Source organism: Sphingomonas sp. DC1600-2, from assembly GCF_049897605.1.
In the GTDB taxonomy this organism is placed as follows: Bacteria; Pseudomonadota; Alphaproteobacteria; order Sphingomonadales; family Sphingomonadaceae; genus Sphingomonas.
Genome location: NZ_JAFCWO010000001.1, coordinates 504,991 through 562,661, shown reverse-complemented (window position 1 = coordinate 562,661; position 57,671 = coordinate 504,991). Strand labels below are relative to the sequence as shown.

Here is a 57,671-nt window from a genome sequence, read left to right as displayed (position 1 = left end):
CATATGTTCCAATATTTCCGCGCCCCTGCAGCGTCCTGAGGCTGGCACACAGGGGCGCAAATCGCTCCGATGCGGGATGGATGTTTCTTGGGAGCCCCAGACATTCAGTGCGGCTGTAGGCCGCACTCGTTCATCGCGGCGCTGCCCCATGATCGCGCGATCGATGCCGCTGCGCTTACTGAGCGTGGCGAGGCTCGAGCCACCCGCCATCGGCCAACCAGTCGTGCAGACGGTCCGGCCAATGCAGGATCGAGATGCGGTTCGATTCGTCCAGATTGAAGGCATGGCCGCTCTCGGCATACATATGGAGTTCCGCCGACATGCCATTGGTGCGCAACTGTTCATACAGCGCCACAGAGGGTGCAGCACAGCATGGGTCAATGGATCCCGCAACAATGAACGCTGGCGGCGCTTGCTTGATCGCTTTGGCGGGGATTCCGCGCGACCCCGGGAAAACCAGGATTTGAAAGTCCGGCCGTGCCAGCTCGGTATCGATCGCGTCACGTTTCGGACGACCAGCAGGCTCGGGATTGTCGGCGATCAGCGAGACAAGCTCGCCGCCGGCCGAAAAGCCCATGACGCCGACCCGCTTAGGATCGATGCCATAACGCGCGGCATTGGCACGAACCCATCGCACCGCACGTCGCGCGTCATCGGCGGCATCGCCTTCCACCGAATAAGGCGAGCCAGGCTCATTCGCGAGGCGATATTTAACGACGAAGGCCGATATCCCCATCCGGTTGAGCGCCACTGCGGCCTTGGTCCCCTCATTGGTCCAGACAAGCAATTTGTGCCCGCCGCCCGGAAAGATCACCACTGCGGCACCGCTATTGTGATCGCGGTTGGCCGGATAGGCGATCACCGACGGCCGGTGGATGTTGCGCACCCAATAGTCGCGACCGATTTCCGCTTCTGTGCTTCGCGCGCCGACGCCCGGCGCGCCCGTCGGCCAAAGCGGCACGCTTGCCGGTATGGTGGACTGTTCGACGGGAGGATCTTGCGCGATGACCGGCACGGAAGCGGCTAACGCAGTCAACACCACGATTGCGCGAATCATCATTGTCTCATCCTATCCGGTCGGCTCAGGCAGGCCCTCACCATCGCTTTGGCAGCGAGCAACGGGCTTTGATAGCGTTTACGTGGCGTAGCGGATCTCGAGCCGACAGCGCTCCTCCTCGACCGGAACCGGTTACCTGCGGCCGGTGAGGAACTGCGCGACTTTATACGCATCTGCGACACTGTTGGTCCGCGGGTGGCGACACATCTGACACCCCAACCCCAGCCGTGAAAGCGGACCGCCTTGCAAACCGCGCAAGCGGGCGGTTCGCTCGCCGCGATCTTTCAGGTCGTGCGTCCGCCGTCGACTGGCGCTTCAGAAGTGGGGATCGAAATTGAAATAGATCGGGTTCGACAGCGCGATCATCTTGCCGCTGAGCAGGCTCGAAACCGGCACTTGCGGATAGGGGGTTTGCGGGCCTTCGACCTCGACGCGGTAATAGCTGCGCCCCTTTGCGGCGGGCGTGTCGGCGAAGGTTACGGCGTTGCTCGCCGAGTCGGTGTCATAGGTGCCGAGCGGATCGCCATTCTTAATAACGCGGACGTGATAGACCCCACCGCGCACGCCGCCTCCGACAAGGCGCACCTGAAACGTGACCGGCTTTCCGGTCGGGCGCGCATTGTCGCCCATCATCATGTCCATACGCCCATCCCCGTCGAGATCGGCGCGTAGCTCTACGCGCGGGTCGTACGGATTGGCGCTGATCGACACGCGGCCATTGGTCAGCGCGTCGACCACGCCCCTGGCATCGCGTGTCTTGGCGAACACCCAGGTGGTTGGCGAGCCGACATAGTTGGCGCTGCGTTCGCCGGTGTGGGACGTCTTCTGCTCGGGCGTATCGGGTGTGCCGTGATGCGAATCGCTGCCGCCGCGACCGGTGAGCTTGCGGCCCGATTTGAGCATGTCGTCCCAGATCATGATGGCAGCGGCATTGTTGGGCCAGATCGCCGAGTTCCACACTTCCAGCGAATCGAGCATGTCGAAGCTGAAACCGAAATGGTCCTTGCCGGCGGGATGGTTGCCCGAAAGGTGAATGCCGAGCGCTTTCTTGACCGCAAGGATGTTCGCGTCCCGCGCATCGCGCACATCGAACAGGCGCTGATGGTCGTAGGGCTTGGCCGAGAACACGTTGCCGTGGCCGCGCTCGGTCGTCCATTCGGCACCGTAGAGCAGGATCACCGACTTGGATTTGAATTCGGGATCGCTCCAGGTGTTGTGCGCGACATCACCCGCGACGTGATTGTCGTGATCGGTGATGGCGAGATAGTCGAAGCCCGTATCCTCGGCGAATTTGATGATCTTCGCTTCGGGATTGTTGGTCGAATCCTTGCTGTGGCGCGAGTGCAGATGGAGATCGCCCTTGAGCCACTGGCCATCGGTCAGGCTGGCGACCGGCGGGATCCGCGGGGAATCGCCCGCAGCGGCAAGCAACGGCGTTTGTGCCAGGACGAGCGCCAGCAGAGTAAGACCAACACGCACGGCAGGATCCTTTCGAACAGAGAAAGCGGCGCGCGGCGTGATGGCTTCACGCCGCGCCCGCGTCAGAAGCGGTAGGTGAGCGAGCCGCGGTAGTTGCGCTGATAGAGCGAACTGCCGATGTAGACGGGCTGCCCGGCCTGGCTGTTGTCGATCGTGCCCGCGCGCGGGTTGCCGTTGACCAGGCCAAAGGCATTGGTGACGTTCGCGACGATCAGCCCGAATTGCAGTTTTGGCGTGATCTGGAATTGCGCGTCGAAATCGACCGACCAATAGGATGGCAGCCGGATCTGGTTGGCGACGTCGGTATAGAGCGCACCAACATAATTGACGTCCGACTGGAGCCGCACCTTGCGGTCGAACAGCGTCAGGCCCGGCGTGATGCGGAAGGTATTGTCGGGCACGCCGTTGACGCGGTGGTGCGAATAATCGGTCAGCACGCCCGCGCTGTTGGTATAGACGAACTTGCTGAAGCGATTGTCCTGCCAGGTCCAGGAAGCGTGCAGATCGAACCAGTCCGTCGGCCGCCACGTCCCCTCAATCTCGGTGCCGGTGGTCTTGGTGTCGCCATAGACCGTGACCGGCGACAACAGGCCATTGGCGAGCTTCTGATAATCGCTGATCGCGTAGCTGTTATACACCGTGCGGAAGGCCGTTGCGTAGAGATCGATCTTGCCGCGCGAATATTTGACCCCGCCCTCGAGCATGTTGAGCGTCTGGACGACGGGCGCAGCATTGGCGTTGGTGATGAAGCTCGACACTGCAGGAAGCCGGAAGGTGTCGGTATAGCGCGCGAACACGCCGAAAAACGGACGGACCTGATAATTGGCGGCCGCGGTCCAGCCGACATGATCGTATTTGCGCGAAAAGGGCGTGAACACCCCGGTGCCGACGCCGACCGAATCGTCGGCGCTGGTCGCGCTCTGGCCGAGATTGACCTTCTTGGTGCCCTCGACCTGCCCGCGCGTCTTGATCTGCTCGTAGCGCACGCCGCCCTCGAGCCTGAACTTGGGGGTCAGCTGCCACTCGTCGCTGGCATAGGCTGCGATATTGTCCGAGCTGCCGCTCGCATTGGCATATTCGGCACCGTATTGGATGACGCCATTGTCACTGATCTTGAACAGCTTGTTGCCCTTCGCATCAACGAGATAGGCGTCGAGCACTTCGGCATGCGGCTTGACGTCGGTCAGCACGGCGGCGCTGAGCGCGTTATAATCTTCCTGCTCGCGCGCATAATAGACGCCGAACGCCAGGTTGTGCGTGCCGAGAAAATCGACCTTGCCGACCAATCGGGTGTCGGTGATGAATTCGTCGAGCGGCACGGTGTGCGTGCGCGCAAGGTCGATCAACGCCAAGCCGTTGCCGTTCTGATTGGCGAGATTGAAGGCCGCACCACTGTCGCGGTAGATTAGGGCATAGCTCGTCCCGGTCGGGGGTTTGCCGAAGGTGCTGGTCAGCAGCGCGCTCGCCGACGCGGCGACCGAATAGGGCGTGATGCTGTTCCGCTGCGTCCAGCTCGTGCGATAGCGGACATTCTCCTCGACCTTGAAGCTGTCGGTAATGTCGTAATGCGCCTGGAAGCTGAGCTGCGTCAGTTTGACGCTGCTGCCGACGCCATTGTCGAACTTGACCGTGCCGTTCGGCGTCAGAAAGGTGAAATAGCGCGTGTCGGGACCGACGACATTGTCGACCTTATTGTCCAGTCCAACCACATTGGCCGGCGTCCCGTCGGCATTGGCCTGATAAATACCACCGCCCCAATAGCCAACGCGCTCGTCGATCCGCTTTACGCCGAAGCTGATCCCGCCGCGCTCGAACTCCTTCGACAGGTTCAGGCGGATCTGGCCGCCACGATCCTGCGTGAAGCCCGAATTGTGCGGACCATCCGACACGCGGTAATAGCCGCCGGTGAAAAAATGCCACCCGGTCGCGCCAATCGGCCCGCCGATCCACCCGTCGATCCGGTGCGAATTGTAGCTCGCCGCTTCGTAGCGCGCGAGAGCTTCGAGCGTGTCGCCGCCCTTGCGCGTGATGAAGTTGATCGCAGCGCCCGGCGCATTCGAATAGAAGATCGCCGAGGGTCCGCCGCGCACCACTTCGATCCGCTCGACGCTCTGATCGATGCGCAAAGACTGGTCGCCGTTGAGCCAGCCGAGCCCCGGGTCGCCCTGGATCGGGATACCGTCCTCGAGCAAGGCGACGGTCTGATAGCCGTCGCTCGGGATGCCGCGCACGCGCACGCCGCCGGCGACTTCACCCGAGGTCGGTGCGCTGTAGAAGCCCGGCACCTGCTTGAGCGCCTCAGCCACGCCGATCGGCGCGCGGATGCGCAGATCCTGGTCCGAGATCGTCGAGATCGCATAGCTCGTCTCGACCTTGCGTTGGCGCGACGTGCCCGCGCGGCCGGTCACGACGATATCGTCACCATCGGCGACCTGCGTCTTATCCGGTTCCTGCTGCGCCGCCATGGCCTGATCGGCCACCGCATTGTGCTGCGCTTGCGCTGGAGTGGCGATCGCTGTGCCAGCCAGCAAGGTGGCGACCAGCGTCGATCGATGAACGATGGAATGGATCATTGTGCGCCCCGAATGATTCGTGTCGACGCGCATATGATAGTATTCGGTATCGTTTTTATGACAGGTCGGGAATTGTCCCGTCAGGCGTCGGCCGATAGCGCAAGGCCCGAAGCCACAGTCGTCTGGGGCGTCGGCGGCACCCTTCCCAAATCGGGATGATAATAGAGCGAGCGGAAAATATAGGTCAGATCTGCAAAGACTTCCTCGCGCGAGCCCGCGTCTTCCTTGAGCATTTCATCCACCGAATAGGCGATCTCCACCGCCAGCCGCGTACGGCGGCGGACCAGCTCGCGCGGCACGCCAGGCAGATAGGTCATGTAAACGTCCGTCATCAGATCGGTGACAAAATGATGCGAAGCGAGTCGGATGTGGGTGAGGCTCGGCACTGCACGGAGGGCGCGCATAATCCAGATCGCGCCTGGCTGCTGACGCGTGATCGCGTCCATTTCGCGAACCAGATCTTCGATATGATCGACCAAGGTATCGTATCCCGCATCCCGATACCGGTCGATCCAGCGGGTCAGGGCTTCATTCTGGCGCTGCATCAGTCGTTCCGCCAATGCCTCGATAACGGCATATTTATCATCGAAATATCGATAGAATGCAGGAGAGGTCAGCTTGGCGCGCTGGACAATGAGGTTGCTCGAAATCCGCTCGATGCCAACCTCCTCAAGCAGCGTTTCCGCAGCCGAAAGCAGGAGCTCATAGGTTTTGCGCGACCGCTCCTGCATCGGCTTGCGATGATTGCTCAATACATCTCTCCTGTCGCGACCGGCGCGCTTCTCACGACCGGAGCATAGCGACAAGGCGATATTGATAGCTATCGTTTCTTGATGTCAACCGCGCGCGCGAATCCCGACCGGCACCGTCACGTTGGCGGCCGGTGGTTTCGCGGTCAGGGGCGACATCGCATGATCAGCGAAGGACGCTGTTTGTAAACCGGTCAATCACAACGGATTGCCCAGAGCACGGCCCCTGGCGCGATCACGCGCCCAATCGGACGGTCCTCGATCGCATCTTTCCACCGCCCCGCAAAGGGTAACGCCTGCGGCACATCACCGAAATTCGCAACGAGTACGACCGTATCGCTATCGCCGCCGCGTGACACGACCAGCAGGCCCGGCACATCGGCCTGCACGTTTGTAGCGGCCTTGGCGTCGAACGCCGGCAAGGTGGCCCGCACCGCGAGAAGCCGCTTGGTCAGCGCCAGCCATTCCGCCCCAGCGCCCTTCCCCGCCGCCGCGCTATCCGCGCGTGACCAGTCCATCGGCGGCCGATGCAGCCAGCGCGCATCGTCCGGCGCAGCGGGATCGACATGGTTGGGCAGCCCGATTTCGTCGCCCATGTACAACATCGGCATGCCTGGCAGCGCCAGCATCGTCGCCAGCAGCAAGCGGTAGCGGCCGAGCGCTTCTGGGCCCTTAGTGCCAACCAGCGAGGCGAGCATCCCGACCGTACTGGCGGCCGCGCCGGGGCGGGCCTGAAAGCGGCGGCCATCGCCGAACCCGCCCACACCGGTGTAGAAATCCGAAATACGATCCAGCGCTTCGGCGGACACCCGCCCATTGAGTGCGGACCAGATGATGTCGTCATGACAGCGCAGGTAGGTGAGCCACGCCGTATCGGGCCGCGTCAGCACGGTATCGCGAACCAGATCGCCGACGATCGCCGCGTCGCCCGTCGCCAACGCCACCCATAACGCCGCCATCACGCCATTGTGATAGGCAAGCTGCGCCGCGCGCGTGCCATCCTGTGGCTCGATATAGGGCAGCACGTCGGCGGTGCGTTCGATCGCTTCCGCCAACAGCGCGACACCGGGCGCGGCGATATCGAGACCGGCGCGGAGCGCGGCAACCAGCGTATGCGTTTCCGGCAGGTTGCGCGATACGCTCCCGCGCCGCTTCCACAGATAGGGGGCGCTATCGAGGCGAAAGGCATCCACGCCGATGTTCGACCAGAACAGCAACACATCGAGCATTTCGCGAAAGACCGCTGGGTTCGACCAGTCGAGATCCCATTGAAACGGATAGAAACTCGTCCAAACCCACCCGCCGAGCGCGGACTCATGCGTAAAGTTGCCCGGCGCGGTATCGGGGAAGACCTCGTCCAGATCGCGCTCCCAGGCGGCGACGTCGGCAGCATCGTCGACAATGCGGTAATAGCCGCGCATCTCGTAATCGCCCGCCAGCGCGGCCTGCGCCCAGGGATGATCCCGCGCGGTGTGGTTCAACACGCAGTCCATCGCCAGCGCCATGCCGCGCTCATGCAGATCGGCGGCCAGCGCCCGAACGTCGTCCAGGCTGCCAAGCGCGGGCTCGATCGCGCGATAGTCCGCCACCGCAAAACCGCCATCGCTGTGCTCCGACTGGCCCAATGTCATGGGCAAGGGATGGAGCAAGCGGATGCCCAGCGCTTCCAGCCATGGCAATCTCTGCCGCAACCCGGCGAGGGTCCCGGCGAACCGATCGACATAGAAGCTGTAGCCGACCATGTCGGGCGCGCCAAACCAGGCGGGATGCGCCGCCCGGTCGGCGTCGAGCGCGCGCAAGGTCGGCGATCTGGCCCCGGCGGCGGCGGACACGGCCGCCGCGATCCGGTCGCGCTCCACCGGCCAGGCAGGATGGCCTTGGTAGAGCGGTTCCAGCAGATCGAACAACGACTGCAACGTCTCGCTCATCGGGCCAGCATTTGGCGGAAGAAGGCCGCAGCTTCGCCGTAAACTTCGCGCGATTCCGGCAGATCCGGATCGCGCTCGAAATCGCCGTGCGACAAGCCCTCATAGACGTTCAAGTCGCTAACGACCCCCGCCTGCTTCAGCTTGCGATGAACCCTGATGGTGTTGGACAGGAACAAATCGCGGGTGCCCGTCGTCAGCAAGGTCGGCGGAAAGCCGGTGAAATCGGCATTGACGGGCGACAGCTCCGGGTCGGCCATGTCATGGCCGTTCGCATAGAGCCGTGCGGCCGCGCCCAGCAGCCCGTCATAGGATACCAGCGCATTGTCGACATGGTCATTGGTGAAATAGCTGTCCCCGATCTTGTCGAGTTGCGCCCACGGCGTGCCCGCCCACAAGGCACCGGGCAGTGGCAAATGATGCGCCTTGGCGCGCACCACCAGCGCCAATGTCATCGCCCCGCCGGTCGACGATCCGAACACGCCGACACGCTTGGCCGGATATCGGGCGACAACCGCCTTCCACACTGCCTCGGCATCATCGATCGCGGCAGGATATGGGGCGTCCGGGGCCATGCGGTAATCGACGCTCAGCACTCTGAAGCCACGCCCGGCGAGCAAGATGGCATCGCGTAGCCCGGCTTTGCCGGGGGCGAAAACATACGCGCCGCCGTGGAAGTTGAGCAGAATACGGTCGCGATTCTCCGACGGCACGGTTTCTGGCTCGACCCAGAACACCGGCACGCCGTTCATCCGGTCTGCGCGGATCGTGACCTTTTCGCGGGCCATCAGCGCCGGCAACACCGTTTCAATGTCGGCCGCATAGGTCTTGACCAACGCGCGCCACGCCTCCGCCGATGCCGGATGCTGATCCCAGCTCGGGTTCATCGGCGAGCCGATCAGCCGTTGTAATTCAGGGCTGACCGTTTTCGGCACGGGCAAAGGCCGCGACGGAACGACGACGGTCTCGTCCATCGCTGCCGCCCTGTCCGTCGCCCCGACCGACACAAGCACCGTGGCCATCGCCGCCACCGCAAACGCTCGCCCGCGCATCAAAAACGCAGCGTCGCGGTGGCGCTGACGTTGCGCCCCGGGAAAGCACGCGCGGTGTCGATGCCGTCGGCCGGAACGCTGTCCGGCACCTGGCCGACCTCGGTAATCGCGATCACGTCGAACAGGTTCTGGACGTTCACCGAAAGCCGGATCGCTGGCGTTATCGCATAAGAAGCGAACGCATTTGTCATGACATATCCCGGCATCTTCAGCGTGTTGACGTCAGCCGCGTAGGACGAGGTGGTGCCGGTGACGTTTGCGCCGATGTCGAACCGGTCGGTCCGGATCGAAGGCGTCGCCTGGAAGATCAAGGCCGCCTGGCGATACGGGATGTTGCCGTTCAGCGCCGGGGTCACCTGGCTCTCGCTAATCCGGGCATGGGTATAGGTGGCACCAGCCGTAAGGTGGAAAATGCCGCGATCGACCCCGCCTTCGAATTCCACGCCGTAAGACCGATATTTGTTGTTGATGATGGCTTGCTGCGGGATGACGATTTCATTGGCCTCGGCCGTGGTCGCGCGGAACGCCGTCAGGTTGACATAGGCCCCGCCCCGCCGGAACTTGATGCCCGCCTCCTGCTGATTGACGAAATTGACCGCGACTTCGTCCGCGACGCTGCCATCGGCCCGCACGCCGCCACCAAAGAGAATACGGTCCGCGTTGAACCGCGCACCGCGGCTCACGCGTGCGAAGAGCGCCAGACTCGGCATGACCTCATAGTTTGCACCGACCGAGTAGGTGAAATAGTTTTTCCGATAGTTGACGGGTGACGATGCCTGGGGATTGACCACGGGCACACTGCGCTCCGGCGTCTGAATAATGCCGTCCTGGTTCACATCGACCACGCTCAGCCCGTTATTCGAGGCGTAATATCCGCTCGCCCTGGAGCTGTTGAAACGAACGCTCCCGTCCAGATTCAATTTCCCTATCTTGTACGACACCGCCAGATAGGGGGCATCGATATTGTAATCGACATTGTAATAACGCTGGCAGCAATTGCCGAACACCGGTTCACCATAAGCGATGAGTCCGTTTTGCGTAACCGACTGACCGGCCGCATTATAGACGTTCAGCAGCGCCGCATCGCGCCCCTTCACTTCCTGAATATAGCTGTTCCAGTGCCAATCCATCTGGATCGCCTGGTAGGATTTGAAATAGCCGGCCGTCACATTGCCGGTGCCGCCACCGGCGCTGAAGTCGCGGTTCAGCGTCAGGATGTTGGTGGCATTGGTGAAATCGTTCAGCGTCACCCCGAAGGTCAGTGCGTTGATGCCGAGGCCGTTGCCATTGAGACCCGCCGGGTTGGCGATGACCTGCCCCGCATTTGGCCCGTTGGCATAGCGCAAGGTGGCCCCTACACCGCCGATTTCGCTCATCAAGGTGGTCAGCGGCGCGACCCGGCCCGGATAGGAGGTGGCGAAGCTGCCCGAATTGCTCGCAACGTTGAACTTATCCTCGATGTGCCAGCCGCCGCCCAGATCGAATGATGCATCGGCACCGCCGCCGCGCGTCTTGACGCGGTAGCCGTCGCCCAGATCGGAGACGATCCGCTGCCCGCCGCTGCCGATTGCAATATCCGAGCGGAAATAGGGCGACAGCGACGTTCCCGACCGCACGTCAAAACCCGGGAAGGACGCATAGGTCGGGTTCGCAGCGGTGCCGGTCACCCGAATGGGTGTCGGGACATAGATAGGCGAGCGGTCGTCGAGATATTTGAAGTTCAGGCGGATGAAACCGTTTGCGAATGTCTTGGTGACGTTGCCCTTGATTTGGCCGCCGCGCTCGGACGTATAGTCGGCGTTCCGGACGCCATTGCCGACGCGGTAGAACCCGCCAACATGAAACCGCCACCCTTCGCCAAGCGGCGCGCCATAATCGGCGTCGATCCGGGTACGGTTGAAATCAAGCCCCTTGGTGATGCCGACCGTTCCGCCAGCCACGTCACCGGTTTTGCTGATGAAATTGATGATCGCGCCCGGCGCGTTGCTGGTGAAGGTCGAGGCGGAACCGCCGCGCACCACTTCGACGCGCGAAACACTATAGTCTGGGCGAACGAAGGTGTCGGCGGTCGCGAAGGCGATATCGCCAAAATCCAGCACCGGCAGGCCATCTTCCTGAAACTGAACGAACTTGCCGCCACCGCTTGCCGCCGGCAAACCGCGGACCGCGATGTTGGCGTTGCTTTCGCCGCCTGAAGATTCGGCGCGCAGGCCCGGAATGTTGCGCAACAGGTCGGCGCTGCCCATTGGGGCGAGCTTGGCGATTTCCTGAGAGTCGACCGCGCTGATGGAGATGCTGGTCGTCAAACGGCGCTCGGGCCGAGCGGTACCTGTCACAATGATATCGGCAGCATCTGTTTTGGCTTCGGGCGCGGCGGCCGCTTCCGGCGCGGGCACGGAACTCTGCGCGAGTGCGATCTGCGGCAGAAACGCCAAAGCCGTACCGGCGAGCAAAAGCGTTGCAAGCTTCATGATAACCCCTCCTAGTGTCCGCTGTATTGCGGCTTGAGGGATGCTCATAAGCGCTTCGCAATCGATTGCAATAATTTTTCGCAATCGTTTGTGAAAAGTTTGGATCGATGGTAGCGACCGCCGAAAGACAGGCTGTCACGAACAGGTTGGAGAGGGCGATGCACCAGAAGGCGGATGACGGCACGGGCAACGCGTCCGCAGGGGAGCGCAAGCCGCGCCTTTCCTTGGCGCGCATCTTCCAAATGAATATCGGCTTTTTCGGGCTCCAGTTCAGCTTCGGCCTGCAGCAAAGCAATATGGGGCCGATCTACAGTTACCTCGGGGCCAGCGAGGCGGCGATGCCGCTGCTGTGGCTGGCGGGCCCGATGACCGGGCTGCTGGTGCAGCCGCTCATCGGCGCGCTCAGCGACCGCACCATCAGCCGCTTCGGGCGACGCACGCCCTATTTCCTGATCGGCGCAATCCTGTGCAGCCTGGGGCTGCTCGCCATGCCGTACAGCCCGACGCTGTGGGTGGCAGCATCGTTGCTGTGGGTGTTGGACGCCGCCAACAATGTGACGATGGAACCCTACCGCGCCTATGTCGGCGACCGGCTCGATGCAAACCAGCGACCGATCGGTTTCTTGACCCAGAGCGCCTTTACCGGCCTTGCGCAAACGCTGGCCTACCTCGCCCCCTCCATCCTGGTCTATGCGGGAATGAGCCGCGATGCCGTCGACCTGAATGGCATCCCGCACATTACGAAAGCAGCTTTTCTGATCGGCGCGGTGCTGTCCCTTTCGACGATCCTGTGGTCGGTTCTGTCGGTCCGCGAGCTTCCCCTGACGGCGGCCCAGATTGCCGAGTTGCGCCGTACCCCGTTATCGGTCCGTAGCACGCTGCGCGAGATTGGCGACGCGATCCGGGAAATGCCGCCGACGATGCGACAATTGGCCGTGGCGATGCTGTTCCAATGGTATGCGATGTTCTGCTACTGGCAGTACATCACCTTTTCGCTGGCGCGCTCGCTCCACGGCACGAGCGACCCCGCCTCCCCCGGCTTTCGCGCCGCCGCACTTGCGACCGGGCAGCTTGGCGGATTTTACAATTTCATCGCCTTTGTCGGTGCCTTTGCGTTGGTGCCGGTGACGCGGGCATGGGGCGCGCGCAACGTCCATGCGCTGTGTATGGTGGCGGCGGGCGCTGCGATGCTGACGATCCCCGGAATCACCACGCAAAACTGGCTGTTCTTGCCGATGATCGGCATCGGTCTGGGTTGGGCCAGCCTGATGGGGAACCCGTACATCATGCTCGCGGATTCGATCCCACCGGCGCGAACGGGCGTGTATATGGGCATCTTCAACATGTTCATCGTTGTGCCGATGATGATCCAGAGCCTGACGCTGCCCTTGCTGTACAATGGCGTGCTGCGGGGCGACCCACGCAACGTGCTATATCTCAGCGGCGTGCTGATGCTTGCCGCCGCGCTGGCGACGATGCGAGTGGCGCCAGCGCGAACGGTCGCGACAGCCGCCTGACGTCAGGCCACGCTCGACCCGCGCACAATCAGTTGCGGGTCCAGTTGCAGCGATTGCGCGGGTTCGCCCGCAATCCGGCGAAACAGAATCTCGATCAGCGCCTTAGCACCGACCACCAGATCCTGGCGGATGGTCGTCAGTGCCGGGGCGGTATGCGCCGCCAGCGTTACATCATCATAGCCGACCACGGCGACGTCCTGTGGCACGCTCAGGCCGCGCTCGCGCAACGCCCGCAAGGCGCTCATCGCGACCACGTCGGATGCCGCGAAAATCGCATCGGGAGCGGGATGCTCGGTAAGGTATTTGGCAATCGCAAGATGGGCTGCGTCGGGCGTCATGTGCAGGTCCAGCGCCGCTGCCGCCACGCCGGGACCGGCCCGCGACACCGCGTCTTGAAATCCGGCAAGCCGTTCCGCGAACTCGGGCGCGCTCGCATTGCCAAGATACAGGAGTCGGCGTCGGCCAATCGCGATCAGATGCTCGGCTGCACGCGCTCCGCCCAGTCGATTGTCCGATCCGACCGTCAGATAGCGTTGTCCCGGAAGGCGCGCGCCCCACACCACGATCGGGGCATAGCGTGCCGCGACTTTGTCGATCACGTCGCTCTGGTCGGACTGACCGATCAGGATCAGCCCATCGATCCGTCCGCTATCGACCAGGCGGTCAAGCCAGGTGCCATCGTGCGGGATCACCCGCGATAGAACCAAATCGTAGCCCCGTTCCGTCAGCCCATCCGCCAGATGGCCGAGCAGCGACAGGAAAAACGGGTCGGACAGGTGCTGCCCGGCCTCGTGCCCAAGCGGCAGCACAAGCCCGATCGATTGGGTACGCTGCAACCGCAAGTTGCGAGCGAGACGGTTGGGTTGAAAGCCATGGGCGTCGGCGAGCTTTTGGATGCGCAGCCGGGTCTTTTCGTTGACCGACGAATGCCCCGATAGCGCGCGCGAAGCGGTCGATACCGACGTACCAGCGGCCTGCGCCAGATCGACAAGGCTTGCGATCGTCGTCACGTCGCCGGACGAGGGTGGAGGCGGCGGAGCTATCATGGGATGCGCCTAATGAAGCGGGATGTAGGAACGCTTCGTCTAGGGCAGCGTCGTGAAACGATCAAATATCCTATGCTCTTGCGGTGAAACGCGCGCTCGTTCGCCGCGCCGCAGGTCGGGTCGCGGTGCGGCCAGCGGTGCCGGCCATAAGGTCGCCGCGAGCCACCCGTCCCGGAGGCTTGTGTTGCAGTCTGCCGTAAGGTGCCTTGCGCCCGGCCTATACTCGCTACCTCCAGGGGCTACGTCCTACGCAGTTTGGTAGACGGATCAGGTCCGAATCCGCCAGTGCCGCTATATAATACCGCACCTGTCATGGCACCGTCATTGTCCTGTGGTGACAGCGACCGGCGGCCTCACCCAATGGCCCGCATTTAACGGGACATAGTGAAACGTGATCGATCCCCTTCGTGAGCCGCGCGGATCGATCGCGTTCACCAATCGGGACGATGAGTCGTGATGCAGAAATGGCTTGCGGCGCTGGCATTGGCGTTGTGTGCCGCAGCGCCGATCGCGGTGCGGGCCCAGGATGTGCCACTCAACGGGATGCGCGTGCTTGGTTCCCACAATTCCTACCGTCCGGCATTGACGGAGCAGACGCTTGCCGAGCAGCGGCGCATCCTCGGGGAACACTCCGCCGCAGTCGAATATGGCCACCCGTCGATTGCACGGCAGCTCGATCTCGGGCTGCGCCAACTCGAATTCGATCCCGTCGCCGATCCCTTTGGCGGGCTGTTCGCCGCCCCCTATGTCGGCGATCCTGCCAGCTTCGCCGCTATGCGCCGCCCGGGCGCGAAGGTTTTGCATGTGCCCTTTGTCGACAGGCGCAGCCTGTGCCTGACGCTGGCAGATTGCTTCGCGCAGGTTGCATCGTGGTCGCGCGCGCATCCCGGCCATGCGTTGATCACCGTGGTGGTCAATGCCAGTGACGGGCGGGACGACAATCCGATCATGCCGCAATTGATGCCGTTCGACGCGGCCGCCTTGGCAGCGATCGATACCAGCGCGCGGACCACCTTCGGCACCGCGCATCTCATCACGCCCGATCAGGTTCGCGGTCGATGGCCGACCTTGCGCGCGGGCGTCCTGCATCGCGGGTGGCCCCGCCAAAGCGCCGCGAAGGGCAAGGTGATGCTGATCCTCGACACCAACGACCGTGTGCTCGACGCCTACCGACGCGGCCACGCTTCGCTGCGTGGTCGGGCGATGTTCGGCTTTTTCGGCGAAGGCGATGCCGAAGCCGCCATCTTCAACGTACAGAATCCGGTCGAGAACGAAGCGCGCATCCGTCAAGCCGTGGCGCAGGGCTTTATCGTGCGCACTCGCGCCGATTCCGACACGGTGGAGGCGCGCCGCGGGGACTATCGCCGGTTTCAGGCCGCGCTCCGTTCGGGCGCGCAGATCATCAGTACCGATTATTATCCGGGTGCGCCCGACCCGTTGCACCTCGGCTTTGTTGTGAGGCTTCCATGATGCGGCGTATGTTGGGCTGGCTTGCCGTCGTGGCGGTCGCGGCGAGCGCGGCCGGCGATGCGGCGGCGCAGACGCGCGCGCCTTTGACCCTGGAAAAGGTGGTGCTGCTCTACCGGCACGGCGTACGTGCGCCGTTGGAATCGGAAGCCGCGATCGACGATTTACCGCATGCCCCATTGCCCGCCTGGCCAGTCTCGCCGAGCTTGCTCACCCCGCATGGCGCAGAGGCACTGCGCCGGATCGGCAGTTGGCGCCGGGCGCGCTTCCAGCGTAGCGGACTGTGGCGCGGGCGATGCCCGGCGGCACGCGATTTGGCGATCTGGACCAACACCGCCGCCCGTACCATCGCCAGCGGCGCGGCGCTCGCCAATGGCCTCGCACCGGGCTGCACGGTGCCGATCGGCCACTTGGCCGACGGCCAGACCGACCCGTTGTTCGAGCCGATGCGTATAAGCCCGATGCCATTTGACGGCGCAGCGGCGATCGCCTCGGTCCAGGCCTATACCGGTGGCGTGGCCGCGATGACCGCGCGCAATGCCGCCGCTCTACGCGAGATGGCGCACGTTCTTGGCTGCGACCGGGCTCCTGCCCCCTGCGATCTGGCGGCAGTGCCCGCTACGGTCAGCGTCGGCGACGATGGCCGCGATGTGGCACTGACCGGGCCCATCCGTCGCTATTCCGGCACGGCGCAGGTGCTGCTGCTGGAATATTTGGAGGGGCTGCCGATGGCGCAGGTGGGCTGGGGGCGCGCCACGCCCGCCACGCTCAAACGCCTCGCCGTACTCCATGCCGCCTTATTCGACGTTTACGCGCGGCCGCCCTACATGGCCGCGCGCGTGGCGGGCCCTTTGGCGCTCCGGATCGCGGCGCTTCTGCGCAATCCCGCTGCCCCCAAGGTCAGCATCTTCATGGGGCATGACACCAATGTCGCGGCGCTCTCGGCGCTCTTGGGGGTACAGGTCACCGCCCGCGATTATGCACCGGGCGATCCACCGCCGGGCGGCGCGTTGGGAATCGAGGTGTTGCGCGACGGACGCGGACACCGTTGGGCACGGCTGTTCTTCGAATCCGCCAATCCGGAACAGATCCGGCACCTGGTGCGCTTTTCCGACGGCGATGCGCCAGCGCGTCAGATTTTGAACGTGCCAGGCTGTAGCCGCGCCAGGCGACACGATCTGTGTCCGCTGGCCACATTGACCGAACTGATCGAACGAAGGGCGGTCGGCTAGAACAGGACGCAACGCGGCTTGGCTGGCGATTGTGCGACATGGCAGCTCCGATCGGATTTCGTATCCGATCCGTAACGAAACTGACGCTGCAGTGCACCATCACTGAAACACCCCCCTGTTAGGCGGCCCCGGTCCTGTTCGCGGCAGGCCGCGAAAAACGCTTCGCAGCCTGCCCGACGGGGTTTTTCCTTTTGGGGGTCGCCGTGAAAAATTATCGCCTGACGTTGAAATCCATGTTGGTCGCATCGGTGTTTACGATGCCGATCGCCCTCCACGCCCAAACCACCAAGCCGACCGAGGCTGAGCCGGAGTCCGATACAACCAGCTCCAAAACGATCGTCGTCACCGGCAATCGCAAGGTCGCGCAGAGCCCGGCGCAAGAGCAGGTAGCGTCGCCCAACGCCATCGCGGTACTCTCCCCCGAAACGATCGAGCGCGCGCCCGATGTGAACATCGCCGAGGCGCTCGCACGTCTGCCGGGCGTATCCGTATTCAACGGCGGCCAGGGCAACACCAACAGCGTGTTCGTCGATATCGCCGGTCGCGGGCAGGGCAATTACGTCTCGCTGCGTGGCATGGCGGCTGAATATAACATCAACCTCATCAATGGCGTCGAAGGCGCGCAGGGTATGCCGTTCAGCCGGCAGGTGCCGCTCAACCTGCTGCCGCCCAGCGGCATGCACCGCGTGGTGGTCAACAAATCCTTCCTCGCCACGGAAGACGGCGGCGCGATTGGCGGCTCGATCGATTTCCGCACGCCGACCGCGGCGGATTTCGAGAACAGCTCCGCGTTCAACGTATCGGTGACCGGCCGCCTCAACACGCGCGCGCGGGACTATGGCCAGAAGGCCGATGGCGAGACCGCCTCGCTTGAATTCGCGCATGGTTTTGGCGCGTCGAAGGCGTTCACCCTCTATGTCGGCGGCTATTATGACCGCTCCAACTTCACCAACACGATCATCGACGGTGTCTACCCGGCGGCGACTAACGGCCAATGGGCCTATGCCAGCCAGAATAAGGACGGCACCAGCGCCTCGGGTCTGTCGCCCGCGCAGAATCTTACTTCCACCGGGGTGAATGCCGGGTTCACCCAGGGCACCAACCAGCGCTACGGCGGCAGCATCTCGCTCGACTGGGCCCCGAGCGATACCCAAAGCTGGTATCTGCGTGGCACTTATGCCCAGAACGAGATCACGCAGAATTCCTATTACGCGCAGATTTACGGGGACAGCATCGGCCAGGCCCAGATCGGCACCAGCGGCGTTTACGCGCCGAGCATCGGCGCGATCCGTCCACGTTATTATTACACCACCTCACCCGAACAGGCGTTGCTGGCGACCGCGCAGTTCGGCGGCAAGGTCACGTTCGGCCAACTGACGCTGCGGCCCAACATCTTCTTCAGCTATGGCGAATATAACGCACCCGACCACGCGGAAATTTCGGCACGCAAACCTAATAGCGGTACGGCTCTCCCGTATAGCGGCTCGACCATGTTCACCTACCAGAACGGGATTCCGCTGCTGATCGGATCGGCGGCGCAATATGCCTATATCAACGACATCGCCAATTATAACGCCCGTCGCTACGGCGATCTCTCGGCGGAATTTAGCAACCAGAGCAAATATGGCGCAAAATTCGATGCTGACGTCAATTTTGATGGCGACTTTCTCAAAACCATCAGCTTTGGTGCCAAATATCGCGATGCCTATCGCAAGCATACCTACAACGACTATTACACGCCGCGGGTCTACAACGCTGCTGGTGCCGAGATAAATTGGACCACCCTGGGGATCTTCGGCGGGAGCGTCCCATCGATCGTCCCGGGCGTTTACAATTTCGCGGCCCCGCTGATCGACCGCGCTGCATATGACCAGGTGTTCAACAAGGCGATCCTCGCGACCTACGGTTCGTTCGCAGCTGCGGACGACAGTTGCAATGATCCCAATCCGGCGATCAAGAACGTCAACAACCAAAATTGTAACACGCAGACCGGACATGAACGCATCACCTCGCTTTATGCGATGGGGACGTTTGAGGCCGGGAAGGCCGAAATTCTGGCGGGCCTGCGTTACGAGCATACCGGCATCACCAATACCTTCTGGGTGCTGCCCACCGACGGCACCGGTGCGGAGATCGCCGGCAATTTTGCATCGAGCAAAACAACCTACGACAAGGTTCTGCCGAGCTTCGCGGTCAATTATCGGCCCACCGGCAACAGCGTGTATCGTTTTTCGGTCTCGCGCTCCTATGTCGCCCCGTCCTTCTTCCAACTTGCCGGTGGTCAGCGCATCAACCGGTCGAGCGGGGGTGCCGAAGCGGGCGGAACCACCTCGATCACCATGGGCAACCCCAATCTGAAGGCGCTCGACGCCACCAACCTTGATGCCTCTGCGGAGTTCTTCAATACCAAGAGCTCTGCCTCGATCAGCGGCTTCTACAAGCACATCACCAATTTCACCTATTCGCGGGTGAACAGCTTCACCAACGTCACCAGCTCGAAGGAAAATGGCTCGACCACCATTTCGCAGCCGGTCAATGGCGGATCGGGCGACGTCTACGGGCTGGAACTCGCCGCCTCGACCATGCTCGGTGCCGCGCCCAGTATTCCGGGCAATTTCATCCTGTCGGGTAACGTCACCCTCGAAGGGTCCAGCGTCGACCCCAAGGGCGGCCTGTCGAGCAACGAACGTTTGCTCAACCAGCCCAACCTGACCGGCAACGCCCAATTGTCCTATGTGCTTGGCGGGTTCGAGGCCGATTTCTCGTATCGCTACATCGGCTCCTACGTGTATCAATATGCGGTACTTGACGGGAAGAGCGACCTGGACGGCTGGGTGCGGGCCAACAGCCAGCTCGATCTTCACGTCGCCTATCGCTATGGTCGCGCCAAGTTCGAAGCCGCGCTGTCGAATTTGACCAACCAGCGTAGCTATTATGCCACCATCGGTCGCTCCAGCTCAACCATCGGTTCGATCGTCGACTCCGGCCGTACTGCGACAGTAAAGGTCTCGTATCAGTTCTGAGGCGTTCACACCGACCGGCGCGCAGGGCCTGACAGGCCTTGCGCGCCGACCTTGATGCTGATCGGCGCGGTCACACGCCGTTGCAGATCGTTTCGTGGGGCTGTGCCTGCGCGGTGAAGAACACCGCGCAGGACTCATCGGCCAGGTGGCCGGTTGGCTCAGAAGCCGTATGACAGCCGCAAATAACCGAACTGTCCGGGCACATCGTAGGTCGTCGTGTCGAAGTTCGCGCCGTCGCAAGTGATGCAGACGGGCGGTTGCTTGTTGAAGACGTTGTTGACGCCTGCGACCAGCTTGAACTTTTGCATCCAGTCTGCCGACAGATACAGTTGCACATCGCCATAGAAAGTTGGCGTCATGCGGTGCTTGGTCGCATCGCTTTCGGTGACGGCGCTGATGTAGCGGCCGGTGAACGACGCCCCGAAATACGGCGTCGCGAAGTCGACCGTGCTGTTGAGCTTGAAGCGAGGAAAGGCCTGATCGACCGACAGGCAACGCTCGGTTCCGACGCATTTCTGCAAGCCGGTCGGCAGCAGCGCGTCATATTTCAGCAGATATGCGGCATTGACGCTCAGGCCAGCGGTGCCGCCACGGAACCGCGGGGTGCGATAGAGCAAGGTGCCGTCGAGTCCGTTGGTCTTGATCGAGTTCAGGTTCTGCAGGACGGCACCGACCGATGCGATGGTGCCGACGGTCGTGCGCTTGATCAGCGCGCAGCTCGCGGCATCGGCGTTGAACGCGCAGCGCGAGAGGATCAGCGATGCCGGTGCCGAGTCGATCGCGTTCTTCAGGCTGATCGCGTAATAATTGACCTCGAGGCTCAGCACGCTGGCCAAACCGCCACGTGCCCAGGACGGGCTGTAGACGCCCCCCGCAGTCCAGGTCTTCGCGGTTTCGGGCTTGAGGTTGATGTTGCCGCCCGAAAAGACGCCGATCTGGCCGGCCGGCTCGGCATAGCTGCCGTTCGCGGGCACCCCATTGGCGATGCAATTCGCCTTCACGGTCGCGTTCGTCTGGAACGAGCCACCCAGGCCGCTGGTGCACGGATCCTGGATCGTCTGGTCGGACCGCGAGGCACCGGCGTGGAGTTCGCCGATGCTCGGCGCGCGCAGGCTCTCGGCATAGCCGCCGCGGAACAGCAGGTCGGAAACCGGCTTCCACAGCCCCGACGCGGTGAAGACCGTGTTGCCGCCAAAGGTCGAATAGTTCGAGTGGCGCACCGCGCCGTCGAATTCGAGTTTCTGGAAGAACGCCGTGTCGGTCAGGATCGGGACGCGAAGCTCGCCATAGATTTCGTTGACGTTGAAGCGGCCGCGGCTTGGCTGGGTCGGCACGTCGGCACCGAGCCCGGCGACGATGACGGGATCGGGGTCGTAGCTCGCCCCCTGATCGCGATGTTCATAGCCGATCGCCAGGCCGACATCGCCGGCGGGCAGTGTGAACAGCGAGCCCGACAGGTTGGCGCTGAAATCGTTGAGCTCCTGTTGGCTCTTGTCGCGCTCGTTGAAGGTCACGAAGGCGAGCATCGCCGGGGTGATCGAGCCCGCGCCGCCGACCGTCGCCCCGCCGAAGATGTTGAACGGCACGCACGCACCGGTGCATTGCGATACCGGCCCGAGCGCTTGTGCGAGCTTGGCGGCATTGACGTTGCCAGTGAAGAGCTGGTGCGCGTCGTTGAGGCCATAGACCGCGTTCGCATCCCAGAACCACTTATGGTCGCCGATGTGGAACGAGCCGTCGAGCGTCACCGTTCCCGAGAAGGTATCGACATCCTGCGTGAAGACGCGCTGGCCGCCCTCGACGAAGCGACGATTGATCGCGACGTAATTGGCGGGCACGCCCGACGGCGTGCCGTCGAGGTTGACGCCCGAGGACAGCGTGACGCCAAACGGATTGTAGGGATTGCTGGCATCGACCGAGATGCGGTCGAGCAAATTGCCGTTGCCCGCGCCCGGCCCGATCACAAGCGGCAGGAACGCCGCCTCGGTGGTCGAGTGGCGGTGGTTATAGACCAGCTTCACCCGCATGTTGACGTTGTCGCCCAGCGCCTGCTTGAAGTTCAGGAAGCCGCCATAGCGCTCCGACGGCGTCAGCAGATAGTTGAAAGGGGCGAAGTTGAAACGGTCGGCATCGGTAAAGGTCTTGAAATCGGCCAGCGTCGCGGTGCGCCCGATAACGGGTGCCTTGAGCGTCAAATTCTGCCCCAGCACGCGGTAGCGCCCGAGCGGCGGCGAGCCACTACACCCAACACCACCGGTCGCGGCAAAGGCCGGATCCTGGCACGACACCGCCCCCGACGCCGGGAATTGCGAAATCGCCCGATTGCCGGTGCTGACCGCTTCCTGCTTGGTGTAATAGCCACCGAACACGACCGAGGTGCCGCTTTCGGGCTTCTGGATGCCGTAGCTGAGCTCGTAATTCTGGGTATGGCCGTCGCCCTGGCGGAAGGTGCCGAACTGGGCGTTGACCTGCAGCCCCTTCTGCGCCTGCTTGGTGATGATGTTGACCACACCGGCCACCGCATCGGTGCCGTAGAGCGGCGACGCGCCCGATTGCAGCACTTCGATCCGTTCGATCGAGTTCATCGGGATCTCGTTGAGATCGACCGATGCCGGGATGCCACCCGCTGACGAACCGTTGACGTAGCGCAGGCCGTCGACCAGCACGAGCGTGCGCTTGGCACCGAGATAGCGCAGGTCGATTTCCGCCGCGCCCGAGCTCACGCCGGTGCCGTCGGGCGGACCACCGATATTGCCGGCATTGTTGACCTTGGTGTTGAGCCCCCCGCCGGCGCTCGGCAAGCGCTGCAGCACGTCGGCGACCGAGCTCAGGCCAGTGCGCGCGATCGCGGCCTGATCGACGGTGACGACCGGCTTGTCCTGGTCAAGCGGGCTGCGGCGAATGCGCGATCCGGTGACGACAATATCCTGGTCGGAGGCCGCAGCCGCGCTCCCGGGCGCGATTTGCGCGGACGCTGGAGCGGTCGAAATGCCGGCCGCGAGCGCAACCATGGCGGCACCGAGATAGTAAGGCGAGATAGCTTTGAGCATGATTGTTTCCCCGTTTGTCGTCTTTGCGACATCCTCTCCGGGTTTATGACAGGATGGTGAAACAATCGGCACGGTTGCCGCAAGGGGCAATGAAAGCGACAGGTCGTTTCATTGGCAGTGTGGTTAATTTGTAACTATAAAAAAACTCCCCGGAATTGGACCACTGATACCCGTTTTTAAGCGTTGGAATCGCTTGCAGGATTTCAAAACGGAGCGAGATTTGATTCAGCTTGTCGGCTCCCGGCAGGCCCGCGGGTATCGCGAGAGTGCGGTCGAGCGATCTTTGGGAACGCGCAACGTCCTGTTGCCGTGCGCCTTCCGGCACGGTTAGCGGGTTGCCTCAACCCGTGCGATCGAAATGGAGACTGACCGCACCTCCGTCATACCGGAGGGTTCGCGTATCCTCTTGCCCAGCCCTTTCGTCACCCCCGCGGTCGACGACGATGACCTTTAACGTCCGTTGCCGCACCATGCCGGGGAAGGCCCCGCGCCGCGCGCCGATCATCAGCGTCCGCTTGGCGTCGTCCCACACCAGATCATATTGCGCCGACTGCCCTTTCTCATAGGCATAGGTCTCGTTGTCGTCTTCATAGAGCGTGAAGCGACCGTCCGCTCCCGGATAGACGCGGATCTCATAAGGGGCATCGGGCCGCTCGGTCGCATATTGCAGCACGGGCCCCATCGGGACGATCGCCCCGGCGCGGACATAGAGGGGAATTACGTCGAGCGGCGCTTCGCGGGCAGCGGTCACGCCGCCGGGGTAGCGCTGGTTGGTCCAGAAATCATACCAGTCGTTCCCGCGCGGCAGGTAGGTCCGCATGGTCAGGTCGCGCGGCGCACTCAGGATCGCGGCATCCCGCTTCAGCTCGCTCGGGGTGCGCCAGATAAAACGGAAGACGCGCCCGCCCTCGGGGTGGAAGAATTCAAGCCGCACCGGCAGCCGTTCGCCTTGCTTGAGCGTGTAGCGCACCACGCGCGAGCGCGTGGCACTGCGCTTCCAGTCGTCGATCGCCAGCTTGCCGCCAAGGAATAGCCGCATACCATCGTTGCCGGTCACCCCGATCTCATACTCGCCATCTTCAGGCGCGATCAACTCGCCCTGCCAGCGTGCGGAGAAGTGGCTAAGCGAGGTCAGGCCCGGCGGCAGTTCGGCAAGCGGCGGATCGGGCCAGGTGTGGTCGATCTTCGCATCGGACACCACGCCGCCCGCCTTTTCGAAATCCTCGCCGACGAAATATTGCACACTCAACCCGGCTTTCCCGTCGGCAGTGCGCAAGCACTCGGTCGGCACGGTGCCCGCTTCCGAGGGCAGGATATTGTACATCGCCCGCGTCACCGGATGGACGAGAAACGCCGATCCGAACATGAAGCTGTCATTGATGTTGCGCGTCGCGGCATCGTCCGGAAAGTCCATCGGCAGCGCGCGCATCAGCGTATAGCCAGCGGACGTCACCTGTGCGCTCAGGCTGTAGATATAGGGCAGCAATTGATAGCGCAGATGCACGCTGTCGAGCAGGGTCTTGTACACCGCCGGATCGAGCGTCTTGAAGATATATGGCTCGCGTTCGACGTTGGTGCCGTGCACGCGCATGATCGGGTTGAAGGTCGCATATTGGAACCAGCGCGCGAACAGTTCGCGCCATGCCGGGTTCTTCTCGCCACCGGGAAAATCGCTGACGAAGAACCCGCCAGTGTCCTGCGTCCAATACGGATTGCCGGTGATCGTGACGTTGAGACCGCCCGACACCTGCTGTGCGAACGTCTTCCAATTGGCATAGATGTCGCCCGACCAGGATGCCGCCGCCGTGCGTTGTGCCCCCGCCCAGGCCGAACGCGTCAGCGTGAAGACGCGCTTGTCGCCGGTCGCGCGCTCGCCGTCATAGGTGCCTTGCGTGGTCAGCAGCGAATAGGGGTTCAGATAGCGCGTAAAATCGCCCATCGCATTGCGGCCGAGCGCCTTGGTGTCGCGGACATTGTCGACCGGATTCCACATCGCCGAGCTGACCTCGACCTCGGTGCCGTCCATCCACAGCGCATCGACGCCTTTGTCGAGCAGGCCTGACTTGACGTATTTGAAATAGATCTGGCGGCCCCTCGGGCTGTACGCGTCGTAGACGCGCGCGTGCTTCGAGATCCAGTGTTCCGGTGCAAACCGCAGATCATACCGATCGAGATCGTGCGCGAGCGCGGTGTCGTCGCCGACCGATGGCCAGATCGACACCATCAATTTCATGTGCAGATCATGAATTTCCCGGCTCATCGCCACCGGGTCGGGATAGCGCTTCGGGTCCCAGATCATGCCCGACCAGCTTCCGTCCTTGTCGCTGCCCCAATATTGCCAGTCCTGCACGATGTAATCGAGTGGAAAGCCTTCCTTGCGGAACGCCCGCGCGACATCGACGATGCGCTCTTGCGTCGGGTAGCGCTCCTTGCTCATGAACAGCCCGAACGCCTGTTTGGGGAACATCGGCGCATCGCCGGTCAACCAGCGATAGGCACCGACGACCCCGTCCATCGTGTCGCCGGCCATGAAGTAATAATCGACGCCGCCCGGCGCGCTTTCCGCCCATAACCGCGCGCCATCGGCATCATCCTTGAAGCGCATCTGCGAATAGGTGTCCCACAGCACGCCGTACCGCTCGGTCGAGACCATCACCGGGATGATGATGCCGACATTGGTCTGGACGAGGAGCAGATCCTTGCCGCGCCGGTTGATCTCGTCGTCACTGGTGAAGCCGAAGCCGTAAATGCCTTCATCGGGCTTGAGCGTGAAACGATTTTCCACCTCATAGGTCGGGGCGTTGGAAATGATCCGCTTGTCGATCGATTGCGGCGCGTCGTCCTTCTCCCGCGTCAGCAAGCGACCCGAAGGGTCATAATAGCGCACCGCGCCGGTGTGCGTGTCGATCGCAACGCGCAGCTTTTGCCCGACGAGCTCCAGCGTGTCAGCGCTTTCGCGCAGCGTGAACGGCACCGCGCCGGGCTCGCGGATCACGACGAGGCTGCGCTGCGTCCAATAGGATTGGCCGAGATTGGCGTTCACCCGCACCACGCCCGGTGCGTAGAAAATCACCGATTTGGTGACGCCGCCCAGCATGAACTGCACGCCGCCGCGCAGCCGCCGATAGTGGAACGCCGCGTCCGATGCCGGTGCCGCCAACTGCATCTGCCCGAGCGGGTCGAGGCCAGTCGGTGCCGCCACCGACTGCGCGAGCGCCGGGCTTGCCGCCAGAACGGCGGCAGGGATCGGCACGGACATCGGCAGTAGTACGGTCGCGAATAGTCGGTGTAATGATCGCATGACAGATCTATCTCCCGGAAGTACCATAGCTCGGGGCGTAACCCTCACGACCGCGCCCTGCGTTTTCGCTGGCGCGACGCGCGGAACCGCCGTGGGAGCAGCATGGCAGGGGAGCAGTGCCGCACAGCCCACCACGCTCGACAGTGTCCGCATCACCCCTCCCCCCGCCGCTCGCCCGGCATTTGGCGTTGAGGGCAGCCTACGCATCCAGAATCAATACTCCTACAAGAAAAGCGCATCATTCCACTGTTGCGGCTTCGCGCACCGACACGTTTGCCTGCCTTTACGAGGCGACAGATCTGGCGGTTCTCGCCTGGTTGCCCTACGCTTTCTCATCTGGCGCGACGTGGGACGCTTTAACGGTGCGACCTTCGCAATGGACGCAAAGCTACGGGCGCGGAGAAATTCTGATGCATGATCGCTCTCGTCGAGAAGTTATAGGAGACGGTTTGGTGATGTCGGCAGCCGCGCTGCTGCCAACCGCCAGCATGGCTGCGCCCGTCCCCACGGCCGCATCCAAGCAGCGCCCGAACACGGGGATATCGCCGCGCGAAGAGTCCCTGTTCGACTTTGGCTGGCGTTTTGCATTCGGCCATGCGAGCGATCCCGCCAAGGATTTCGGCTATGGCGCGGGACAGGCCGACTTCGCCAAGACCGGCGATTTCAAGATTGCCAAGGCCGCCTATGATGACGGTGGCTGGCGCATGATCGACCTGCCGCACGATTGGGCGGTCGAATTGCCCTTCGTCAACGACGAGGGCGGCGAGGGCGACAGCAAGCTGCGCTCGCACGGCTATAAACCGCTCGGTCGGCGCTATCCCGAGACCAGCGTCGGCTGGTATCGTCGCCTGTTCGACGTGGCCGAAAGCGATCGAGGCCGACGCATCTGGATCGAGTTCGATGGCGCGCTGCGCGACGCGATCGTCCTGGTCAACGGGTGCTTCATCGGCCGCAACGATAACGGTTATGCGCCGTTCCGTTTCGATCTGACCGATTTCCTCGTCTATGGCGGCAGCAATTGCGTCGTGGTGCGCGTCGACGCGAGCTTCGGCGATGGCTGGTTCTATGAAGGAGCCGGGATCTACCGGCACGTCTGGCTGCGCAAAATCGACCCGCTCCATCTCGGCAAATGGGACAGCGTCGTACGCGCAACGCCAAATGGTGACGGTGCCGCGCTCGAACTGGCGACGGTCGTGGAGAATGAGGGCGAGCAGGCGACCGCCACCGCGGTCGAATGGACGATCCTCGATGCAGCCGGCCAGACGGTCGCGACGGCGACAACGCCGGTGCAGCACATCGCTGCAGGCACCTCAGCCCTTTTCACCGCCAGCGCGACGATCGCGATCGCGCAGCGCTGGGCACCCGGCCAGCCCTATCTCTATTCGGCCGTCGTAAAAGTGCTGAGCGGTGCAGCGGTGCGCGATGCCGAGCGGCTGACCTTCGGCGTGCGGAGCGCGCGCTTCACGGCCGACCGCGGTTTCTTCCTCAACGACCGCCCGCTCAAGATCCAAGGCACCTGCAACCATCACGACCATGCCGGCGTCGGCGCGGCATTGCCCGATCGATTACAGGCCTTTCGCCTGTCCGTCCTGCAGGAGATGGGATGCAATGCGGTGCGTACCTCGCACAACATGCCGACACCCGAATGGGTCGAGGCGTGCGACCGCATGGGCGTCATGCTGATGTGCGAGACGCGCCAGATGAGCTCCAATGCCGAAGGAATGCAGGAGCTCGAAATGATGGTGAAGCGCTACCGCAATTCACCCTCGATCATCATCTGGTCGATCGGCAATGAGGAATGGCTGCTGCAATCGGGCGACATGGCCAAGCAAGGCAGCGCCATCGCCGCAGCGATGGTGCGGCGCTGCCATGCGCTGGACCCGACGCGGGTCGTATCGGCTGCGGTCAACGGCAATAACGAGCAAGGCGTGTCCGACCCGCTCGACATCATCGGCTTCAACTACAATCTCAAGCTGCCCGACGAATTCCATCGCAAGCATCCGACCCGACCGGTGTTCGGCTCGGAGACGTCGAGCGCGATCTCGACGCGCGGGGAATATAGCAGCGACCCGGCGCGGAACACCGTCAACAGCTATGACGGCGTGGTACCCTGGGGCGAAACGCCCGAACAATGGTGGGGCGTTTACGGCGCGCGCGAGTGGCTGGCGGGCGGCTTCGCCTGGACCGGTTTCGATTACCGCGGCGAGCCGACCCCGTATGGATGGCCGTCGATCAGTTCGCAATTCGGCATCGTCGACATGTGCGGCTTTCCGAAGGATTATTTCCATTACTACAAGGCATGGTGGCGTCCGGAGCCGGCGCTCCACCTTTTCCCGCACTGGAACTGGACGGGCCGCGAGGGGGATGAACTCGCCATCTGGGTCTATTCCAACCTTGATGAGGTCGAACTGCTGGTCAATGGTCGCAGCCTCGGCAGCCAGGCGGTACCGCACCTCGGGCACGTCGCGTGGAAAGCCATATATCAGCCCGGCGTGATCGAGGCGCGCGGGCGGCGTGGGGGGCGCGTCGTGATGACGCAGCGGCGCGAGACAACCGGCCCGGCGCGGTCACTGCGCCTGACCGCCGACCGGCTGACGATCGATGCCGATGGCGAGGACGTCGCGCTGATAAAGATCGAAGCGCTCGATGCACGCGGGCGTCCGGTGCCAACCGCCAGTCAGAAACTCGGCTTCCGCGTGTCCGGAGCGGGCAAGCTGATCGGCGTCGGCAACGGCAATCCCAATTGCCTGGAGAGCGACAAGGGGAGCGAGCGGTCGCTGTTCAACGGACTGGCACAAGTGATCGTCCAGTCGAGCAAACGCAGCGGCGCGATTCTGATCGAGGCAGCGGAAAGCGGAGCGCTGGGCATGCCGCTGGTCCCCGCAACACTGACCGTTCAGGCGCAGAAAGCGCCGCTTCGTTCAGCAGTAGCGGCTTCCCGCAAGACGTAGCAGGAGATACTGGCATGGCTGCGTTGGGCGTGCGCAGCATTGCGCAATGGCGCAACGTGCCGGGTCGAGTGCCAAGCGTCGGATCACGCCCAATAGCGGACATTCGATTTAGCTACACGCAACATCGCAGTGCGATGGATCGCGCGCCAAAGGCGGGTTGGAGGGGCGGGCAAAGCAGCATATAGCTGCGGGCATGATAGTCGTGCACGAAGATATAACACAGTCGGAGCTACTGTGTAGATATGCCTCGGGGCAGAGGCGTTTCCACAACTTAGATATTGGCGATGATGGATCGGACGCTCTCGTGGGCGCAATTCTTGACGATATTGAGATTATTGACTGTTTTGTAACGGCGTCGTTCCGCAACGCTTCTCTGAAGAACGCTGTCGTCCACGCGAACGTGAAAACTTGCGACTTTACCGACGCTGATCTTTCCGGGTCTGACTTTCGGGGATCGGCACTTTGCGCGACAATTTTCACTGGCGCGAAGATGGAAGGTGCCGACTTCACCGATGCTTACAACCATGGCTATGAACTGGCGGCAGGCGAAAAACCCCACTGGTGACCCGCTTCGGCAGAGGCGCGGCCAACGACAGCTTTCCACCCAAGGCGTCAGGTCCCCCGTATATCGCCCGACGAACGAAGGGCTGTTTCTGGGCAGTCACATTCCGATACCCAACCCCCTGCTACGCCCGTGCCCGATCATATCGGCAAGTGACTGCCCAGCGCTTCGGTTTGGCATCCCGGGCAAGCCAAACCCACCCTTCAGAACGGGATCATGCCTCCCAAGCCGCAAGGACAAACTTCCCAATCTGGGGCGGTGGTCCTGCAGCTCCGCGTCCGGAAATCAACGAACGCGGTCGTGGAAGGAACGGCCTGCCCAGTTAACCGGCGGGGCCACTGGCTATGCTTGAACGGTGAGCTCACCCTCCGCGGGAGCAGTTTTATCCTTAAAGTAAATCCCCTTTTTGGCCAACGGCATCATCCATTTTTGCTATGGAAAGCGTTTTTTTAGGTGTAATAGTGAAATGTGGTTTTACGAGAAGTGTCCTCGGTCCGTGCATTTCACCGACGTAAACGCCGGGTCGAATCTGTTGTACCTTTATCACGCTCAGATCGAACATTTTACGCCGTGGGAGACGTCAAAATCTCCAATGTGCATTTGCACAATATTGCTGCACCGCAAGATAGATCGCTCTCAATCAATCACGTTTATTTCGGAGAGTTTGTTTCTTCTGACTGCCCGGCACAAGGGGTGATCCGCGCGCCGCCGTTCCCACGTGGGGATAAAGGGCTTCAGGAAACAGTTTCGCCACGGCCAGCGGGGTAGCCATGTTAAAACAGATTTATATCGTCGATGACGACGAACCGGTGCGTAAATCGCTGCAATCCTTGCTCAACATGCGCTCTGAATTCATCATCAGCACTTTCAGTTCGGACGACGAATTTCTAGCGGCGGCACAAACCCTCGAGCCCGGAGTGGTGCTGCTCGATGTGCATATGACCGGCGCGTCCGGGATCGACGTACTGACCGCCATTAGCGCGCGCGATTTGCCCCTGATTTGCGTCATTATCACTGGGCATGGCAATATCAGCATGGCCGTTGAGGCGATGAAAGCCGGCGCAATCGATTTTCTGGAAAAACCGTATGATCACGGTTCGCTGATCACCACCATCGAGCGTGCTTATGATCGCTTGCAAAAGGTCGAAGCGGACGCGGCACGCGTCCTTGCCGCACAACAATCGATCGCGCGCCTGGCCCCGCGCGAAGTCGATGTTTTGATGGGTTTGATCGCGGGGAAGGTCAACAAGGTCATCGCGCACGAACTCGACATCAGCCCGCGCACGGTCGAGGTCTATCGCGCCAACTTGATGACCAAGCTCCACGTCCGGTCCCTACCCGACGCGCTGCGCATCGCTTTTGCAGCCGGGCTCGTGGATTGACCCGCCCGCGCATTGTTTGAATTGCGGATGCCTCGGCTCAAGGGTCGCAAAATCGCGCCCATCGGTGCGGTGTCATCTGTTCCAGACACACGCTCCAATATGATGTATGGTGCGCTGCATCGCGGAGCTATAAGCGACCGGTGATGAACGGCGCACGAGAATCGGATAAGCCCATGGATGGCGATCATGCGATCGCGCGATCCATCCTGGCCATTGTCCCTTTTCCGATGATGGTGATCGACGATTGCGGAATCCTGCGATCGTCCAATCATCATGCCGAGATTTTGTTCGGCTTTGACGGCAAGACCGCGCCGGGCCAGAACATCAACGAATTGATACCCCAACTATATCATCATATCCACGATAGGACCATCGCGGAGTATGCGGGAAGTCTGGACGGCGAACGAATCGCGCAAAGTCGGGTCTTCATGGCGCGCCACCGCGACGGTTATGAAATTCCGGTCGCCGCGCTGGTGAGTAAGGTGGTCATTGAAGGGCAACGGGTGTTTGCCTGCTCTTTGCAAACCCTTTCGGATTGGCTTGGCACCGGCGCACATGCCGCGCAGGCGAGCGAGCGTGATGCGAACGCGATTGGATCGGCCGACACCGTCGCGCTTCTGGTGCATGAACTGAACCAACCGATGACCGCGATGACCAATTTTCTAGCCGCTGCCCAAATCGCGCTGATGGCGGGTTCTTCGCCCGAGACGATCACCGGGTTCGTAAAGGATGCCAGCGCTCAATCCTTGCGCGCGCGGGACCTGCTGCAACGCCTGCGCACAATCTTCGAAGACTGAATCTGCGGTCGGCGACGGCGTTCAGGGCTATAACTGGGCCACGCGAAGCGGGGACCGTGGAGCACCTTTCAACCCGCGCGCGCCGGTGGAGATCAGGGCCTTCGCCTTTCCGGCCGGCATGCCCTTCCCAAACAGATAGCCTTGGCCAAAATCGCATCCCCATTCCGACAGATGCGCCCACTGGCTCATCTCCTCAATGCCCTCGGCGGTGATCGCCAGATCAAGGCTTTTCCCGAGCGTAATCATGGCGCGCACGATTCCCTCGTTTTTGCTGCCTTGGTCGAGCCCGCGCAGGAAGGACCGATCGATCTTGATCTTGTCGAACTTGAATTCGCGCAGATGGTTCAAACTGGCATAACCGGTCCCGAAATCGTCAAGCGCAATGCGGATGCCGTGCTTCTGGAGGCGGCTCAATACCTTCTTGGTCGCACCAAAGTCCGTGATAAGGGCATTTTCGGTGATTTCCACTTCGATCCGCTGCGGTGCGATGCCGTAGCGATCCAGGATGGCAATCAGTCGCGACGCAATCTGCGGATCGCGCAACTGACTCGGTGCCAAGTTAATGGAAAAGGTCAGCGTGTCGGGCCATTCCCGAATTTCCCGGCAAACCCGTTCCAACAAACGATAGGTAAGGTCGGTCAGCACGCCGATTTCATCCGCCACCGGAATGAACGCATCGGGCATAACCACTCCACAATCGGGATGGATCCAACGCGCCAACACCTCGAAACCAACCAGTCCGCCTCCATCTATAGCCACAAGAGGCTGATAGTAAGGGATAATTTCTCCGGCGACAACCGCACGCCGGACGTCGATGTGCATCGCGGCCCGTGCCTGGACATTGTCTTCGATCGACGGATCGAAAAAACGATAGCGTCCTTGGCCACCGGTCTTGGCTTGATACATTGCCAGATCGGCAGCTCGCAGCAGCGCGGCCGGGCTTGTCCCGTCGTGCGGAAAGAGCGCGATGCCGATCGCCGCGCCCACCTCGACCACGGCATCTTCCAGTTGAATCGGGCGGGAAATGATGACGCTGAGCAATTGGGCAACGCGCGCGGCATGGCTGCGATCGTTCGAAGAGGGGAACACTACCGCAAATTCGTCTCCGCCAAGCCGGGCGACCGTTCCCAGTTCATCGCGGTGGGCAATGAAACGTTGCGCGAGCTCGCTCAGCACGAGGTCGCCGGCATCATGCCCATAGATATCGTTCACTGGTTTGAAGCGGTCCAGATCGATCATCATTACGGCTGCGGGATGCTCTGCGTTCGCAGTGATGCGCCCAAGAACTTCCGTAAAGAAGCGCCGATTGGGCAGACCGGTCAACGAGTCGTGCCGCGCCAATCGCTCGGCGCGGGCTTGGGCCTCCAGGGTCCGCTCATGCTCCGCCTCGATCAGCCGAGCCTGGGCGCGGAACACATCCAGCGCCCGCACCATCGCGCCGATCTCGTCACGCCGCTCGCCGCCAGCCAGCACGACGTCGGTTTTGCCCGACGCCAGTGCCGTCAGCGACTTGGTAATGTCGACCAACGGTCGCACCACCCGGCGGTGAATAAAGATTTGAACCAGGAAGCGGGCCAGGAAACCAACGGCCGAAAACGACAGTACAAACACCGCGACGAAGTGCGCCACCCCGGTCGCCATTTGCCCGGATCGATCGGCATTGGCACGAAACTGGCCGGCCAAAACATCCGCCTGCCGGTCAAAATCGAGGTATTTCTTCTGTAGCTCCCCGCGGAAAAGGGCAAGCGCGTCAGCGGCGTGCCCATCCCCGTCCATAGCGATCATTCGCTGCTGCGCCTTTTGATATGAGTCCCAATCCTTCTCCATGGCATCGACCATCGGCCTGAGCGGACCGGGCGGCGTCAGGGCGCATAAGCGCGCCAGCTCGACGGTTAGCGCGCCGGTGCGCTTCGCCAACAGCGCGCGCGCAGCCTGCCCGTCCTCAAGCAGCAACGAAGCCTGCGCCACGCGATTTTCGGAAATCAGATCAGCGACTTCCATCACCGCTGAAACACGGCGGATGTCCTCGAGGTTCTGCTCCATCGCCACGCTGGTCTGGTGCATCCCGCCAACGACCAGCGCCGCCACCGCAAAAAACAGCGCGGCACCGAACACCTGCAGCCGTGCAATCCTGGTTCCGATATTGGTCATGCTCATATCCCGCGCGGTGACACGGCGAGCGAAGGCGACGCAGCCATGCGCAAGGTTCCGGGCCAGATCCCTAGCCTTCATCATAGAGGATTTGTGGGAGAGGCCGTCGTTCGGTGGTCATGCGACCATCATCTCTTGGGATGGCTGCCGCTGCCCTTCTTCAGAAAAGGGAAATCGGTCGATTCCCGCGACAATGAAGGCGTGTCGAACAGAAAACGCGCGGGCGCTCGACCCCATTCTCTCCGTTACCGGGTCCATCCCGCTCCGGGGAGGTGAGTACCCAATTTGCGCAGGACGGCACCAAGTTCCGAACCACTATCCTATAATGATCTGGAAACGAATAATTGCCCCTGTCCACGCTCACTCCAGGAGAGCCCCATGCGCTTTCTCGACAATATGAAAATTGCCCCCAAGATCATTTCCCTCCTTCTTTTTCTCGGCGCGATCACCGGAACGATCGCGTACCTCGGCATATCCTCGCTATTGCGCGCCGATGCAGCCTATTCCTATGTTATCGCAAATGATTTGCCTGTCCCGACATTGCTCGCCCGCGTGGTTCGCCGCGCGAACGAGATGGATCTGTTCGCCTACCAGGCTATGGCCTACGACGCGTCGACCCAGATGGCGCAGACAGCACCTGCTCGACAGGACGCATCCTACAAGTCCGCGCTTGATCTACTCAAGCAGGCCAATGAAAAACTTCCTAAATACTCAGCGGAGTTTGCGCAATTCGGACAGCGCATAACCGCGCTGCATGCCTTGACCGACAAGGCGGCCAAGCTGGGCGCGGTGAATCGCAACGATGAAGCCAAGGCGGTACTTGCCCAGGTCGATGCAACGCTCGAACCGTTGTCGAACGATAGCGTAGCCTTCAACGCTCGTATCATCGCCGAAGGGCAAAAGCTCTCCGACCAATTAAGCGCTGACGCGGCATCCACCGGCATGACGCTCACGATCGTGAGCATCCTTGGTATCGCCATCGGCATCGGCCTTAGCATCGTTGTCGCCCGCAAGGGCATCACCGGGCCGCTGCACAAGCTGCAAGGCACCATGAGCAAGCTCGCCGATGGCGACAATTCGGTCGACGTCCCTTGCGCCGTCCGCAAGGATGAAGTTGGCGACATGGCCAAGGTCGTCCTTGTTTTCCGCGACAACGCAGTCAAGCTTGAAGAAGCGCAGGCCGCCAAGGCAAAGGACGACGCGACACAGCATATGGTCGTTGCGACCGTCGGTGAAAATCTCGGCGCGCTGGCCGCTGGCGACCTGACCGCGACGATCAACGCCGATTTCCCCGGCAACTATGCCGAACTCAAGACCAACTTCAACGCCGCCACCGCAGCGTTGCGCGGCTTGATCGGCGGGGTCGTGGAAAGCACCTCGGCCATCGGCACCGGCTCGACCGAAATCGCGCAGGCGTCGGAAGATCTCGCACGCCGGACCGAAGGCAATGCCGCCAGCCTGGAGGAAACCTCCGCCGCGATCACCCAGATCGATGGTCGCCTGAAGGCAAGCGCAGATGCCGCAGGGCGCACCGTTGCCCGTGCCGACGGCGCGATCGCCACCGTCTCGGGCGGTCGTGAAATCGCCGATGAAGCGGTGCAGGCGATGGGCCGCGTGTCCGAAAGCGCCAAGGGCATCGACAGCGTGATCGAAGGCCTCGACAAGATCGCGTTCCAGACGCGCGTTCTGGCGATGAACGCGGCCGTGGAAGCGGGCCGTGCAGGCGACGCCGGTCGCGGCTTCGCGGTCGTCGCCGATCTCGTCTCGGCGCTGGCAATGCGCGCCGAAGAGGAAGCCAAGCGCGCCCGCGACCAGTTGACCGTCACGCAGAGCGAAATCCTGTCCGCAGTCGGCGCGGTGCAGAAGGTCGATGGCGCGCTGGTCAACATCGCCGGTGACGTTGGCGAAGTGCACAAGCTGCTCGGCGACATGGCCGCCGACAACCAGGCCCAGGCCGCCGCGATCTCGCAGATCAGCGTTGCCGTCGGCAGCATGGACCGTGCGACGCAGCAGAACGCCGCGATGGTCGAACAGACCTCGGCTGCCGCCCGCAACCTGACCACCGAGGTCAGTTCGCTGTCGCAGCAGACCGCACGCTTCGACATTGGCGGCAATGCCGCCGCTCGCCCGGTGGCCCGGCCCGCTGCAAAGCCCCGCGCCGCTGCGCCGGCCAAGAAGGAAAAGGCCCCCGCCTATACTTCGCCGGTGAAGGCGCTTGAATCGGTCAATGGGGAGGATTGGGCCAGCTTCTGAGCCCATCCAACCCAAACAAAAGGGGCACCGCAGGTTCTCTGCGGTGCCCCTTTTTGTGTCCGAGCGACAGGAGCGGCGGGAAAGTCAGTTCACCAGCGAAGGTGCGCGCAGCCCTTCCATGATCGTGCGGTTCAAATCGATCAGCGTCTCGATCTTTTCCCGGCCCATCATCACCTCGGTGGTGAAGCGGTCGACGAACAGCGCCAGCGAAATGATCTGCGCGCGCAATGTCTCGGGCAGCGCATTGCCTGGTGCGGCGCAATCGCTGGCAAAGGTACACCACATCTCGCGGTTGCGGTGCAGCGGCTGGATCAGCGCTCCGCCCGACAGGCGCGCAGCCTGCGCATCCATCAATTCGCCGGTAATCTGGCTCAGCAGGCGGGCCTCGGCCGCGCGCGGGGTTTCGGCGCGGCTCCGGGCGCTTTGATAAGCATGCAGTGACATGAAATCTCCTCTTACGGTTCTGTTATCATTCTAGGCGGTCGGAGGCCGTCATCTTGGGAGGATTGCAGATTTAGTATCGTTCCCGCGCCCAAGCGCCCGCGTTCATCCTATAATCAAAGGGTCACCCACCTTTCATTGCGGACGCGTTATCCATCATGCTGAACGGTATCGGCTTCATAGTGATCCTCGGCTGCGTGTTCGGGAGCTTCCTGCTCTCGGGCGGCAAGCTGGCGGTCGTGCTGGAAGCGCTGCCGCACGAGCTGATGGCGATCATGGGCGCAGCGATCGGGTCCTTCATCGTCGCCAATTCGCTTGGCACGATCAAGAAGGCGATGGGCGGCTTGCTGCGCGCGTTCAAGGGCGAGCGCTGGAAGTCGAGCGACTATCGCGATCTTCTGACCATGATGTTCGGCTTGCTCACCACCTTCAAAAAGGGTGGCGCGACCGGGATCGAACCGCATCTCGACACGCCGTCGGAGAGCAAGCTGTTCTCGCCCTATCCGCGGCTGCTCAAGGACCATCACCTGATCGAATTCATCTGCGACTATCTGCGGATGATGACGGTCAATTTCGAAGACCCTAACCAGCTTGAATCGGCAATGGATGCCGATATCGACAAGCACCACCACGAGGAACTGGCACCGCAGCACGCGCTGCAGATCATGACCGACGGCTTGCCCGCAATCGGCATCGTCGCCGCCGTGCTCGGCGTCATCAAGACAATGGGCTCGATCGACCAGCCGGTCGAAGTGCTCGGCGCGATGATCGGCGGCGCGCTGGTCGGCACCTTCCTCGGCGTGTTGCTGTCCTACTGCATCGTCGGCCCGCTCGCATCGAAACTGCTCGAAGTGATCGAAGCCGATTCCAAACCCTTCCTGGTCGCGAAATCCGCGATCGTTGCCTACGCGCAGCACGTGCCCGTTCAGGTCGCGGTGGAAATTGCCCGACGCATGGCGCCCTCGGCCCATGCCCCAACCTTCCAGCAGCTCGAAGCCGCACTCGACGAGGCGAAAAATGAACTCAATGCCACCCCCGCTTGACCCCGAGACCGCATCGTCGGTGATCCACCTGCCATCGCATGCGACGACGGTGACCGCCGAGGATCTGCTCGCTCGGCTCATCAACGCCGCCGACGACGGCGCAACGACCATCGACGCGTCCGCGAGCGAGAGCATTGGCCAGGCCGCGCTGCAAGTGTTGCTCGCCGCGCGCATCGAAGCGCGCGACGCCGGACATGAATTTCACATCATCGACCCCAGCCCCGCCTTCGTCGAACGAATGGAGAAGTGCGGTCTTGCCGACGCGATCGGCCTCATCAAAACCATCGGAGACCAGGCGTGAGCAAGTTGATCCTGACCGTCGATGATTCTGCCAGCATGCGTATGCTGCTGAAGGCATCGTTGACCGCACAAGGCTATCGTATCGAAAGTGCCAATGACGGCGAGCATGGGCTTGAGCGCATGCGCGAAGTCCAGCCCGACTTGCTCATCACCGACATCAACATGCCGAAGATGGATGGGTTCGAGCTGATGGAGGCGGTGCGCGCAGAGCCCGCCTTCCGCGGCACACCGATCCTCGTGCTGTCCACCGAATTCTCCGACGAGAAGAAGATGCGCGCCCGCGAGGCTGGCGCGACGGGGTGGATCACCAAGCCGTTCGACCCGGCAAAACTGGGAGCCGCCATTCGGCGGGTATGCTCATGAGCGACGAAATGGACGAAATCCAGGGCATCTTCTTTGAAGAATGCGCTGAAGGGCTGGCCGTCGCCGAGCAGGGCCTGTCGGCCATGCGCGCGGGCGACCTGTCGTCGGAAACCATTGCCGGCGTGTTCCGCGCGGTGCATTCGATCAAGGGCGGCGCCGGCGCGTTCGGTCACGCTGCCCTGACCGCCTTTGCCCATCGTTTTGAAAACGTGATGGACGAGGTACGTGCCGGTCGCATTCCCGCGACGCCCGGTGTGACCGATGTCATGCTGTCGGCCTTCGACATTCTGACCGACCACGTCGCCGCCGCCCGCGGCACCGCACCCTTGCCCCAGGATTCTGCCGTCCTGGCCGCGCTGGAGAACGTGTTGGAGACAAAAGGCGTCGGCGTCGGCGGCGGTGCTACCGCCGCACCCGCACCCGCGCCCGCCACGCCCGACGCGCCCCAGCCGGAGGCCGAGGAAAGCGACGAGGACGAATTCGGGTTCCGCCCGGTTGGTGTCGCGCTCGACATCTTCGATGCGACGGAAGAGCCGGTCGAGCCCGACTGGATCATCGATTTCGCACCGTCGCACGCCGCCTTGGCCAATGGCGGCGAGCCGCTGCTGCTGGTGCGGGAAGTCGAAGCGCTTGGGGGCTCCATTGTTAGTGTCGACCTGTCGGCGCTGCCACCGCTGCGCGAGATGGAACCCGAGCAGAGCTATCTGCGGTGGACGATCCGCGTCCCGGCAAGCATTGAAGAAGCCGCGCTGACCGACTGCTTCGATTTCGTCGCCCCGGATTCGCTCGTGAGCATTGCGCGCGCAGAGTCGGTTGTTCCGGCAACCTCTGCCGCGGCCACCGATCCCCTCGACCAGACCTCGGACGACATTGCCGATGCGGAGCCCGAACTGTCGGCACCGGTGCTCACTTTGGTATCGACGACAGCACCGTCGCCAAGCGCGCCAACGCTCGAGCGCGCTTCCGAACCCGCCGCGCAGACCATCCGTGTCGACCTGATCAAACTCGACTTGCTGCTCAATCTGGTCGGCGAACTGGTCATCCGCAACTCGATCCTCGCGGATCGCTTGACCCCGGCCGACCAGCAGCGCGTCGAACTTCCGGAACTGGCGCGCCTGACGCGCCAGATCCAGGACAACGTGATGTCGCTGCGCGCGCAGCCGATCCGTCAGGCATTCAGCCGCGTGCCGCGCATGCTGCGCGATCTCTCGGCCGAAACCGGGAAGCAGGTCATCCTGGAGACCACGGGCGAGACGACCGAAGTGGACAAGGGCGTGATCGAGAAGATCGGCGACCCGCTGACCCACATGATCCGCAACGCGATCGACCACGGCATCGAACCGCCCGCCGACCGCATCGCCAAAGGTAAGGAAGCCCAAGGCACGATCCGGCTATCGGCCGAACAGAAGGGCGCGCGCATCTTCGTGCGCGTGGCCGATGATGGCCGCGGCATCGATCGCGTCCGGGTCCGCGCCAAGGCGATCGAAAAGGGCATCATCCAGGCGGATGCGCAACTGACCGACGAAGAGATCGATCAGCTGATCTGCGCGCCCGGCTTCTCGACGGCCGAGACAATCTCGAACATCTCGGGGCGTGGCGTCGGCATGGATGTGGTCCGCTCGAACGTCGAGGCACTGGGTGGCCGCGTCGAGATCGCCTCCACCCCCGGCGAAGGCACGACCTTCACGATGATCCTGCCGCTCACGCTGGCGATTCTCGACGGGATGATCGTTCGCCTTGGCGGGCAACGCTATGTCCTGCCACTGGCGAACGTGATCGAGACCGTCCAGCCGGCCCCCGGCCAGGTCAAGCGCACCAGCCCGACCAACGAAGTGATCGACATGCGGGGCCAGTATCTGCCGGTCAAGCGTGCGACGGACATCTTCGATCTGCCCGGTAGCAACCGCAGCCTGGAAGATTCGCTGGTGGTGATCGTCGAAAGCGAAAGCGCCGGCCATGTCGGCCTGATCGTCGACACGATCGATGACCGTCGCGAGGTCGTGATCAAGAGCCTCGACCAGAACCTCTACCCGATCCGCGGGCTGGGTGGCGCGACCATCCTGGGTGACGGATCGATCGCCCTTATTCTCGATATCGAGGCACTGGTCGCCTCGAACAGTTTCAACCGCTTCACTCCAAAAGGAATCGCAGCATGAGCTCCCTCGACCATCGCACCGCGAACAAGCAGGCCGACCGTAAGATCGTGACCTTCTCGCTGGGCCATCAAACCTTCGGGATCGACATGCACTCGCTGATCGAAATTCGCGAGTGGGAAGAGCCGACTCCGCTGCCGACCGTCCCGTCGTTCATCAAAGGTGTCACCAACCTGCGCGGCAACGTCGTTCCCGTCATCGGCCTGGCCGAGCGCCTTGGCTGGGAACCCAGCAAGATCCATGCGCGGAGCTGCGTGCTGGTGGTCTCGATCGGCGAAAAACAGGCCGGCTTCCTGGTCGACGAGGTCAGCGACATCGTCTCGATCGGCGACCAGGAAATTCAGCCGGCACCCGATGTCGAAATCGGCGAACCGAGCGTCATCCTGGGCCTGGTCCGGGTCGAATCGCGGACGATGGAAGCGCGCGGCGACGACACCGGGCAGATGATCCTGCTGCTTGATCTCGATGGCCTGTCGCTGACCCGCCATCTGGAACTCGTAGCGTGACCGCGGCCGGGGGCGCCCCCGCCGCGCCCGCCGGCGGCACCACCATGACGAACGCAGAACTGACCTCGTCGGATTTCGCAGCGATCGCAGCGATCATGCAGAGCGACGCGCGTATCTCGCTTAGCGCGGGCAAGGTGACGCTGGTCCAGTCTCGACTGGCCAAGCGGCTTCGGCAACACGGCTTGGCGCATTTTCGCGATTATGTCGCGATGGTGCAGTCGGACGAGACGGAACGCGCGTCGATGGTGGTCGCGCTGACCACCAATCACACGCATTTCTTTCGCGAGGTCCATCACTTCGACCATTTCCGCAAAGTCGTTCTGCCTGAACTGAAGCAACGGGCTGCCAAGGGGCACCCGATCCGCATCTGGTCGGCAGGATGTTCGAGCGGGGAGGAAGTGTACAGCATCACGATGTGCTTGCTCGGCCCCGATCGGGCGTCGGCAAGCTGGCTGCGGCACGCCGATGTTCGGCTGCTCGCAACCGATCTGTCGCCGCCCGTGGTCGAAGCCACCCGGCGCGCCGTCTATGACGCGGCGACCGTCCGCCCTATTCCCGCCGAGTATCGCTCGACGTGGATGCGCCAGGACGGCGAGGATTACGTCATGGTCGACGAAGCGCGTGCGCTCGTCACGGCCAAGGTGCTGAACCTGTTCGAACCGTGGCCGCTGCGCCAACTCTACGACGTGATCTTCTGCCGCAACGTGATGATCTATTTCGACGAGGAAGCGAAGGCCGAGTTGGAAGAGCGCTTCGTCGATCAGCTTGCGCCAGCGGGACACCTCTACATCGGCCACTCGGAACGTCTCATCGGGGTCTCGGCGACCCGGATGCGATCGAGCGGCCAGACCATTTATGCCAAAATCGAGGGCCAAACATGACCCGCCGTGTCCGAACCCTGATTGTCGACGACAGCGCCACGATGCGCGCGACGCTCAAAATGATGCTGTCTGCCGACCCCGAAATCGAAGTCGTCGGCATGGCTCCCGAGCCGTTTGCCGCACGCGAAATGATCAAGTCGCTCAATCCCGATGTCCTGACGCTCGACGTCGAGATGCCGGGTATGGATGGCCTGTCCTTCCTGGAACGGGTCATGCGCCTGCGGCCCATGCCGGTGGTGATGTGTTCGACGCTGACGGCGCATGGTGCCGAGGTCACGATCGAGGCGCTGCGCCTGGGCGCGGTCGATTATATCGCCAAGCCCACCGGCACGCCCGAGGACATTGCACGCGATGCGACCCTGTTGTGCGAGAAGGTCAAGGCGGCCGCCCGCGCTTCGGTGCGGCCGGGGCCGACGCCGAACCTCCCGCCTGCCAAGGGCGGTGGCGTCGGCAAGGGTTCGATCATCGCGATCGGTTCTTCCACCGGCGGCGTCGAGGCGCTGTTCTCGGTGCTGAAGGCGATGCCCAAGGACAGCCCGCCGATCCTGGTCGTCCAGCACATGCCAGCAGCGTTCACCCGCAACTTCGCGGCACGCCTCGATGGCGAATGTGCCGTAAGGGTGGTGGAAGCGACCAATGGCAGCCCGGTCGAGCAGGGAACCGTCTATATTGCTCCTGGGGGGAAAGCACATATGGAACTCGCGACCAACGGCGACCGCCGGATCAAACTGCGCGAAACCGACCCGATCAGCGGCCATCGTCCTTCGGTCGACGCTCTGTTCCGCTCGTTCTGTCCGGTCGCGTCCGGATCGGTCGGAGTGATCCTGACCGGCATGGGATCGGACGGGGCGCAAGGCCTGCTCGAAATGCGACGCGCCGGTGCGCGCACGCTGGGGCAGAACCGGCAAACCTGCGTGGTCTACGGTATGCCGCGCGCGGCGATGGAAATCGGCGCGGTGATGGAAGAAATCAGCCTGTCCGCCATGCCCGAGGCGATCCTTGCGGCATGCCGGGCCAAGCCCCTGGGAATTGTCTGATGCCTGCCGCTGCACAGATCAAGGTTATGGTGGTCGACGACCAGACGAGCATGCGCGCCATGATCCGGCGCACGCTCCAGGATCTCGGCTTCAAGGATGTGCGCGACAAGGGCAGCGCAACCGAGGCGTTGAGCGCGGTCCGCAGCGACCGGGTTCATCTCATCATTTCCGATTACAACATGCCCGAAATGGACGGACTCCAGTTTCTCGAGCAAGTCCGGGCCGACCCGGTGATCGGGAAGACCGTCTTTATCATGCTGACCGGTTCTTCTGACCGCGATCTTGTACAAAAGGCGGCAGCCCTCGGCGTCAACAACTATGTCGTAAAGCCGTTTGCGCCGGCTGCCCTCAAGGAAAAGATTGAGCGCGTCTTCGGCGCGTTGACCTGACGCCATGCGGAGGATCAACATCATCCAGGGCGAGCATTGCGTCGTATCCGAACCGGATACGATGGTGACGACCCTTCTCGGCAGCTGCATCGCAGTCTGCCTGAACGACAGCGTCTCTCGGATCGGGGGCATGAATCATTTCCTGCTCGGCGAACCGGGAGCCGATGTCAAACCGCGGCCCGACGAGATGCAGCGCTATGGCGTCCATGCCATGGAATTGCTGATCAACGGAATGATGGCCAAGGGCGCGTCCCGGGCGCGGCTGAAAGGCCATATCTATGGCGGTGCCAACATCATTGCCGGGCTGGGCTCGATCGGGTCGCAAAATGCGGAGTTCGCGCGTCGCTTCCTTGAAACCGAAGGAATCGAGATCGGGCACGTCGACATTGGCGGGCGCTCCGCCCGCAAGGTCGAGTTCATTCCCTATCAGGGGTTGAGCCGCAGCAAAAACGTTTCGGATGCGGTCCCCCTCGTCCGCGCGCCCGTCCCTGTCATTGCCCCGCCCAGCGATGGCGAACTGGAGTTGTTTTGATGGCCTATCTTCCCTCGATCACAACCCAGGACGGAACCCCTGTCACAGCCTTCGACCCGTTTTCGGGCCTGTTGCACGGCGTGATGGCGGCCGAGCTGCGCGAAATCCGCGAACAGTTGGAAGGGTTGGCCGAAGTGCTCGTCGCGGACGAACACTTCGTGACCAGCTTTCTGGAACAGCTCCAAAGCTTCGATTACCTGATCCAACATGCCGATGAATGCGCCAATCTGATGGACCGCATCGCGGCTGGCGAAAATTCGGTGGAGGCGATCAAGCATGTTCGCCTTGGCGCGGTGCAGGAACGTCTGCGTATCGCGCTGATCGGAACCTGACATGGCTGGCAAAGCGGCCAATGATCGCCCGATCATCATCAAACGGGTCAAGAAGATCGCTGGCGGCCATCATGGCGGGGCGTGGAAAGTGGCTTATGCCGATTTCGTGACCGCGATGATGGCGTTCTTCATGCTGCTGTGGCTGCTGTCGAGCCCCGACAAAGCGAAGCTGAAGGGCCTGGCCGAATATTTCACGCCGTCCCCGCCCAGCAGCGCCAGCGGCACAGGCCCGCAAGGCGGCGCACCAGGATCGGGGGCGGGCAGCCGCTCCAAAGGCAGGACTTCGACCGAAATTGCGGCAGCCGGCCCGGCGCGCGGCGGCACCGCCAATGTGCCCGATGCGTCGCAACGCGTTGTCGCCGCCGAATTGCAGATCGCGATCGACAGCGTGCCGCAAGCCAATGACGGCCAGAAGAACGTCACTCTGGCAGTGGCTCGCGACGGCCTTCGCATCACGCTGATGGACAATGACCGACAGTCCATGTTTCGCGCCGGCACGGCGGAGCTCAACCCGTATGCGCGCGTAGTGCTTGGCAAGCTTGCCGAAAAACTGTCCCGCTCTTCGGCACAACTGGCGATCGAAGGGCATACGGACGGCACCGGCGGCCAAAGCGACGCGAACTGGCAGCTCTCGGGCGCGCGCGCGCTCGCCGCACGATCGGCGCTGATCGCGGCGGGCATGACGCCCGATCGCTTCGCCGAGATCGTCGCGCTGGGGGCGAGCCAGCCAGTCTATCCCGAACAACCCGATCGCCCGGAAAACCGGCGCATCACCGTCGTGGTGATGGGCCAGCAATCGGCGCTGCCAAGCGACGCCAGCTTCAAATTCTAAGGAGATCCGGTTCGTGAAACGCGTGCTCTCCCTTTTGTTGCTGCTCATCCTCGGCGTCGCGATCGGCGGCGGCGCTGGCTATGGCGCGGTGCTGTTGTTCGCCAAACCGGGCGGCGGCGAGCCCAAGGCGGCCGCGACCCCCGCCGCAGAACCGCCGCGCAGCTTCGTCTCCAGCGCCAAAATCCTGGCGCCGCTGGTCTTTCCAGACGGTCGACTGGCCGGTTACGTCAATTTCGACGTGTCGCTGGAGGTGGCGGGCGACAAGGCCGAGACCGTCACGTCGAAGCTGCCGCTGATGCTCCACGCAATCAACATGCGCACCTGGCGGACCCCGCTTGCGACGGGGCCTGACGGGCTGCTCGCCAATATCGGCGGCTTCCGCGACGTCGTGCGCGCCGCCTCGACCGAGGCCTTCGGTGCCGGCACGGTCAAGCGCATCGCAATAACGCGCGCCGAGCCCGCCTGAGGGGGGACTATCATCCTATAAAAAGAGGAATACTCTTTTTAGCGAGAGGCGATCATGGCCCCTATCGAACGTCACTTTCCGGCCGATCCCCCCATCAACCCTAAGGAGGGATTCCAGCCGCGCGCGCAGCGCACGGTTACGACGCTGATAGCGGCGAAGCTGGAGCTCGGCCCGGGCAAGGAAGCGCTGTGCCGCTTACGCAACGTGTCGACCACCGGCATGTTGGTCGAGACCGGTCAACCGCTCACCCGCGACGACACGGTGGTGATCGAACTCCGCTCGGGCGAGCGTTTGTCGGCCACCGTCGTGTGGGCCGACGAAGGCCGTGTCGGCATCCAGCTCGACCGCGAAATCGATGTGGCCAGCACGTTGCGGCCGCAGGTGGTGAAGGCCAAGGGCCATGTTCCCGCGGTCGGGCGGGCCCCGCGCTTCGCCGTCGCCGCGCCAGGCCGGTTGAGCAGCCTCGGCCGGTCTTGCCCGGTAACGGTCGAGAACCTGTCGCAAAGCGGTGCGCGGCTGACACTCTCGAGCGACATTCCGCTCGGCGCTCCCGTTACGCTTACCATCGCGGGCCTGTCCCCGCGCGCCTGTTCGGTGCGTTGGCGCAACGACCTGCATGTCGGTGTCGCGTTCATCGATTTGATTTCTTATGCCGAGCTGTCGGCATGGCTCGCAGGCGCAAGCCACAATAATTAAGCCCCGCCCCACCCCCGCCGCAGCGGGGGTGGGATGCCGGTTCACGTCGTCCCGAAGCTCTTGACCAGCGAGCCAGCGACCAGCGCCCAGCCATCGACAAGCACGAAGAAGATGATCTTCATCGGCATGGCGATGGTCGGTGGGGGCAGCATCATCATGCCCATCGCCATCAGCACCGCCGCCACCGCCAGATCGATGACGAGGAACGGCAGCAGCAGCAGAAAGCCGATCTCGAACGAGCGGCGCAGTTCGGAAATCATGAAGGCCGGGGTCAGCGTCGTCAGCGCGACATCCTTGCGCGCGGTCGGCTTGGCATGCGCCATGTCGATGAACAGCTTCAGGTCATCATCGCGCACTTGCTTCAGCATGAACTGCCGGAACGGCTCGGCGGTCGCGGTGAAGGCTTGCTCCTCGGCGATCTTGCCGGCGGTGTAGGGCTTGATCCCCTGCTCCCACGCCTTTTCGAAGGTCGGGGCCATCACGAAGAAGGACAGGAACATCGCCAGGCTGATGATCACCGGATTGGGCGGCACGCCCTGCGCGCCGATGCCGGTGCGCAACAGCGACAGCGCGACGACGATACGCGTGAAGCTGGTGACCGTCATCAGGATGCCGGGCGCAAGGCTCAGCACCGTCAGCATCAGCACCAGTTGAATCGCCCGGCCCGAAACCGATCCGCCCGCGCCAGCACCGGGCAAGCCCAGGGCGGACGCGCCCACTGCAGACGGAGCCAATGCAGCCTGGGCGTGCGCGGCGAAGGGGATCAACAGCGCGCCTGCGGCGAGCGCGAACAGGACCGACTTACGCAACGACGTTCGCCTGATGATGCTGCTCGGTCAGATGGTCGAACAATGCCGCCACAGAACGACGCGGCGTGGACGAAACCGAAGTGACCGGCGAGACGGGTGCAGACGGTTCGCGCGCCGACGAAAGCGAGGCCTGGATCAAGGCCGCTTTGTCGCGCCGCGACTGGAGATGGTCGAGCAGCAACGTCAGGGCGGTGCGCAACTCGGTTTCGGGTTCCGGCGCGGTCGCCTGATCGACGGTGGCCTCTGCGGTGCTTCCAAGCGCGGGCTCCGGTGCCGGGGCTACGGGTTCGGGCGCTGCCAGTTCCGAGGTTAGCGTTTCAGCGCTTTCGGCCACATCCGCTGTCGCGGCGACAACAGTAGCCGCGACGTCGGCCGGGACAGACGGCAGGATTCCGCTTTCGACCACCATCTGCCCATCCGGGCCGATCAGGATGAGATGTTCGCACCCGTCGCGCCGCACCAAAGCGAGCGAGCGTTTGCCGTCGAGCGTGACTCGCTCGACCACTTCCAGCCGCCGCCCGCGACCGAGCGTAACGCGACCCGGCAAGGCGATATTGTAGCGCCGCACCACCCACAGCGCTCCGCCGAGCAAGCCAAGCACGACCCCGAGCGCCCCCATCGTGCGCAGCAGCGACAGCACATCCATCAGTTGCGGCTCTTGCGCGTGATTTCGGTCACTTCCAGCGACATCTCCTCGCTGTTGACCAGGATCCGGCCCTTGGCGATCAGCTCGCCATTGACGAACACCAAAGTCGGGTCGTCCTGCCCGCAATCGAGCGGGATCATCGCGCCGCGGCTCATTTGCAGGATCTGGCGGATCTGAACCTGGGCCGAGCCCAGAACGATCGACAGCTCGACTTCGATATCTTCGAGGATGGACAATGCACGGCTCCTTCCCCCGAGTTATAGGATTATTTTTCCGCATTGACGGTCTGGCTAGGCAATAATTGCCTATGAAGGAGGGGTGACGGCACGGAGCCGGTGGAGCGACCTCATGGATCTCAAGACATCGTTGGCAGTATCGGCATCGGGTTTGCGCGCGCAGTCGCTGCGGATGCGGGTGATCGCGGAAAATCTCGCCAACCAGGACTCGGTCGCGCGCACCGCCGGTGGCGATCCCTATCGTCGGCGGGTCGTCAGCTTTCAGGCCGAAGTCGACCGGGCCAATGGCGGCACCGCCGTCAAGATTTCCAGTGTCGACGCCGACAAGACCGCCTTCACCAAGGTCTACATGCCCGGCAGCCCGGCCGCCGACGCGCAAGGCTATGTCCTGAAACCCAACGTCAATCCCCTGCTCGAGGCCGCCGACATGAAGGACGCGCAGCGGTCCTACGAAGCCGACCTCAACGCCATCGAAGCGGCCAAGAACCTGACGATGCGCACCATCGATTTGCTGAAATAAGGAAGAGCGACAATGTCCATCGGATCTCTCGACGCGACCTCGGCTTATGGCCGTACCCTTGGCCTTGGCAGCCCGCTCAAGACCGGCTCGACCAAGGAAACCGCGCCCGGCGCATCGGGCGGCTTTGGCGGCATGGTAGAGGCGATGATCACCGACACCTCGACGCAATTGCGCGCCGCCGAAAGCGCCTCGGCCAAGCAAGTCGCGGGCAAGGGCGACCTGATCGACGTGGTGACCGCGATCGGATCGGCCGAAACCGCGCTCGACACCATGGTCGCGGTGCGCGATCGCGTCGTGAACGCCTATTCCGACATCATGCGCATGCAGATCTGAGGCGCACGCCAATGGATGCGCTCGCCGCGATGGAGCTTGCCCGCGCTTCCTTGATTCTGGTGATGACGATCGTCGGACCGCTGCTGATCACCTCGTTGATCGTCGGCGTCGCGATCGGCCTGTTGCAGGCGCTGACCCAGATCCAGGAAATGACGCTGACCTTCGTCCCCAAGATCATCGCCATGGGCGTGGTGATGCTGCTGTGCCTGCCGATGATCGGCGGCGCACTGTCCGATTTCATGGCGCGGATCAGCAGCATGATCATCGCCGGTTAACGGAGTGCCAGCCGCCCTCGCCCCGCCATCGTTCGACCTGTCGCATCTCGATGTGCAGGCGACTGCATTCCTGATTCTGTTTGCGCGCGTCGGCACGGTGTTGATGCTGCTGCCGGTCTTCTCCGAGGATGCGGTGCCCGGGCGGATTCGCTTGCTGATCGCGCTGGGCATGAGCATCGGCCTGTGGGGCGTGCTGGCACCGTTGATGCGCACGGCGGCCGCCGCAGGCGGGGCGCTGCCGGCGGTACTGCTGGCAGAACTGATCACCGGGCTCGCCATCGGCGCGCTGGTCAAGATCGTGTTCAGCGCGGTGTCGATGGCGGGATCGATCATCAGCTCGCAAATCGGCCTGTCATCGGCGCTGCTCTATGATGCCTCGCAAGGCGGCCAGGCGGCGTTGCTGTCCAAGTTCGTGACCGTCGCCGCTGCCGTGGTGTGCATGTCGTTGCACGTCCATCATCTCTGGATCGGCGCGATCGTCGAATCCTATCGCACCTTCCCGATCGGCGGCATGCCACCGGCGCATGATTTCCTGCGCGCCGCGCTTGACGCGGTGGCACGCGCGATGACCTTGGGCATCGGCTTGTCGGCACCTTTGCTGGTCTACGGCATCGTGTTCAACGTGGCGCTCGGCCTGTCGACGCGGATAGCGCCTGCGATCCAGCTCTTCTTCATCGTCCAGCCGCTCAACATCCTGCTCGGCCTGGCGGTGATGGCGATGACGCTGGGCGGACTGCTGACCGGCTTCGCGCAGGCGATGGCCGCCTATATGCAGACAAGCTGGAACTAAAGCGTGGCCGACAACGACCAGAAAACCTTCGATCCCACCGAAAAGAAGCTCGCCGACGCGCGTGCCAAGGGCGACATGCCGTCGTCGCCCGAGATGAAGCACGCGGCCATGTTCGCCGCCGCCATCGTCGTGGTCGGCGGTATGGGCACCTATACGGTGCAACAGCTCGGCGTCATCTTCGTGCGGTTGTGGGGCGGCGCGGACGATTATCTGTTCAATCCGCAAGGGGCCGAAAATTTCGCAATCGGTCTTCTCGGTGCGGTCGGCCTGGCGGTGGCACCGTTGCTGGGCGTGTTGTTCGTGTTCGCGCTGCTTGGCGGTGTGTTGCAGGGGCGACCAAGCTTCGCGCTCGCCCGGCTCAAGCCGCAATGGTCGAAGCTCAACCCGTTTTCGGGCCTAGGCCGCATGTTCGGCCCGCGCGCGCTGATCGAGTTCGGCAAGACGCTCGCCAAAATGACCGGCGTTATCGTGATTGCGACCAATGTCATCTGGCCCAAGATTGTCGGCCTGGACCAGTTGGTCGGTGCCGATCCGGCTGCGGTCACCGCCGCCGCAGTCGGGGTCGTGCTCGCCATGATCAAGGCGGTGGCGATCCTGGTCGCCGCGCTCGCCATTTTCGATTTCGTCTATCAGCGCTGGTCGTTCACCAACCGCATGAAAATGTCGCTGCAGGAGATTAAGGACGAGCATAAGGAACAGGATGGCGACCCGCTGATCAAGAGCAAGATCCGCGCGATCCAGATGCAGCGCGCGCGCAGCCGGATGATGTCCGCCGTGCCCGATGCCAGCGTGATCATAACCAATCCGACCCATTATGCGGTTGCGCTGAAATATGATCACGGCGCTATGGCCGCGCCGATTGTGGTGGCCAAGGGCGTCGACGCGATCGCCGCCAAGATCCGCGAGATCGCGACCGCCAATGGCGTGCCGATCGTCGAGAATGTCGCGCTCGCGCGCGCGCTCTACGCCAGCGCGGAACTGGATCGCCCGATCCCGACCGAGCATTTTGCCGCAGTCGCCGAAATCATCAGCTACGTTTTGCGCCTCGCCCGCGGGCGCTGAGCCTTACACCTCGATGTCGTGCTTCGCCAGTTCGACGCGAACGCGGACGTCAATGTCGTGGAAGATCTGCGCCAGCACCGGATCTTCGGGTTGCTCGGTCGTTTGCGCCCACTCGACGATCTCGCGCAAGCGCGTCGGTGCCGCAACACCGACCAGCAACTCCTGGTGCAGCCGCTCGAGCATGTCGAGGCCACGGCTCGCGTCGCGGGCAATCCGGCGGCGGCGCTCGATCGGCGCTTCGTTCATCGCCAGCGTAACCAGCATTTCAACGCTTGGCATCGCCGGCGCGGTCGGTGCGGGGGTCGGTGCCTGCACGGCGTGGGGATGCAATTCCTGCGCGGCGAACTGCGCCGCCGCCTTGGGCAACGCGCCCAAGAGCAGGGTCCGTGTCACCGGCACTGTCAGGGCATCGATCCGCACCGAAACTTACACCTCCAGACCGTCATCGGCCATACCTATCCTATAAGAGATTCATGAGATCTTTTCCACGAATTCGCCGCTTTATCCGACAAGGGCTGCGCGCGTCCGCGACGCTTGCGGTTGTGCTCGGTTGCGTCTCGCCCGGCATCGCGCGAACGCGGATCAAGGATATCGTCAATGTCGAGAATGTCCGGCCCAACCAACTGGTCGGATATGGCCTCGTCGTCGGCCTGGCCGGCACCGGCGACCGGATGCGCAATTCGCCCTTCACCGAGGAATCGATGCAGGCGATGCTCGAACGCATGGGCGTCAACATCCGTGGGTCGGACATGAAGACGCAGAACGTGGCGGCCGTGTCGATCACCGCGTCGATGCCGCCCTTTTCGCGCACTGGCTCCAGCATCGACGTGCAAGTTGCGGCGCTTGGCGATGCTTCGAGCCTGCAGGGCGGCACGCTGATCGCTTCGTCGCTGCGCGCGCTTGATGGGGAAATCTACGCCGTCGCACAGGGCCCGGTGGCAGTTTCGGGCTTCAAGGCGCAAGGGGCCGCCGCCAGCATCAGCCGCGGTGTTTCCACCTCGGCACGGATCGCCGGCGGCGCGATCGTCGAGCGCGAGGTGCCGTTTGCGCTACGCACCGCGACCAGTCTGAAGCTCGCACTGAAAAACCCCGACTTTACGACGGCGCAGCGAATCGTGACCGCGATCAACGGCCGTTTCTCGGGGACGGCCGAGATGCTCGACCCCGCCACCGTCGAAATCGCGCCGCGCGGAGGCTTTCAGGGTTCGGTCGTCGATCTGATGACACAGATCGAGACGATCGACGTCGATGTCGATCAGCCGGCGCGGATCGTCATCAACGAAGCGTCCGGCACCGTCGTAATGGGCGCGGACGTACGGATAAGCTCGGTCGCGGTGGCGCAGGGTGGGCTGACCATCAGCGTCACCGAAACTCCGCAAGTGTCGCAGCCGGGTCCGCTTTCCAGCGGCCAGACGACGGTCGTCCCGCGCACGCAGGTATCGGTCAACGACGGTAACGACGCCCATCTCGCGCTGATCGGCGGAGGCGCATCGCTCAAGACGCTGGTCAGCGGGTTGAACGCGCTCGGCGTTTCCCCTCGTGACCTCATCACCATTTTGCAGGCGGTGAAGAGTGCAGGCGCGCTCCAGGCCGACATTGAGGTCCAATGACGATCGAAATCCCGACTCCTGCTGCGACCGTCGGCGCGGCACCCGCCAAGGCCGCAACGCCCGCGCAAAAGGCCACCGCCCAGTCCTTTGAGGCGGTGTTCCTCGGACAGATGACGCAATTGATGTTCGAAAGCGTGCAGACCGGCGAGTTTTCCGGGGGGCATGGCGAGGAAATGTTTCGCGGTGTTCTCGCTGAAAAGCTCGGGACTGCAATTGCCCAAAAGGGCGGCGTCGGCCTTGCCCCGGCGGTGCTCGCTCAAATTCTAAAAATGCAGGAAAATGCTGACAATGGACGATGACCTGATCGATCTTGTGACGTCGCTCTCGCACTTGATGGAGCAGGAGAGCGAGGCGCTGACCCGAAGCGGCCGCTTGCAGGGCTTGGCAGAACTCGTCGCGGCGAAATTGCGGTTGGCTGGACAAATCGAGGCCGAAGTTACGAAGCGGGAGCGCGAAACTCCCGATTGGGCCGATGCCCTGTCCGAGGAACAGCGTGCCGAAATGGCGCTTGTCTTCGGGCATTTACGCGACGCCTCGATCGTCAACGCGCAGATTTTGGAGCGGCAGATCGCGTTTTCGAGCGACTTGATGCGCGCGATCGCAGCAGAAGCACAGCGCGCTACGGGAAAACGAAGTTCTACCTATGGCGCGTCAGGCGACATGATGCGGATCGACTTGCCCGCGCCGATCTCGATCAACGCACGCCTCTAGCGCAATTTCCGAGCGGGGTCGGTCTGTCGACACCGCAAGACCGACTCACATCCCGATCTTCGCGCGTACGTTCGAACACGCGTTTTGTTTCCACGATGTGACCGGATAAATTGTATAAAAGCGACATCCAACCAAGGCTCCTCGAAAAATTCGGGCCAAATCGGCCAATTTTCATACTATAAGACGATGCCAACGCGGCATTCGCCGCTTTTTATTGTTATAAAACCGTGGCATCCGGGATCGCAGAGAGGAAATATCGATGCGATCCAGCAGCGCCTTACGGTTATATGACAACGGTATCATTCCTTCGAATGATGATGGCGTTAGTCCTTATCTGGGACTCTTGGCGGATTGCGCCGCACGAATTCTTTGCGCCTCCGATACGTCGTCGATGCTGAACGCCCTTTTTGAGTCAGTCCGCGTCAAGCTGAACCTGAGTGTGTATTTCTGCTATCGTTACGATGGCAGGAATGGCCTCATCCTCGAAGAACATGGCGGCCTGACCCCGACGCAAAGCGGAGCGGCTTCCCATCTTGCCCTCGGTCAAGGTCCGTGCGGGCTGGTGGCTGCGGATCGCGCGCCGCATGTTTTCAATCGGGTTCGCGGCTCAAAGGACGCGCGGCTCGCTTATGCCCGCGCAATCGGGCTCGCCGCTTATGTCGGGACGCCGCTGATGCAGGGTGATACCTTGCTTGGCACCCTCGGCTTTGGCCGCAAGGCGACGATGCCATTCAGTCGCGCCGAAGTGCAGTTCCTGCGTGCAATCTGCAGCTTCGTCGCCATCGCCAAAAACCGTCTGCGTACCGAGCTGACCCTGTGGGAGACGACCTGTGCTCGCGATGCGCTTGCCGTCGAACAAACGCGGCTCGTCGATCGCATCGCCACTTTATCGCGCTTGTCGGATACATCCGCTGTCGCTTCAACGCTTGCCCATGAAATGACGCAGCCGCTCACCGCCGCCGCAAACTATATCGCCTCCGCCGAAATGGCGCTCGGCGGGCTGGGAGACGCCGACATCCTGCGTCGCCTCGTACAGGCCCGGACCCAGATTACCCGATCGGCTCAGATCATCGCCAAGGCACGCCAATTGGTCGAAACCGGAACGGTCGCGAACGAGCATGCCAACCTTTGTGAAGTGCTGTCGGACTCGCTCGAACTTGCGCTCGCCGATCACGATGGTGCCGCGCCCGCGATGATTTATGATATCGACCCCAGCGTCACCGCGCTCGTCGGAGACGGTGTGCAGATCACCCAGGTGATGACGAATTTGCTGCGTAACGCGGCGACCGCTTTGCGCGGCGTCGCGTCACCGACCATTACCGTTTCCTGTCGCCGGACACAGGACGGCACGGTTGAGATCGGCGTAATCGACAATGGTCCCGGCTTCGATCCGGAGGCCGATAGTGCGCGTTTCCATCAGCGGGCGACCTCAACCACAGGCGGTCTAGGCATCGGCTTATCGGTATGCCGAGCCATCGTAGCTGCGCATCACGGTACGATCCGCGCCGAAAACACCGCCCAGGGCGGCGCGGCAGTCTACTTCACGCTGCCGGGCCAATGAAAGCAGCCCAGATCCCCCCTTCAGGGATTGCCATGCTGTCATAATTGTGCGGCATAGCGTCCGAAGGAGATGGTCGCATGCGCACTTCACGAACCGGACGAACGTTGGCCGCGCTGGCCGCAATGCTGGCGGGTGTCGCGCTGACTGCCGGAGCGCCAGCTGACCCGTTACAGGTTGATCGCGTCGTCCTGATGATGCGGCACGGCATCCGCCCGCCCACCAAAGCACAGCCGATGCCGATCGGTACCGCCGCCGCCGCTTGGCCGACTTGGAGCGTCAAGCCCGGTTGGTTGACCGAACACGGTGCCAGCGCGATCGTGGCGGTGGCCGATTTCGACCGGATTGGCTTTATTAAAGCGGGGCTGCTGCCCTTGACCGACTGCCCCACCCGCATCGCGCTCCTTGCCGACAGCGACCAACGCACCATCGCGACCGCAGCAAGCTATGCCAAGGGCGTCGCCCCTGGCTGCTCCCTCACCATAGAACATCGTCCGCAGGACGAGCCCGATCCGATGTTCAACCCAATCGAGAGCGGGCAGGCCCCGCTTGACCCTGCGCGCGCCGCCGCCGCCATCGACGCGGCGGTGGGACCGCGCGGGATCGCCACGACCGAGCGCGGCATGAAACCGCTGCTGATTCGCCTGGACCGCGTGTTGTGCGGATCCGCGACCGCGACTTGCGGCGTGGCGCGCGAGCCGACCACCATCCGCCCGGCTACGGCCACCTCACGGCCCAAGCTCGGCGGCGCACTCGACCGTGCGTCGACCGCAGCGCAGATTCTCCTGTTGGAATATGCGGAAGGCAAACCGGCAAACGAAGTCGGCTGGGGCCGCGCCACCGCTTCCGACATCGCGGCTTTCGGAGCCTTCCATGCGCTCGAATTCCGGCTGCTGGCGCGACCACCTTATATCGCGACGCGCAATCTGGCCGGTCTGTCGCCGCGCATCGCGACCTGGCTTACCGATGAAGCCCCCACCGCCCCGAAAGTGGCGTTGATTGCTGGTCACGATACGAACGTCGCCAATCTTGCCGGAGTGCTAGGCCTGCACTGGAACGTCCCCGGGATTGCAGCGGATGATCCCGTACCAGGTGGGGCCATCCAATTGGAACGGCTGACCGACGGCAAGGGCAACCATTATGTCCGCGCCAGCTATCGCGCCCAATCGCTGTCCGAGTTGCGCGCGGCGACGGCCAAGACACCCTATCACAAAGTATTACCAATTGCGGGCTGCAAGGCACGCGGCATCGATGGCCTGTGCACGCTGTCCGATTTTCTGGCAAAGCTTCGTGGTTAACGTGTATCCGTAACGCGGACGCGCTCGTGATGACGAATGACCTCGTCGATGATGAAGCGGAGGAACTTCTCGCTGAAATCGGGATCGAGATTCGCATCATGGGCAAGGCCTCGCAACCGCGCGATCTGTGCTTCTTCACGACCCGGATCGGCAGGCGGCAAACCAGCCTCGGCCTTATAGCGACCGACCGCCTGCGTGGTCTTGAAGCGTTCGGCGAGCAAAAAGACGAGGGCGGCATCGATATTGTCGATGCTCTGGCGGTATCCGTTCAGCGTTTCGTCGGTCACCGTCCACTCCTCATCGCGCGTCAGCGCTCTTTTGCGTGCGCTGGCGGCTTGGCGCAACCCGAGAAAGACTTGCCTTTAGCGCGCCACGCCGCCACATCGCAGCGCAGATGAGCGCCACCATTCTCCGCATTGACCCTTCGCGTGCCCAGCCCTCGCTGGAGCCCATGGTGCAACTCGTCGCGGGTGACCTGAATCTGGTCAACGCGGTGATCCTGTCGCGGATGCAGTCGGAAATCCCGCTGATCCCGGAACTTGCCGGTCATCTCATCGCGGGCGGCGGCAAACGTATGCGCCCGATGCTGACGCTCGCGAGCGCGCGCTTGCTGGGCTATCTCGGCTCGCGCCACCACCGGTTGGCCGCCGCTGTCGAGTTCATTCACACCGCCACGCTGCTGCACGACGATGTCGTCGACGGGTCGGATCTGCGCCGGGGAAAGCGCACCGCCAATCTGATCTGGGGCAACCCCGCCAGCGTTTTGGTCGGCGACTTCCTGTTCAGCCGCTCGTTCGAGCTGATGGTGGAAGACGGCTCGCTCAAGGTGCTGTCGATCCTGGCGGGCGCGAGCGCGATCATCGCCGAGGGCGAAGTCAACCAGCTTACCGCCGCGCGCCGAGTCGACATCCCCGAGGAACGCTATCTCGATATCATCGGTGCAAAGACCGCCGCCTTGTTCGCTGCGGCGTGCCGGGTCGCGGCGGTGGTGGCGGAGCGCCCCGAGGCGGAAGAACTCGCGCTCGACGCTTATGGCCGCAATCTCGGCATCGCGTTCCAACTGGTCGATGACGCAATCGATTACGTGTCCGACGCAGGCACGATGGGCAAAGACGCGGGCGACGATTTTCGCGAAGGCAAGGCGACGCTCCCCGTCATCCTTGCTTATGCCCGCGGCGGTGCCGAAGACCGGGCGTTCTGGAAGGCGGCAATCGAGGGCCATCGTAACCGCGACGAGGATTTCGTGCGAGCGATCGATCTGGTGCGCTCGACCCACGCAGTTGACGACACGCTGGCGCGCGCGCGGCATTACGGGCAACGCGCGATCGACGCGCTCGGCATCTTTGGCAATGGCAAAGCCAAGGATGCGATGGTCGAAGCCGTCGAGTTCGCGATCGCACGCGCCTATTGAGCGTCAGTCACGGCGATTCGGCTCCGTTGTCGCCGATCCGCATTTGTCGCACCGCCTCCTTTCCGGTACCTTCAGTGCCGGACTGCAGGAGCGTCGGAGATGTTCGTCGATTTCCAAAATGGCTGGCCGCCGCCTGAGCGCTGGGAAGCCAAGCCCGCACCGACGCCAAACCCGCGTCGGGAAAGCATCGCAGCGTGGATTATCGGTTTCAACCTGGTGATGCTGTTGGTCGGCCCGCTGGCGGGCGTCACGCTGTTTGATGCCATAACGGCGGCATGGCGGCATTGACCGTCGGAGACGTCTAGCAGCCACGCACCTCGGCATCGCCTGCTTCAGCGCCGGACAATTCCACCTGCAACGTCGCATGGCCGATGCCGAAACGGCCCTTGAGCATAGCGCGCGT

Annotated in this window: 53 protein-coding genes (2 of these 53 only partly in view); 35 read left to right on the top strand and 18 right to left on the bottom strand. The window is 62.8% G+C overall.

The features are described 5' to 3' along the window. Positions 1-39: the 3' portion of a DUF1993 domain-containing protein gene (locus ACP7BL_RS02630; protein ID WP_426257545.1), read on the top strand. Its footprint begins 522 nt before the window's first position; only the last 39 of its 561 coding nucleotides appear in the window; its start codon lies off the left edge, out of view; its stop codon occupies positions 37-39. A gap of 136 nt (positions 40-175) precedes the next feature. Here ACP7BL_RS02630 and ACP7BL_RS02625 read toward each other — a convergent pair whose 3' ends face one another. The 7 genes from ACP7BL_RS02625 to ACP7BL_RS02595 all read right to left on the bottom strand — a co-directional run bounded on the left by ACP7BL_RS02625 (position 176) and on the right by ACP7BL_RS02595 (position 11,306). Beyond that, the gene (locus tag ACP7BL_RS02625; RefSeq protein WP_426257544.1) at positions 176-1,060 is read right to left on the bottom strand and encodes an alpha/beta hydrolase; all 885 of its coding nucleotides are present in this window, start codon (positions 1,058-1,060) and stop codon (positions 176-178) included. 312 nt (positions 1,061-1,372) lie between these two features. Beyond that, on the bottom strand, positions 1,373-2,536 hold the full coding sequence (locus tag ACP7BL_RS02620; RefSeq protein WP_426257543.1) for a CehA/McbA family metallohydrolase: 1,164 nt from the start codon (positions 2,534-2,536) through the stop codon (positions 1,373-1,375). A gap of 62 nt (positions 2,537-2,598) precedes the next feature. Beyond that, a complete protein-coding gene (locus tag ACP7BL_RS02615) occupies positions 2,599-5,109 on the bottom strand; it encodes a TonB-dependent receptor (protein WP_426257542.1) in 2,511 nt (836 codons plus the stop codon). A gap of 80 nt (positions 5,110-5,189) precedes the next feature. Continuing rightward, positions 5,190-5,861, bottom strand: coding sequence for a TetR/AcrR family transcriptional regulator (locus ACP7BL_RS02610; RefSeq protein ID WP_426257541.1), 672 nt, complete (start codon positions 5,859-5,861; stop codon positions 5,190-5,192). Between the two features lie 191 nt (positions 5,862-6,052). Further along, positions 6,053-7,786, bottom strand: coding sequence for an alpha-amylase family glycosyl hydrolase (locus ACP7BL_RS02605; protein ID WP_426257540.1), 1,734 nt, complete (start codon positions 7,784-7,786; stop codon positions 6,053-6,055). Then, positions 7,783-8,805, bottom strand: coding sequence for an alpha/beta hydrolase (locus ACP7BL_RS02600; protein WP_426257539.1), 1,023 nt, complete (start codon positions 8,803-8,805; stop codon positions 7,783-7,785). The genes ACP7BL_RS02605 and ACP7BL_RS02600 overlap by 4 nt, the downstream gene beginning before the upstream one ends. Positions 8,806-8,834: 29 nt before the next feature. Further along, positions 8,835-11,306, bottom strand: a complete 2,472-nt coding sequence (locus tag ACP7BL_RS02595; RefSeq protein ID WP_426257538.1) for a TonB-dependent siderophore receptor — start codon at positions 11,304-11,306, stop codon at positions 8,835-8,837. Between the two features lie 158 nt (positions 11,307-11,464). Here ACP7BL_RS02595 and ACP7BL_RS02590 point away from each other — a divergent pair, with 158 nt between their 5' ends. Further along, positions 11,465-12,823 carry an MFS transporter gene (locus ACP7BL_RS02590; RefSeq protein WP_426257537.1) on the top strand — a complete coding sequence of 453 codons (1,359 nt, stop codon included), beginning with the start codon at positions 11,465-11,467 and terminating at the stop codon, positions 12,821-12,823. 2 nt (positions 12,824-12,825) lie between these two features. Here ACP7BL_RS02590 and ACP7BL_RS02585 read toward each other — a convergent pair whose 3' ends face one another. After that, entirely contained in the window at positions 12,826-13,869 is a 1,044-nt protein-coding gene (locus tag ACP7BL_RS02585; protein ID WP_052192093.1) for a LacI family DNA-binding transcriptional regulator, read from the bottom strand. 456 nt (positions 13,870-14,325) lie between these two features. Here ACP7BL_RS02585 and ACP7BL_RS02580 point away from each other — a divergent pair, with 456 nt between their 5' ends. The 3 genes from ACP7BL_RS02580 to ACP7BL_RS02570 all read left to right on the top strand — a co-directional run bounded on the left by ACP7BL_RS02580 (position 14,326) and on the right by ACP7BL_RS02570 (position 19,591). Beyond that, positions 14,326-15,339 carry a phosphatidylinositol-specific phospholipase C domain-containing protein gene (locus tag ACP7BL_RS02580; protein WP_426257536.1) on the top strand — a complete coding sequence of 338 codons (1,014 nt, stop codon included), beginning with the start codon at positions 14,326-14,328 and terminating at the stop codon, positions 15,337-15,339. Further along, positions 15,336-16,568 carry a histidine-type phosphatase gene (locus ACP7BL_RS02575; RefSeq protein WP_426257535.1) on the top strand — a complete coding sequence of 411 codons (1,233 nt, stop codon included), beginning with the start codon at positions 15,336-15,338 and terminating at the stop codon, positions 16,566-16,568. Before ACP7BL_RS02580 ends, ACP7BL_RS02575 begins: the two co-directional genes overlap by 4 nt. Positions 16,569-16,771: 203 nt before the next feature. Then, positions 16,772-19,591: a TonB-dependent receptor gene (locus ACP7BL_RS02570; protein WP_126848273.1), complete on the top strand. Its 2,820-nt coding sequence runs from the start codon at positions 16,772-16,774 to the stop codon at positions 19,589-19,591. Between the two features lie 158 nt (positions 19,592-19,749). Here the strand turns inward: ACP7BL_RS02570 and ACP7BL_RS02565 are convergent, their stop codons facing one another. Both ACP7BL_RS02565 and ACP7BL_RS02560 read right to left on the bottom strand, forming a co-directional pair. Beyond that, positions 19,750-22,641: a TonB-dependent receptor domain-containing protein gene (locus ACP7BL_RS02565; RefSeq protein ID WP_426257534.1), complete on the bottom strand. Its 2,892-nt coding sequence runs from the start codon at positions 22,639-22,641 to the stop codon at positions 19,750-19,752. 340 nt (positions 22,642-22,981) lie between these two features. Next, positions 22,982-25,900, bottom strand: a complete 2,919-nt coding sequence (locus ACP7BL_RS02560) for a glycoside hydrolase family 31 protein (RefSeq protein WP_137903199.1) — start codon at positions 25,898-25,900, stop codon at positions 22,982-22,984. Between the two features lie 497 nt (positions 25,901-26,397). Here ACP7BL_RS02560 and galA point away from each other — a divergent pair, with 497 nt between their 5' ends. From galA to ACP7BL_RS02540, 4 genes are all read left to right on the top strand, one after another. Continuing rightward, entirely contained in the window at positions 26,398-28,893 is a 2,496-nt protein-coding gene (galA, locus tag ACP7BL_RS02555; RefSeq protein WP_426257637.1) for a beta-galactosidase GalA, read from the top strand. 304 nt (positions 28,894-29,197) lie between these two features. After that, on the top strand, positions 29,198-29,458 hold the full coding sequence (locus ACP7BL_RS02550; protein ID WP_171010598.1) for a pentapeptide repeat-containing protein: 261 nt from the start codon (positions 29,198-29,200) through the stop codon (positions 29,456-29,458). Positions 29,459-30,225: 767 nt separating this feature from the next. Beyond that, a complete protein-coding gene (locus ACP7BL_RS02545; RefSeq protein ID WP_426257533.1) occupies positions 30,226-30,837 on the top strand; it encodes a response regulator transcription factor in 612 nt (203 codons plus the stop codon). A 143-nt stretch (positions 30,838-30,980) separates the two neighbouring features. Next, positions 30,981-31,634, top strand: coding sequence for a PAS domain S-box protein (locus tag ACP7BL_RS02540; RefSeq protein WP_260591573.1), 654 nt, complete (start codon positions 30,981-30,983; stop codon positions 31,632-31,634). Positions 31,635-31,661: 27 nt separating this feature from the next. Here the strand turns inward: ACP7BL_RS02540 and ACP7BL_RS02535 are convergent, their stop codons facing one another. Continuing rightward, complete coding sequence (locus ACP7BL_RS02535; protein ID WP_426257532.1) at positions 31,662-33,785, bottom strand: putative bifunctional diguanylate cyclase/phosphodiesterase; 2,124 nt, start codon at positions 33,783-33,785, stop codon at positions 31,662-31,664. Between the two features lie 378 nt (positions 33,786-34,163). Here ACP7BL_RS02535 and ACP7BL_RS02530 point away from each other — a divergent pair, with 378 nt between their 5' ends. Beyond that, on the top strand, positions 34,164-36,038 hold the full coding sequence (locus ACP7BL_RS02530; RefSeq protein WP_299106039.1) for a methyl-accepting chemotaxis protein: 1,875 nt from the start codon (positions 34,164-34,166) through the stop codon (positions 36,036-36,038). Positions 36,039-36,122: 84 nt separating this feature from the next. On the opposite strand, the gene flaF is transcribed toward ACP7BL_RS02530, so the two are convergent. Further along, positions 36,123-36,482 carry a flagellar biosynthesis regulator FlaF gene (flaF, locus tag ACP7BL_RS02525; RefSeq protein WP_033963658.1) on the bottom strand — a complete coding sequence of 120 codons (360 nt, stop codon included), beginning with the start codon at positions 36,480-36,482 and terminating at the stop codon, positions 36,123-36,125. A gap of 155 nt (positions 36,483-36,637) precedes the next feature. Here flaF and motA point away from each other — a divergent pair, with 155 nt between their 5' ends. The 13 genes from motA to ACP7BL_RS02460 are packed head-to-tail and all read left to right on the top strand — an operon-like array spanning position 36,638 to position 46,009. Then, positions 36,638-37,522: a flagellar motor stator protein MotA gene (gene motA, locus ACP7BL_RS02520; protein WP_033963657.1), complete on the top strand. Its 885-nt coding sequence runs from the start codon at positions 36,638-36,640 to the stop codon at positions 37,520-37,522. Next, positions 37,449-37,823 (top strand): STAS domain-containing protein, encoded by a 375-nt coding sequence (locus ACP7BL_RS02515; protein ID WP_405052977.1) that lies wholly within the window; start codon positions 37,449-37,451, stop codon positions 37,821-37,823. Before motA ends, ACP7BL_RS02515 begins: the two co-directional genes overlap by 74 nt. Then, a complete protein-coding gene (locus tag ACP7BL_RS02510; protein ID WP_033963654.1) occupies positions 37,820-38,185 on the top strand; it encodes a response regulator in 366 nt (121 codons plus the stop codon). The genes ACP7BL_RS02515 and ACP7BL_RS02510 overlap by 4 nt, the downstream gene beginning before the upstream one ends. Further along, entirely contained in the window at positions 38,182-40,341 is a 2,160-nt protein-coding gene (locus ACP7BL_RS02505) for a chemotaxis protein CheA (protein ID WP_126848254.1), read from the top strand. Before ACP7BL_RS02510 ends, ACP7BL_RS02505 begins: the two co-directional genes overlap by 4 nt. Beyond that, complete coding sequence (locus tag ACP7BL_RS02500; RefSeq protein ID WP_010404666.1) at positions 40,338-40,844, top strand: chemotaxis protein CheW; 507 nt, start codon at positions 40,338-40,340, stop codon at positions 40,842-40,844. Before ACP7BL_RS02505 ends, ACP7BL_RS02500 begins: the two co-directional genes overlap by 4 nt. 44 nt (positions 40,845-40,888) lie before the next feature. Beyond that, positions 40,889-41,725, top strand: a complete 837-nt coding sequence (locus ACP7BL_RS02495; protein WP_426257531.1) for a CheR family methyltransferase — start codon at positions 40,889-40,891, stop codon at positions 41,723-41,725. Then, positions 41,722-42,762 (top strand): protein-glutamate methylesterase/protein-glutamine glutaminase, encoded by a 1,041-nt coding sequence (locus ACP7BL_RS02490; RefSeq protein ID WP_033963652.1) that lies wholly within the window; start codon positions 41,722-41,724, stop codon positions 42,760-42,762. Before ACP7BL_RS02495 ends, ACP7BL_RS02490 begins: the two co-directional genes overlap by 4 nt. Continuing rightward, on the top strand, positions 42,762-43,151 hold the full coding sequence (locus ACP7BL_RS02485) for a response regulator (RefSeq protein ID WP_010404669.1): 390 nt from the start codon (positions 42,762-42,764) through the stop codon (positions 43,149-43,151). Before ACP7BL_RS02490 ends, ACP7BL_RS02485 begins: the two co-directional genes overlap by 1 nt. A 4-nt stretch (positions 43,152-43,155) precedes the next feature. Beyond that, positions 43,156-43,683, top strand: coding sequence for a chemotaxis protein CheD (locus ACP7BL_RS02480; RefSeq protein ID WP_126848248.1), 528 nt, complete (start codon positions 43,156-43,158; stop codon positions 43,681-43,683). Next, positions 43,683-44,015 (top strand): hypothetical protein, encoded by a 333-nt coding sequence (locus tag ACP7BL_RS02475; protein ID WP_033963647.1) that lies wholly within the window; start codon positions 43,683-43,685, stop codon positions 44,013-44,015. Before ACP7BL_RS02480 ends, ACP7BL_RS02475 begins: the two co-directional genes overlap by 1 nt. 1 nt (position 44,016) lies before the next feature. Beyond that, entirely contained in the window at positions 44,017-44,847 is an 831-nt protein-coding gene (locus ACP7BL_RS02470) for a flagellar motor protein MotB (protein ID WP_299106075.1), read from the top strand. 13 nt (positions 44,848-44,860) lie between these two features. Continuing rightward, a complete protein-coding gene (locus ACP7BL_RS02465; RefSeq protein ID WP_209612101.1) occupies positions 44,861-45,313 on the top strand; it encodes a hypothetical protein in 453 nt (150 codons plus the stop codon). Positions 45,314-45,367: 54 nt separating this feature from the next. Then, positions 45,368-46,009 carry a PilZ domain-containing protein gene (locus ACP7BL_RS02460; protein WP_299106085.1) on the top strand — a complete coding sequence of 214 codons (642 nt, stop codon included), beginning with the start codon at positions 45,368-45,370 and terminating at the stop codon, positions 46,007-46,009. 41 nt (positions 46,010-46,050) lie between these two features. On the opposite strand, the gene fliP is transcribed toward ACP7BL_RS02460, so the two are convergent. From fliP to ACP7BL_RS02445, 3 genes are read right to left on the bottom strand one after another with little or no spacing between them, the layout of a single operon-like run. Then, the gene (gene fliP, locus ACP7BL_RS02455; protein ID WP_426257530.1) at positions 46,051-46,818 is read right to left on the bottom strand and encodes a flagellar type III secretion system pore protein FliP; all 768 of its coding nucleotides are present in this window, start codon (positions 46,816-46,818) and stop codon (positions 46,051-46,053) included. After that, a complete protein-coding gene (locus tag ACP7BL_RS02450) occupies positions 46,811-47,464 on the bottom strand; it encodes a flagellar biosynthetic protein FliO (protein ID WP_426257529.1) in 654 nt (217 codons plus the stop codon). The genes fliP and ACP7BL_RS02450 overlap by 8 nt, the downstream gene beginning before the upstream one ends. Next, positions 47,464-47,700, bottom strand: a complete 237-nt coding sequence (locus ACP7BL_RS02445) for a FliM/FliN family flagellar motor switch protein (RefSeq protein ID WP_033963637.1) — start codon at positions 47,698-47,700, stop codon at positions 47,464-47,466. The genes ACP7BL_RS02450 and ACP7BL_RS02445 overlap by 1 nt, the downstream gene beginning before the upstream one ends. 112 nt (positions 47,701-47,812) lie before the next feature. Here ACP7BL_RS02445 and flgC point away from each other — a divergent pair, with 112 nt between their 5' ends. The 5 genes from flgC to flhB are packed head-to-tail and all read left to right on the top strand — an operon-like array spanning position 47,813 to position 50,680. Further along, entirely contained in the window at positions 47,813-48,220 is a 408-nt protein-coding gene (flgC, locus tag ACP7BL_RS02440) for a flagellar basal body rod protein FlgC (protein WP_033963734.1), read from the top strand. 12 nt (positions 48,221-48,232) lie between these two features. Further along, entirely contained in the window at positions 48,233-48,553 is a 321-nt protein-coding gene (fliE, locus tag ACP7BL_RS02435) for a flagellar hook-basal body complex protein FliE (protein WP_010404689.1), read from the top strand. Positions 48,554-48,564: 11 nt separating this feature from the next. Continuing rightward, complete coding sequence (locus tag ACP7BL_RS02430) at positions 48,565-48,828, top strand: flagellar biosynthetic protein FliQ (protein WP_010404691.1); 264 nt, start codon at positions 48,565-48,567, stop codon at positions 48,826-48,828. Between the two features lie 4 nt (positions 48,829-48,832). Then, positions 48,833-49,618 carry a flagellar biosynthetic protein FliR gene (fliR, locus tag ACP7BL_RS02425; RefSeq protein WP_426257528.1) on the top strand — a complete coding sequence of 262 codons (786 nt, stop codon included), beginning with the start codon at positions 48,833-48,835 and terminating at the stop codon, positions 49,616-49,618. A 3-nt stretch (positions 49,619-49,621) separates the two neighbouring features. Continuing rightward, on the top strand, positions 49,622-50,680 hold the full coding sequence (flhB, locus tag ACP7BL_RS02420; RefSeq protein WP_126848239.1) for a flagellar biosynthesis protein FlhB: 1,059 nt from the start codon (positions 49,622-49,624) through the stop codon (positions 50,678-50,680). A gap of 3 nt (positions 50,681-50,683) precedes the next feature. Here flhB and ACP7BL_RS02415 read toward each other — a convergent pair whose 3' ends face one another. Continuing rightward, positions 50,684-51,100: a flagellar assembly protein FliX gene (locus ACP7BL_RS02415; protein ID WP_033963634.1), complete on the bottom strand. Its 417-nt coding sequence runs from the start codon at positions 51,098-51,100 to the stop codon at positions 50,684-50,686. Between the two features lie 53 nt (positions 51,101-51,153). On the opposite strand from ACP7BL_RS02415, the gene ACP7BL_RS02410 reads away from it, so the two are divergent. The 5 genes from ACP7BL_RS02410 (at position 51,154) to ACP7BL_RS02390 (ending at position 55,857) form a co-directional block, all read left to right on the top strand. Next, entirely contained in the window at positions 51,154-52,290 is a 1,137-nt protein-coding gene (locus ACP7BL_RS02410; RefSeq protein WP_033963633.1) for a flagellar basal body P-ring protein FlgI, read from the top strand. Next, positions 52,287-52,589, top strand: coding sequence for a rod-binding protein (locus ACP7BL_RS02405; protein WP_126848234.1), 303 nt, complete (start codon positions 52,287-52,289; stop codon positions 52,587-52,589). Before ACP7BL_RS02410 ends, ACP7BL_RS02405 begins: the two co-directional genes overlap by 4 nt. Further along, positions 52,579-53,001 carry a flagellar protein FlgN gene (locus ACP7BL_RS02400; RefSeq protein ID WP_126848232.1) on the top strand — a complete coding sequence of 141 codons (423 nt, stop codon included), beginning with the start codon at positions 52,579-52,581 and terminating at the stop codon, positions 52,999-53,001. Before ACP7BL_RS02405 ends, ACP7BL_RS02400 begins: the two co-directional genes overlap by 11 nt. Positions 53,002-53,260: 259 nt before the next feature. After that, on the top strand, positions 53,261-54,562 hold the full coding sequence (locus tag ACP7BL_RS02395; RefSeq protein ID WP_426257527.1) for a sensor histidine kinase: 1,302 nt from the start codon (positions 53,261-53,263) through the stop codon (positions 54,560-54,562). A 77-nt stretch (positions 54,563-54,639) separates the two neighbouring features. Continuing rightward, positions 54,640-55,857, top strand: a complete 1,218-nt coding sequence (locus ACP7BL_RS02390; protein ID WP_426257526.1) for a histidine-type phosphatase — start codon at positions 54,640-54,642, stop codon at positions 55,855-55,857. Here ACP7BL_RS02390 and ACP7BL_RS02385 read toward each other — a convergent pair. Then, complete coding sequence (locus ACP7BL_RS02385; RefSeq protein ID WP_081988603.1) at positions 55,854-56,144, bottom strand: chorismate mutase; 291 nt, start codon at positions 56,142-56,144, stop codon at positions 55,854-55,856. The genes ACP7BL_RS02390 and ACP7BL_RS02385 overlap by 4 nt on opposite strands. Positions 56,145-56,251: 107 nt before the next feature. Between ACP7BL_RS02385 and ACP7BL_RS02380 the strand changes: the two genes are divergently transcribed. Both ACP7BL_RS02380 and ACP7BL_RS02375 read left to right on the top strand, forming a co-directional pair. Next, a complete protein-coding gene (locus ACP7BL_RS02380) occupies positions 56,252-57,268 on the top strand; it encodes a polyprenyl synthetase family protein (protein ID WP_426257525.1) in 1,017 nt (338 codons plus the stop codon). 99 nt (positions 57,269-57,367) lie between these two features. Continuing rightward, positions 57,368-57,556 carry a hypothetical protein gene (locus ACP7BL_RS02375; protein ID WP_341202819.1) on the top strand — a complete coding sequence of 63 codons (189 nt, stop codon included), beginning with the start codon at positions 57,368-57,370 and terminating at the stop codon, positions 57,554-57,556. 13 nt (positions 57,557-57,569) lie between these two features. Here ACP7BL_RS02375 and ACP7BL_RS02370 read toward each other — a convergent pair whose 3' ends face one another. Beyond that, positions 57,570-57,671: the 3' portion of a cation diffusion facilitator family transporter gene (locus ACP7BL_RS02370; protein ID WP_137903190.1), read on the bottom strand. 849 nt of this gene lie beyond the right edge of the window; the window shows 102 of its 951 coding nt (coding positions 850-951); the start codon falls outside the window, past its right edge; its stop codon occupies positions 57,570-57,572.

Excerpts from the sequence above, each read along its gene's own strand:
- ACP7BL_RS02625 (WP_426257544.1), bottom strand. The coding sequence starts at position 1,060 with ATGATGATTCGCGCAATCGTGGTGTTGACTGCGTTAGCCGCTTCCGTG.
- ACP7BL_RS02615 (WP_426257542.1), bottom strand. The coding sequence starts at position 5,109 with ATGATCCATTCCATCGTTCATCGATCGACGCTGGTCGCCACCTTGCTG.
- ACP7BL_RS02605 (WP_426257540.1), bottom strand. The coding sequence starts at position 7,786 with ATGAGCGAGACGTTGCAGTCGTTGTTCGATCTGCTGGAACCGCTCTAC.
- ACP7BL_RS02600 (WP_426257539.1), bottom strand. The coding sequence starts at position 8,805 with ATGGCCACGGTGCTTGTGTCGGTCGGGGCGACGGACAGGGCGGCAGCG.
- ACP7BL_RS02595 (WP_426257538.1), bottom strand. The coding sequence starts at position 11,306 with ATGAAGCTTGCAACGCTTTTGCTCGCCGGTACGGCTTTGGCGTTTCTG.
- ACP7BL_RS02590 (WP_426257537.1), top strand. The coding sequence starts at position 11,465 with ATGCACCAGAAGGCGGATGACGGCACGGGCAACGCGTCCGCAGGGGAG.
- ACP7BL_RS02585 (WP_052192093.1), bottom strand. The coding sequence starts at position 13,869 with ATGATAGCTCCGCCGCCTCCACCCTCGTCCGGCGACGTGACGACGATC.
- ACP7BL_RS02580 (WP_426257536.1), top strand. The coding sequence starts at position 14,326 with ATGCAGAAATGGCTTGCGGCGCTGGCATTGGCGTTGTGTGCCGCAGCG.
- ACP7BL_RS02575 (WP_426257535.1), top strand. The coding sequence starts at position 15,336 with ATGATGCGGCGTATGTTGGGCTGGCTTGCCGTCGTGGCGGTCGCGGCG.
- ACP7BL_RS02565 (WP_426257534.1), bottom strand. The coding sequence starts at position 22,641 with ATGCTCAAAGCTATCTCGCCTTACTATCTCGGTGCCGCCATGGTTGCG.
- ACP7BL_RS02560 (WP_137903199.1), bottom strand. The coding sequence starts at position 25,900 with ATGTCCGTGCCGATCCCTGCCGCCGTTCTGGCGGCAAGCCCGGCGCTC.
- galA (WP_426257637.1), top strand. The coding sequence starts at position 26,398 with ATGTCGGCAGCCGCGCTGCTGCCAACCGCCAGCATGGCTGCGCCCGTC.
- ACP7BL_RS02545 (WP_426257533.1), top strand. The coding sequence starts at position 30,226 with ATGTTAAAACAGATTTATATCGTCGATGACGACGAACCGGTGCGTAAA.
- ACP7BL_RS02540 (WP_260591573.1), top strand. The coding sequence starts at position 30,981 with ATGAACGGCGCACGAGAATCGGATAAGCCCATGGATGGCGATCATGCG.
- ACP7BL_RS02535 (WP_426257532.1), bottom strand. The coding sequence starts at position 33,785 with ATGACCAATATCGGAACCAGGATTGCACGGCTGCAGGTGTTCGGTGCC.
- ACP7BL_RS02530 (WP_299106039.1), top strand. The coding sequence starts at position 34,164 with ATGCGCTTTCTCGACAATATGAAAATTGCCCCCAAGATCATTTCCCTC.
- flaF (WP_033963658.1), bottom strand. The coding sequence starts at position 36,482 with ATGTCACTGCATGCTTATCAAAGCGCCCGGAGCCGCGCCGAAACCCCG.
- motA (WP_033963657.1), top strand. The coding sequence starts at position 36,638 with ATGCTGAACGGTATCGGCTTCATAGTGATCCTCGGCTGCGTGTTCGGG.
- ACP7BL_RS02515 (WP_405052977.1), top strand. The coding sequence starts at position 37,449 with ATGCCCCAACCTTCCAGCAGCTCGAAGCCGCACTCGACGAGGCGAAAA.
- ACP7BL_RS02505 (WP_126848254.1), top strand. The coding sequence starts at position 38,182 with ATGAGCGACGAAATGGACGAAATCCAGGGCATCTTCTTTGAAGAATGC.
- ACP7BL_RS02500 (WP_010404666.1), top strand. The coding sequence starts at position 40,338 with ATGAGCTCCCTCGACCATCGCACCGCGAACAAGCAGGCCGACCGTAAG.
- ACP7BL_RS02495 (WP_426257531.1), top strand. The coding sequence starts at position 40,889 with ATGACGAACGCAGAACTGACCTCGTCGGATTTCGCAGCGATCGCAGCG.
- ACP7BL_RS02490 (WP_033963652.1), top strand. The coding sequence starts at position 41,722 with ATGACCCGCCGTGTCCGAACCCTGATTGTCGACGACAGCGCCACGATG.
- ACP7BL_RS02485 (WP_010404669.1), top strand. The coding sequence starts at position 42,762 with ATGCCTGCCGCTGCACAGATCAAGGTTATGGTGGTCGACGACCAGACG.
- ACP7BL_RS02480 (WP_126848248.1), top strand. The coding sequence starts at position 43,156 with ATGCGGAGGATCAACATCATCCAGGGCGAGCATTGCGTCGTATCCGAA.
- ACP7BL_RS02475 (WP_033963647.1), top strand. The coding sequence starts at position 43,683 with ATGGCCTATCTTCCCTCGATCACAACCCAGGACGGAACCCCTGTCACA.
- ACP7BL_RS02470 (WP_299106075.1), top strand. The coding sequence starts at position 44,017 with ATGGCTGGCAAAGCGGCCAATGATCGCCCGATCATCATCAAACGGGTC.
- ACP7BL_RS02460 (WP_299106085.1), top strand. The coding sequence starts at position 45,368 with ATGGCCCCTATCGAACGTCACTTTCCGGCCGATCCCCCCATCAACCCT.
- ACP7BL_RS02450 (WP_426257529.1), bottom strand. The coding sequence starts at position 47,464 with ATGGATGTGCTGTCGCTGCTGCGCACGATGGGGGCGCTCGGGGTCGTG.
- flgC (WP_033963734.1), top strand. The coding sequence starts at position 47,813 with ATGGATCTCAAGACATCGTTGGCAGTATCGGCATCGGGTTTGCGCGCG.
- fliE (WP_010404689.1), top strand. The coding sequence starts at position 48,233 with ATGTCCATCGGATCTCTCGACGCGACCTCGGCTTATGGCCGTACCCTT.
- ACP7BL_RS02430 (WP_010404691.1), top strand. The coding sequence starts at position 48,565 with ATGGATGCGCTCGCCGCGATGGAGCTTGCCCGCGCTTCCTTGATTCTG.
- ACP7BL_RS02410 (WP_033963633.1), top strand. The coding sequence starts at position 51,154 with ATGAGATCTTTTCCACGAATTCGCCGCTTTATCCGACAAGGGCTGCGC.
- ACP7BL_RS02405 (WP_126848234.1), top strand. The coding sequence starts at position 52,287 with ATGACGATCGAAATCCCGACTCCTGCTGCGACCGTCGGCGCGGCACCC.
- ACP7BL_RS02400 (WP_126848232.1), top strand. The coding sequence starts at position 52,579 with ATGGACGATGACCTGATCGATCTTGTGACGTCGCTCTCGCACTTGATG.
- ACP7BL_RS02395 (WP_426257527.1), top strand. The coding sequence starts at position 53,261 with ATGCGATCCAGCAGCGCCTTACGGTTATATGACAACGGTATCATTCCT.
- ACP7BL_RS02390 (WP_426257526.1), top strand. The coding sequence starts at position 54,640 with ATGCGCACTTCACGAACCGGACGAACGTTGGCCGCGCTGGCCGCAATG.
- ACP7BL_RS02380 (WP_426257525.1), top strand. The coding sequence starts at position 56,252 with ATGAGCGCCACCATTCTCCGCATTGACCCTTCGCGTGCCCAGCCCTCG.
- ACP7BL_RS02375 (WP_341202819.1), top strand. The coding sequence starts at position 57,368 with ATGTTCGTCGATTTCCAAAATGGCTGGCCGCCGCCTGAGCGCTGGGAA.